The sequence below is a fragment of the Microbulbifer sp. GL-2 genome (genome assembly GCF_007183175.1).
Taxonomy (GTDB): domain Bacteria; phylum Pseudomonadota; class Gammaproteobacteria; order Pseudomonadales; family Cellvibrionaceae; genus Microbulbifer.
The window spans coordinates 3,543,356-3,601,026 of the sequence record NZ_AP019807.1 but is presented as its reverse complement, the minus strand read 5'-3'; the positions used below and the strand labels follow the sequence as shown (position 1 = coordinate 3,601,026).

Here is a 57,671-nt window from a genome sequence, read left to right as displayed (position 1 = left end):
CCAGGCCCAGGTGCCATTAGAACGCGCCTTCAGATAATTCAGGCTGCCAGCGTTACAGGCAGCAATTTCCGGCTTGCCGGCGCGCACGCACTCCAATGGGCCTCGCTGGTCCCTACCTATGGTGCCCGTGGAGAAATTTAAAATAACACCGGGACACTTTTCGCGAATCGCATCGGCGATTTCCAGCGCCACTTGCGGGTCCCAACTGGGCAGATGCCCCTTACCCGACTCCTGGGCACGAAAATGTACGTGCATAACCGAAGCACCGGCATCGTAGGCTTCCCGCGCTGAGTTTGCCATTTGCTCTGGAGTTACCGGAACCGGGTGCTGCTCGGGGTTGGTGAGCACCCCTGTCAGGGCGCAAGTAATTACAACTTCATCAGACATCGCAGGCTCTCCTGAATTATCTTTATTTGGGCCGCGGTCAACCTGGCAAGTCGAAGGATCTGTTCAAAATCCATTGATTGCCTTTCTCGAAGTATCTGTACCGTCACCAGGTACAAGATATTCAAGGCAGTATCCCTAATAATCAGTTGATCATTGTTATTGGTTGCACCAAGCGCTTGCTTGGTTGTTGCAGCCTATCACAGGCATCTGCCCTTAGAAAGGCACCTTGTGCCCTCTTTACAGGGCCGGCAGAATGCAAGAAACCAAATAAGGAAATAACTAACCAATGAGCGAGGTCCCCATGACAATTACCGCCCCCTATGGCAGCTGGAAATCTGCAATCAGCGCTGAACTTCTTGTAGAGGGCAGTGTGCGCCTAGGGGAAGCCACTCTGATAGACGGGCGCTATTACTGGCTGGAGTCGCGACCATTAGAGAAAGGCCGCAATGTTCTGGTGCAATACTGCCCAAAAGATGGCCGCAAAGACCTCACTCCCGCCCCTCTGAGCGTGCGCTCGAAAGCCCACGAATACGGTGGCGGTAGCTACCTGGTGAATAGGGATACACTCTACTTTGTGTTAGCGGAAGACCAGCGTATCTACCGCATGAAACTCGACAGCACCCTGCCCGAAGCCATCACTCCGGAAAATAGCTCCCGCTACGCAGACTTAATTCTGGATAAAAAAAGAAACCGCCTGATCTGTATCGAGGAAGACGACAGCGGCCATGAGCAAGGCGCTGAAGCGCGTGCTCGTATCATTGCGATCAACCTGCAAAAACCACTGGATACAACTCCCGAAGTATTACAGGAAGGTGCTGATTTTTATTCAAACCCGGCCCTGAATGCCGATGGTAGCAAGCTGAGCTTCCTGCGCTGGCATCACCCCAACCTCCCCTGGGATGCCACAGAACTGTGCCTTGCCGACTTGAATACACAAGGGGAAGTTACTGGAGTCACGCAAGTGGCCGGCGGGCAGAACGAATCCATATTTCAACCGCAATGGTCCCCAAAGGGGGAGTTGGTTTATGTTTCTGACCGCAACAATTGGTGGAACCTGTACCAGCTCGGGCAAGAGACTCCCCTGTGGGAAAAAAATGCAGAATTCGCCACACCCCAGTGGGTATTCGGCATGTCTACCTACGGCTTTATCGGCGAAGAAGAAGTCCTCTGCACTTTCACTGAGAGCGGCCGCTGGTACCTGGCCACCCTGAATACCCGCACCGGTGAGCACCACACTATCGAGCAGCCCTATTGCGATATTGAAAGCCTGCATTGTGAAGATGGCAAAGCCATTATGATAGCCGCTGGCACCGACAGTTTCCCAGCCGTTGTCACTTTTGACTCGGCTACGCACACTTTGGAACCTATAGCCAGCAGTAACAGCCGTACTTTACCAACCAATCTCTTCTCCAACGCCCAGGCAATTACCTTTACGGTAAACGACCGCGACGTCCATGGTTTTTACTATCCTCCACACAGCCCCAGCTACTCAGCCCCCGAAGGCCATAAGCCCCCACTGATTGTATTTAGCCATGGCGGCCCCACAGGTGCCACTTCAGCAGGCCTCAACTTGAAAGTGCAATATTGGACCAGCCGCGGCTTTGCCATTCTGGATGTAAATTATTCCGGCAGCACAGGGTATGGGCGTGAATATCGAGATCGCCTCACCGATAAATGGGGAATTTATGATGTCGAGGACGTCTGTGCAGGTGCCGAGTACCTGGTTGAGCGAGGCCTGGCAGATCCTGAACGGCTGTTAATTAAAGGCGGCAGTGCTGGCGGTTATACGGTACTCGCCGCGCTCACCTATCACGATACCTTTAAGGCCGGCGCCAGCCATTATGGCATCGGTGAATTGAGCAGCCTTGCCAAAGACACGCACAAATTTGAATCCCGCTACCTGGATAAACTGGTGGGCCCCTGGCCATCTGCCGAGCAAATTTATTTTGAGCGCTCTCCCATCAATCATGTGGAGCAACTGAGCTGCCCGGTAATCTTCTTCCAGGGCATGGAAGATAAGGTAGTACCACCCAACCAGGCAGAAACCATGGTGAAAGCCCTCAAGGAGCGCGGTATTCCTGTTGCCTATATCACCTTCGCAAATGAAGGTCACGGATTCAGGAGTGGCGACAGCATCAAGATGGCACTTGAAGGCGAACTCGAGTTCTATAGTCGTATATTCAAGTTCCCGCTGGCAGAAGCCGGCCCAGGAATCACCATTGAAAACCTTTAACAGCGCATCCCTACAGCTAAGAGGCATTTAGTAAACCTATGGGAAGATGGAGACCGCCGCGTCCGCGCGGCTCCCGCTATATCACCGCAGAGGGCGCGCAGCGAATGCGCGCCGAAGTAAAACACCTCTGGGAGGAAGAACGGCCCAGGGTCACCCAAGCTGTCAGTGACGCAGCCAAATTAGGGGACCGCTCCGAGAACGCAGACTATATCTATGGCAAGAAACGACTGCGTGAAATCGACAGCCGCGTGCGCTTTCTCACTAAACGCCTGGAGGAAATCACCGTAGTAGACCGGGTACCAGAAGATAAAGAAAAAGTATTTTTTGGGGCCTGGGTGACGCTGGAGGATGAGGACGGCGAAGCTGTTAGCTATCGAATCGTCGGCCCAGATGAGTTTGATGTGAAAGCTGGCCTGATCTCAATGGACTCCCCCGTTGCACGCAGCCTACTGGGACGAAAGCTCGACGATGAGATCGAAATTCGTCAAGGAGAAGAATGGCAGACTTACTATATCACTGAAATCCGTTACGAAGAGTAACGCTTCTACATATTTGTTAAGGGGGGAAAGTAAGTGCCACTGGCAACCTATCCCTTCCCTTTTATTCCTATTCACACCCTGAATATAAGAACATTCAATCAAGCCCTGCTTCGGTCCAAGTTAAAAAATAAACTATCCCATTCCTGAATTTATAAACGGCCTTTTCCTCCTCATACGTCACTCTACGCCGGGACATCCCCAAAAAAGCTAATCCCACCAGAAACAATAAACCCATAAAGTAAACCTGGAATAAGCTTACAAAGAGCAGTTATCGGCCTGCCCTGAAGGCTCCACCTACTTCTCCATAACTTCTCCGAACACTTTTCCCTGAATTTCATCTCACCAATCAGTGAGGACCCAGAAAAGCGAAGGGGATTATTCAATTTATAAGATGAGAACCGGTACGGAAAGCCACCTAAATCAATCAACAATAAAGATTGTTCCAAGTGTGAACGTGCAAAATATAGGCACGAAAATAATCTTATTGGATTTTATTAAGTTTGTTTTAGTGTCAAAGCTGCGTAGAATTGGTAGATATTTATCGGCATTTAGGTGCTTACTAAGCAACCCTCTACGGGCCACTAACCCAAAAAGCCCAAGAGTGACAAGAGTGACAAGAGTGAAAGGTGCCTCAAGATTCCCCTAGAAAGCCCGCCCATCAAAGGAGAACGCTAGCGTGAAGTAAGAGTAAGTAAAAGGCGCTGACCCAAGGTGCTGTAACACCAGGGGCCAGCTGACCAAATTGATAACGCAACTATCAAAATGGCTGAATGGATAATACGCTAGAAACCCACTCGTCTTCAATAAAGTGGAGAACATTCAGTAGCTTGGAGCGATTCCCCAGGCTCTGGGAGCGTTGCGCCCGCCTTTTCTTCTTCTGCGCCTACCGTTCTCGTGCACCACCCCGCATTCCCTTCATACATTACTTTTTAAGCCTTCCCAACGAGGAAAGCCTACCCATCGTTTAAGTTCAGCAGGGAATGACCATGTTAATTTTAACCCGCCGAATTGGCGAAAACCTCAGAATTGGAACAAAAGTCTCGGTCACAGTATTGGAAGTAAAGGGTGATCTGGTAAAGGTAGGAGTGGATGCCCCAAAATCCATATCCGTTCACCGAGAAGAAGTTTATCTACGTATCCAAAAGGAACGGATAGTGACAAATAGAGATCGCTGAGAATCAGATGGTCTATATACAGTTTAAAAAAGTTTATCGCCCATTAGGGCGATACGGAGATCATATACGCCGGCTTTTCGGGACAGCATTGTAAATCTCTGCTTTTACTTTCCACCAAATACTGAGTGCCTAGAATTTTTCCGGGAAATTATTGCTTAAAATTTAGTATTTAGATCTTTCAGCGCTAATAATTGTCGCGACCAAACAAATTCATCAGAAATATTCATATTAGTAAAGTGCCGGTTTTTCTCAATAGATCATGCCTCCTCTGACCCGATGGCAAGATCTAATTAAACCCCAGCCAATTCCCGAAGAAAAAGAAATCCTTGTGACAACATGGTATCAGCTTAAGGGCCAAAATTATTAGCACCCATCATGCGGTGATTACCAACCGTGTAGAGTAAGGAATTCTCAAGATACACCACAACTTTAACAATGACCCCTTTGTTAGCTATTACAGAACCTGCCAGCACCATTAATAAAGAATATATTTTGGTCTGTAGAATTGCCAAAAAATATAATACAGCCCGTGCAAATCCCGCCAAAAAATTAAACAGTGTTAGTATAATTACACGATCTCATGGACTCACAGGTAACTCTATACCTACACAACAATAATAATCAGGCCGACCTAAGGGTTATTAAAAATTAAAAGAATAAACTACTTTTACTGGATGAAGGTTAACGGCAACCCCTTTAAATAGAAATTTCATTTAACCAGTTCACATTTGGGGCCAAATTATTGCTACATAGGCCTATAGTTGACCGGCAAGTCTCACCCTTAAATATGCTATGATTACGGCCAGGTGAACGATACCTCTATTGGCACCTCAATAAGCAACAATAAGACTATTTGCAATTCAAATTTGTTTGGTGAGGAACTTTCTTTTGAGTAACCAAATCTCCTTTGCTGGAAAACCCAGCCCAAACGGTAAGTTACCTCAATGGATTAGCTGTCAGGACTGTCTTCCTACTGTGGAAGACGCTACAGATCGTGGCTTTGTCAGGGTGATCTGGAAAATTGCCACTGAATCAGATGGCGCCACTCTCATTTGCTGGGAGGTAGGAATGGACCATTACGAAAATGCGCATCAATACTTAGGTTGGATGCCAGTTGAAACTATCGAAGAGAAGGTGCCTTTAGGTTCAAGCTAAAACAAGCTTGTTAAATTTTATACAAATAGTGCAATTACCAAACCAGCAAATATGATCATTTTTTAGGCTGCCTGAAAAAGTATCGGCCTACTTACTCTCAATTTACCCTTCGGGCGCCTGAGTTGTTGTTTTTTAATCTCTAACTGTTGCTTTACAGTTGTGATCAAACCAATTAAGCAGAGTACCAATACTCTGCTTATATCAACTGATGGTACAGAGGTCAGAACAGTCAAAGCGCTTTTAGATCGCAATAAATTACTTCTATATTCGGCATCTCTATTAACGCCCGCCCAATATAAATGGTTAATCAAAGCCCCCCTTAAAAATCTATAACGGCAATAGTTCATCAAAGGCGCAAAAACAGGTCTTTAGCAAGGCTAATTATCTATAGGTAATAGCTAAGCGGCTGTTCGCTTTGATTTAAAGATGCTCAAAAGAAAACCATTCAAGCGATGAACGCTTGAGGCAGAAACCCTACGATTAACTATCATTACTCCTCCTGACTGAGAAACTAACCCCGTTTGTGACGTAAGGAGACCTGGATGCCACAACCCAATGTGCACCCCAGCAAGACTTATTTATCCCTGCTAAGATCTCAGTTTAATTTACTGCCTGCTTACAAGGTTCAAAATCCCGCACTCAAGAGGTTGTTTCGGGAAGCAATAGCTATTCAAAAAACACTTCTTACCTTCTCTTGGAACCAGCTTGAGCAACAGGCTCGCCTATGCCTGGGGCTTGGATATGCAGAGTTTCGCAATTTACAAAGCCGCGCAGATAATGCTTCCGAACTAAATCAAATCGATCATCGAATGGGTTTGGAGTTCCTATACGTATTACGAGGTATTGCCATCAGTGAAAACAGGGACCAATTTGCGACCAACCTTGAAGATGGGCTTCAACAAATTGATATCGATAGCCGCCTGGATAGGCTCCTGGCAAAAGCCGAAGAGATGGTGGGCACGGAAGTCCCCAGCAGTATTGTCGAGCGATTGCGTACAAGGTTGGCCGACATAGGGGCAAGGGCCGATATTCAGGCATCAATGGAAGGCCTGGCGAGTGGCGACACGGAAAATATCAGCCTCCTTAACGCTTACCTGCCCAATACAGATAAACCCCTGAACCCAGGCCTGGAAAGTGGTGCCGATGCGGTAATGATGTGCCTGTGTCGCGGCCTGCTGGCTCTAGTGCATGCGCAATTTAATAACGCTGTGTCGGCGGGAGGGCATAAGTCTGGGTTCTCAACCGATGACATCGGCGAAGTGAAAGCTATCACCAGGGAATTTGCAGATTTTGTAGAGGGGTGGCAAAAGCAGATTTACAGTGCGGTATTGATAGGCAACCCGGAAAATATCACAAACACTTCCTTGTTATTCGCAGGGGAAATAGAACGGAACTTGCCCGCACTCATAGGAGCGCAGGCGGCTATGCATAACGTCATCCAAGAACTCTTGGGGAGAGGTAGCGGCGGCTTGGCTGAGCGGGTTGGGGATATCGCCGTAGATGCCCATTTTCTTACTCGCAAGGCCATTGCCAGCCATGTGGCCTGCTACAGACTTGCCGCGAGCACGAGCGGCATGGAAATACCAAAAGATATTAAGGAACTGCAGAAGGGTATTGCCTCGATGTCGTTTAGTACCGCGCTTCCCAATGGTAAGAATGTGGAGCTGGCTAAACTTAGTAACCACTTGGATGGAGAGTTTATTGAAGTTCGGGGTTTCGTAGAAAATGTCACCTCTCCTCCTCAGGAAGGCGGCATGCTATTAAGCCACATAAAGTTGCATGACCCCTCCAGCGATGCCGAGGCAAATGCCGTGGTGCGCTTCTCTCACTTACCGCATGCCGGCGTTACCAAAGGCGCCTTTTGTAGGCTCAGCGGCATATTCAGAAAAAGCTCAAGCCTGTTAAGCGGAAGACCTGGTATAGAGGTAGACGCTCTCGCACTTGCCGATATCGGCAAAAACAGCTTTGACATCGCATTTATGAAGCTGGCCAGCCGTTGGTTCCAGCCATGGCGGAGCAATGCAAATCTCTATTGGTCCCTTGGAGTTCAAAGCCCTGATAGTAGCGATGAATCTTCTCAGGGCGCTGCAGAGCTGCTCTTTACCCCTCTGATACGTTAACAGGAGAAGCACCATGCCACCGGATGACGGCTGCTTGTCGGAACAGGAAAGTGTTGAAATCAAATTGCTGGAATTAGAGGTACTACTGGCGATGGCGCAGTTGGCAAAGGCCGAGTGGCACGCCGCCAAAGAGTCTGTGCGCGCTGAATGTCTCGAGACGGCTATTCCCAGCCTTCCCAACCTGCATCAAAAAGATGAGATGGATATGCCCATCGAACCAATGGATCATGCTGTGGCCGAGTGTATCGAAACTCACCCCGATGTTTTTGCCGCGTGGGATATCTTTGAGCAGGTTGCGCTGGAACTCGAAGTGGAACTGGAAGACATGCACGGACTGCTTGATGAGTGGAAATCCTGTTCACATGCACTCCACGGGGGAGCGCCACTGAGGTAATTGCTTCAATGCGCTTTATTGCCAACTTACGCCGTCAAACTCTGGATGCCTTCGCCAGTCATCTCATCTCGGCCGATGGCTACCTACTATCAGCCCATCGTATTACAAACCCAAACCTGCGGTTGGCTGTTGAGGTGCGCAACAGGGGCCTGCCACTCTTTGCCGATAACGGCACAAAGCAGTTAATCGATTCTGTCATTGCGAAGTTCTCTGAAAAAGCCAGGGAAATTACCCGCGAAGTCAAAACACTACGCCGCCAGCTCGGTCATCTTCCCCGCGGTCGCGAGGTCCCGCCAAGCTTACGCAAAAAAGCCGATGCACTGGCAGAATCAGTACTTACCGATTGCACCGAGCGCTCAGAATCTATCGATACCATTGAGCTGATTCAGCGTCAGCTGTTGATGAACCCCACCGACCTTATTGCCCAGGAGGACTTCGCCAGCACCTGCCTGGTGGCCTTGGACCTGGAACGGGAGATCACAGGCTGGACAGTGGAGCGCATTGCCTCACGCAACCGTCGCAGCTTAAGGCTTTGGCAAAAGGTCGCTGAAAATCCTCTCTGCCAAGGCCTCGCAACCTATGCCGTACTGAGTGCAATGGACTACAACACGGCCCGCGATGCCGGACAGCTCGCTGCAGAGGCCGGTGTAACTTCGGCAGCCATGGGACTGGCTGGTGTTTGTGGAGACCTAAACGCAACCGACTTTTACGTTAGTGGTACAGCGTCTTTCAAATTGGCTCGCCCAGTCCCGCGCCGCTATGTTCGCCTGGCACAGGTGCTCAAAGGAATTACGGATGGTTATCGTGACCGCAACACAATCTTGCAAAAATTTCACTGCCTGGGCCTGGGCGCGCCATCACTATTACCAATCGCCGCAGCGGCCCTACCAGCAAAAACAATAGTCACTGCAGATGCTACCAGCCCTATTCATGCCGCGGCCAAAGACCGGGTACTTTACGACCCGGAGAACTTCGGCGACCGGGCAAGTACCAAAGAGATTGTTGAGCGTATTTTGAATGGCGGTAACTGGCCCTTTCTCAGCCCTTTCACCAAATCCTTTAAACAGAAGTTTGGTCACGACCCTGAAGGAGCCAGGCGCTGGTGGGATACCCTGGGGAATCCGAGCATCTCCAGAAAAACTTTGCACCAACCCAGCGAACTGACCTCTTCACTACCGCTATTTTGTGAAGCAGACCAACATGTTAAACCAATCGCCCGGGATACATGGATCGCTCATAATCACTGGGTCCTCGGTGAGCTGACTGAAGGCCGTAGCGGGCCAAAAAGACGTGAATTTGCCCAGCGGATTATCGATCACTGGCTGGATGGACCTTTAACCACTACCAGCCGGGGGCTTGGCGTCGTTAAAAGAATCCTTCTGAACTAAGGCCCAGAAATAAAAACAGCGAGAGAAGTTACTTTTGTTATCTAGCCGATTTTATGGCGAGTGCTACAACAACACCCCACACCCAGTTAAAGAACAATACAAAAATTGGAGTAAGCATTCCCAAACCAAATCCGGCTACCCCGTTGCCTGTCATCATTGGGAATACGACAAATAGCTGAAATGCAGAGGGAAGTAAACTCAGAATGGCGCCTTTTAACAGCAGCTTTGATGACAAAAAGGGAAGGAGGAAAAAAAGTCCCCAAATGCCACCCCAGACAATCCTTGGATAGAGCCATTCGGCAGATAAGGCGGGAGCAATAGAAACGCCAAGCGCAGAAGTAATACCAAGAGCCCCAAATAACCATACCATTAAGCTGTTAGCCAAAGCGCCTAAGCAACCTGCAGCAAAGAAAATCAGTATTTTTTTCATATTTAATCTCTGAATACCCAACAATCATTACTATCACTTTCATCTACAGCCACCAAAGTAGCAAACTTGAAGCCTGCCTGCGTAGAAACTGACTCAAGTTAAGGGTTCCTTCAGTCTGTCGTGCGAACCTCCTAAAAATATGTTTAAGACATAGAGCAACCCTATAAAGTAGAAACTGAAAACCTCTGCCTTTTTAACTTACTAACAAGGGAGAATGAAAGAGTAGCCTGCGCTCGGGACCGTATGAGGCATGGATGCCGATTACGAGCGTACAGGGATGTATTCACAGCGAGTTTTGAGCGCAGGGTATTCTTTCCTTCTGACCCGGTAGTAACTGACCTTCAACTTTAAGACTGGAACAAATAAACTCAATTTTTATAAAAAAATCCCCTAAAAATAAATTTATCTTGATTATCATCTTGTACCAATTAGCCCCTCAAAATCTTCATAAATAGGACATAAAAAATAAATATTTAAGGCAAGAAAAATCTTAACAAGAAAAATATTCCCAAAGTGAGAACCAAAGTACCTGACTGATCGAATTGGCAATCTTCAGCGACAGAAAATACCTATCTTTTAATCCAATAAATTCCTCTAATACACAAGTGGTACATTTATGGCGTTTAACGCCAGAAATCAAAAACCAAAATAGGAACAAGTACTGATGAAAGTACCAGTAGTAGGAATGCTGTACCCAATTTTTTTAGGATTGTCGATACATTCGGCCAGTGCTAATGCGCAGGCTTTTGATGAGAGCGCATATCAAGATAGGCAGCTGCAATATATTGAAGAGGGGGTTTCTTCCACCAATGATACCGCTGTAGTCCTACAGGCATACACTGGCGATGAGCTCAATTGGGAAGCTCTGAACAAGAACTTGGATGTCTTGCGCAATGGCGGCAAGAAGAATTCAGACTTCACCCTTACCAGGCTCATCCGTATCCTGTTTTTCCGTCCAGAAATCAAAGACGAACTCTTTGCTGCTTTGGACGGATACCATTTCTGGTTTAAGGAAGGCGGCACTGGGGATCATGTCTTCGCCTCTGAAAATCACATGATCATGTACACCTCTGCCCAGTATCTCCTACAAGAGAAGTACGGCGTTTTTGAGGATGATAGAACTTACAAGCGTTTGAAGCGCTACCTGGAAGTAAAAAACCAGTATGGTTTCTATGAGTTTTACTCCCCGGTTTATTACCCCTACACCCTATCTGCGCTACTTAACCTCGTCGATTTTTCTGAAGATGCAGAAATTCGCGAGCTGGCCACGGGCGCTGCGCAACGCTTGCTACAGGACATCTTGCTGGTCACCAACGACCAAGGCATCCTTTTTTCAGCCGCAGGTCGAAGTAATGACGGTTATCGCAGGAACGGTTCCGGCGGCAACATCAACCGCATCATCTACCTCTTAACGGGCCTGGGCAAAGAGTCAGTAAGAACACCAAGCCCCGCAGGTGTAATGCTGGCTACCTCCGGCCTGGAGATCACCGATCAGGTCTTTGAGTATTTCGGTAAAAACCTGAATATGAATTACTCGGTAGGCCACTCTCTCGGTGATGCCAGAAACAGTCTCTATGCCGACTTCCCCCGCGAAGAGCGTGTGCCCTTCTACTGGAGCCAGGGAGCCTACTTCCATCCCGATGTAGCCGCTGATACCGCCTGGTTCGCCAGTAGATATCAGCTCGAAGGGTATGAAGGGCTAAAGGCCTTTGACCAATTCCTGGGTCTTTCAGAAGCTGCTGCCCCCGCTGCCGCTAAGGCCGGAGCTGTATTCAGCCGCAGCTCGGTGCTCTCCGGCGCCAACTTCTCCATGTATAAGGATGGCGGTGTGATGATGCACTCCATTCAGAATTACTGGGGTGGTCGTCAGGGCTACCAGCAGACTCCCTGGATCGCCACCACCGGTACCCAATCAGTCTGGGCAAAGGTTGGCGATGGCAATAGCACCATGCAAAACGACCATCTGCCGAAGATCAAACAGGTGAACAATGTTGCCGTAATTCAATACAACCCCTACCCGGAAATCGAACTGTTCCATTCCGGTGGCTCCAACGTAGCCCTGCAGTGGCCGGAAGGGTTTGAAGAAGAGAAGCGCAGCGGTAACTGGAAGTTCGGCAAGGAAGACGACGGCTATATCGCCGTGCGTTATCCCTGTGGCAATGGTGACTCCAACACCGTCACCTGCGACTGGAACGAGCAAACCTGGGTAGTCATTATGGGTAGTGAAGAGCGCTACGGCAGCTTTGAGGCCTTTAGTCAAAAGGTACTCAATGAAGTCAGTTACGATGCCGACTGGGAGTGGCACGGCTCATTCTGGAAAGGCACGCTGAAGTATGTGTACGACTCAGATGTGAAGTTTGATGGAACTGATATCAGTTTAACCTGGTAAGCGCGATTCCTACCGCTATTGGGGAGGGGGTCCCCCTCCCCTTCAATCGGCTTTTTAGCTTTCAATACTCTGCGCCCAAAGGCGAAAACTCTCTGCAATGCTCCACGCCCTAATTTCTCCCCCGCCGAAAAGTTTCTTTCGATCTAATACAACACCCTTCGATTTAGTTGACACAATCAACCACTTAAAATAAAGTTGACAATATCAACCAAATTAATGCGGCAACCCTGTGAGCTACTCAGTCAACGAAACCCTGCACCAGCTGATCCACGCTTACAAAAAGCAGCTGCGGATCAGCATTCAGGAGCAAAAAATTGACCTCCCGGTAAATCATATTCGCGTGCTCAAGGGAATTTGCAAGTATCCGCAGGGTACCGCACGGTCAATTGCCCTGCGAATGAATCAAGATAAGGCCCAGATTACACGGGTACTTAATGAGTTGGTTCAATCCAAACTTATCAAAAAAACAGACAACCCTAATGACCGCCGCAGTCAGTTCCTTGCTCCCACAGCATCAGGAAAAAAGATTCTTGAAAAAGTGCATAACCTGGAAACAGAGGTTATCGCTGTAATGACTCTCAACCTGAGCGAAAAAGAACTCAAGGCGTTTGCCCATATCGCCAGCGTTATGATCGAGAACCTGACCGAACACTCTACTTCAGATTAAGGAGCCTCAATACTATGGCTGAAAAACGCACACGAGAGCTGGTCGTTTTGCGCTCCACCAAAGTCTCAGAACACATGTTACGTATCACTCTGGGTGGCGAAGGGTTTGAATCCTTTCCCTGCGACCAGGAAAGTGCCTATGTAAAACTGGTTTTCCCTAAGGGCGAAGGTACACGCCCGCTAATGAGAAGCTATACCATCAGGTACCAACGGCAGACAGAAATCGATATCGACTTCGCGTTGCATGAACATGAAGGGCCAGCCTCAAATTGGGCGGCCAATGCACAACCCGGAGACTCTATTTTGATAGGAGGGCCAGGCCCCAAGAAGCTGATTAACCCCCAGGCCGACTGGTTTTTGCTCGCCGGCGATATGACCGCCCTACCCGCCATTAGCGTTAACCTGGCCCAACTACCTGATGAGGCCAGCGGATATGCGGTGATAGAAGTTTCAAGCGAATCGGATATTCAGCCACTGAAACATCCAAAAAACCTGCAGCTGCACTGGGTGGTAAATTCTCTCCCCACCGGTGAACTTCTCCTCCCTAAAATTCAGGCACTGCCCTGGCTTCCAGGCCAAGCCGCCATCTGGGCCGCCTGCGAATTTAGTAGCATGCGGCAGTTACGGAAATTTTTTAAGCAGGATAAAGAAATCCCCAAAACCCATATTTACATTTCCAGTTATTGGAAACTTGGGATCTCTGATGAAGGGCACAAGCTCGCGAAAAAACTGGATAACGAGCAGACCTAAAGGGGAAAATTAGCAGTTTTTAGATGCCTCAAAAGCAGCGGGGAGTAACCCCCTCCCCTGGGGCCTTATCCGACACTAACACTAAGTACGCTAACCCCAAGTGCGCTAAACCCAAAATAGTTTGCCCGTATTTCACAGCGGCGTTATGTTTTCACACCTCAGTAGCAGAAGCCCTCCATTACCATAAGGCAAACCACTTTCGCGAAAATTACTCTTTATCCTGATCGATCCATCCGATACCAATAATTAGCAATATAACCCCGTTCATCTACCTGTAGCGCCTGGCGGGTAATTTCTGGAACGCCATTCTCACAGTGCCATGCATAGATAGTCACTCGCCCAGTCACTACCGCCGGTATAGATTCCGACGCAGGGTTGCTCTTACAGTAAGCGGTAATTGCCTCACTGGGCTCCTTCGAAGTGTCCGCCTTTTCTTCACAGGGAAGATTGGCGCCGACAAAGCACGCATAGACTCCGCCATCCATACAACGCCATAAAGTGCCCCCCGCAACCCAATCCCTCGGGGCACCGGCAGAAATTCCAGCTGCCTGGTAAATACCCGATAACACCACCTGCGGTTTTGCCGGGCCTATATAGGGTTCTTCCGGGTTATCTGCATTGACCACAACTCGGCAATAAGCCACGGGGTCATTAAAGGCCCCGAGATACCTTCCTTTATTTTGCTCCGTTTCTGCCAGGCTCAAACTCCCACAGAATCCCAGAACCAGGCTCGCCAAGATACATGCAATATGCCGAATCATATTTGACCTCCTCTCCCAGCAAACAAGCCCTGGCCACTGCTCTGGCGCCATTAGCGCCTCAGCAGTGCTTCCGTGAACAGGACTCTCTATAGATTAGCTAGCCCAGCCATACCGAAGGCACACCACAGCAGCATAAAAAACAATCAAGGAGAGTCTGTCGCCAACACGAGTTATCCGGTAGTGACTCCCACAACCTAAGCCGCTGCATCACGCTCAGGATAGAAGGGTATAAATGCCCTTGACGCCATCCGACAGCTGAATCACCATCCCCAACACTTAGCGCAATCCGGGTTTGGCCCGGCCTTGTTTGGGAAGCTCCCACACCATCGGGCAACCGTACCAGAGCAGACCCGGCCAGCGTGCCACCCAAACAGATAGCACCGTAAAACCGGGAAACAACACCTGCGACAACACCTGTAGCAATGCCAGCGCAAACCGAATTCGACTGGACCCCAGTGCCCCAGCAGTACACAAAGGACAAGAAACACCCCATGAGCAGCAATAGCGCCGCCGAACAAATCAGCCAGGACAGTATCAATAAAGCCCTGTGGAATGCCTGCGATACCTTTCGCGGCACCATCAGCGCCGATACCTACAAAGACTTTATCCTCACCATGCTGTTCCTCAAGTACATCTCCGATGTGTGGCAGGACCACTACGACTACTACGCGGAAGCCTACGGCGACGAGCCGGAGCTGATCGAAGAGATGATGAAGAGCGAGCGCTTTGTCCTGCCGCAGAGTGCCAGCTTCTACACCCTGTACGAACACCGCCACGAGCCCGGCAATGGCGAGCGTATCGATCAGGCCCTGCACGCCATCGAAGAGGCCAACGGCACCAAGCTCAAGGACGCCGGCAAGAGCGTGTTCCAGGATATCTCCTTCAATACCGATAAACTGGGCGAGGAAAAGCAGAAGAACACCATCCTCCGCCACCTGCTGGAAGACTTCGCCAAAACCGAACTAAACCTGCGCCCCAGCCGCGTGGGCAACCTGGATGTGATCGGCAACGGCTACGAATACCTGATCAAGAACTTCGCCGCCAGCGGCGGCCAGAAGGCCGGCGAGTTCTACACCCCACCGGAAGTGTCTGAGTTGATCGCCGAACTGCTCGACCCCCGCCCCGGCGATCGTATCTGCGATCCTACGTGCGGCTCCGCCTCCCTGCTGATGAAGTGTGGGCGCAAGGTGCGGGAACACCACGACAGCAAACAGTACGAACTCTACGGCCAGGAAGCTATCGGCTCCACCTGGTCTCTGGCCAAAATGAATATGTTCCTGCACGGCGAGGACAACCACAAAATCGAATGGGGCGATACCATTCGCAACCCCAAGCTACTGGACAAAAACGGCAACCTGGACCTGTTCGACATCGTCACCGCCAATCCGCCCTTCTCCCTGGACAAGTGGGGCCACGACGAAGCCGGCAACGACCCCTTCGGCCGCTTTCAGCGCGGCGTGCCGCCAAAAACCAAGGGGGACTACGCCTTTATCCTGCATATGATCGAAACCCTCAACCCCAAGAGCGGGCGTATGGGCGTGGTGGTGCCCCACGGCGTGCTGTTCCGGGGCTCTGCCGAGGGCAAGATCCGCAAGCAGCTGATTGAGGAAAACCTGCTGGACGCAGTGATCGGCCTGCCGGAAAAACTCTTCTACGGCACCGGCATCCCCGCCGCCATCCTGATCTTCGCCCGCGACAAGCAGGACGACAGCGTGATGTTTATCGATGCCTCGCGGGAATTTAAAGCGGGCAAAAACCAGAACCTGCTCACCCAGGACAATATCGACAAGGTGGTAGCCACCTACCGCCAGGGCGCCGACCTGGACAAATATGCCTATGTGGCCAGCCTCAAGGAAATTCAGAATAACGACTACAACCTGAATATCCCCCGCTATGTGGATACCTTCGAAGAGGAAGAGGAGATAGACCTGCTGGCCGTGCGCGCCGAGCGGCAGCAGCTGAAAGCCCAGTTAAGCGAGCTGGAGGGGGAAATGGAGCAGTATTTGCAGGAGTTGGGTTATGGTGCCTAAAGGGTGGAAAGAGTTAACCATTGAGCAGTGCTTAATTGATAAAACTTCTATGGCATATGGGATATTGCAACCTGGACAAGACGTTGAAAATGGTATCCCAATGATCAGAACTGTTGATATCGGTGCTGATGGTTTATGTGGAACAAAAATTCTGCGAGTTAGCGAGGAACTCCATCTTGAGTACAAGAGAACTGAGCTTGCCGGCAGCGAAGTTCTTTTATCGGTGATGGGGACTGTAGGCAGAACAATGGTTGTTCCAAGTGAATGCGCTGGATGGAATGTTAACAGGGCTTTAGCTGTAATGCGCCTTAACAGTGCGACCGATCCATTTTACTTTTGCGAATATCTGAAATCACCTTTTGTAAATGGTAGGTTAATCGAGCAAGCAATTGGGTCAGCTCAAAAACGAATTAACCTTGGAGACCTGAAAAAGTACAAAGTTCGTATCCCGCCTCTCTCCGAACAAAAAAAGATCGCCCAAATCCTATCCACCTGGGATAAGGCCATCGACACCAGCGAAAAACTGCTCGCCAACAGCCGTCAGCAGAAAAAGGCCCTGATGCAGCAACTGCTGACCGGCAAAAAGCGCCTGCGGGATAAGAGTGGGGTTCGGTTTAACGGGGAGTGGCGACCAACTACCATTGGAGAAATTTCTCACTGCTTTTCTGGTGGCACCCCATCTAGAAAAAAAGATGAATACTATGGTGGCTCAATCCCATGGATTACTTCAGGAAAATTAAACGATCGATTCGTAACTTCAACAAATGAGTTCATTACTGAAGCAGGCTTATTGAATTCTTCAGCAAAAACAATCACTAAAAATACAATTTTAGTAGCTATGTACGGAGCGACAGCTGGAAGAGTAGCAATCAATCTTCTAGAGAGTGCCACAATAAACCAAGCTATTCTGGCCATTAACCTAAAGGCAGGTATATCTAACTCATTTTTCTTTCATTTGCTTGAGAGAAAAATGGTTGAAGCCATAAATTTAGTTCAGGGTGGGCAACCGAATCTCAACGCCTCAATTATTAAGAACTTAAGAATCCGTATCCCAATCCTAGAAGAACAAGAAAAAATCGCCGCAACCCTATCCAGCGCCGATCAAGAAATCGAAACCCTGCAACAAAAACTCGACTGCCTAAAGCAGGAGAAAACAGCTCTGATGCAGCAGCTGCTCACCGGCAAGCGCCGGGTCCAGGTGGAGGAGGCCCAATGACATTTAGCGAAACCCTCGATCTCGACACGCCCATCAGTGAAGCCGATCTGGAATTTATTGAGGACGTGCTGCACAAATACGGCAACGACGATTCGGTGCTGGATATCTGCGAACTGGATGGCTTTCTCACCGCCCTGGTGTCGGGCCCGGAAATGATTCCCCCCAGCCGCTGGTTCTCCGCCCTCTGGGGCGGCTCCGGCAATGAGCCGGAGTGGCAGAGCGAGGAGGAGATGCAGCGCTTTACCGCACTGCTGTTCCAGCTAATGAACAGCAATGCCATGATGCTGGTAGAGACCCCAGCAGAGTTCAGCGCCCTATTTCGTATCACCGAGCGAGAGGGCGAAGCCCCCTTTCCCATCGTCGAGGAATGGTGCTTCGGCTATATGCGCGGCGTCGACCTGGGCCAATGGCCCAACCTGCCCACAGAACTGGGTACCCAACTGCAAGCCATCGCCCTGCACGGCCGCGAGGAACACTTCGATCACCTCGGCACCCTCACCGATACAGAGCACCAGCACAGCGTCACCCAAATAGAACCCGCCGCCCGCGCCCTGCACCGTCACTGGCTGCAACAACGGGCCCCGGAACTGTCACCAACCCCTCACCGAGCAGAGCCCAAAACCGGCCGCAATGACCCCTGCCCCTGTGGCAGCGGTAAAAAGTTTAAACGCTGCTGTTTGCATTGATAGCGGCCATACACGGCCCCGCATAAAATAGAGAACTCTATCCCGCTGAACAGAATACGCTGTACTTCAGATGTCCTGTGAACACATCTTAGAAGCGCCCAATCGATACCTATACCCCAGGCACTGCGTATTCTTTCCCTTCCTCTTTCCAGCAACTGCTCCTTTCCTAATCGGCGAAAACACATCGCCCAAATGCCAACTTTTAAAAACCCATCGCTGGGGCAAATCTATTGTTGACAATTCCGTGGCTGCCGCTCCAACCAAAAAATTCACGACACCCTCCCCGCAAGACCAAATTAATTGATACACGCGCCACGGCGACAACCTATTAATGCCGACCCAACTGACTCGCAATTATTTAATTCCTCTAAATTACTTTGAGTTGGCAGACCACTTCCAAAATGGCGCCAACCACCGGTAGGAATCCCCGCCCTTTTAACGAAGGAGGATATTAAATAACAGACCTTTGCTTTAAGATCGCTTGCAACAACTGATTAGGAGGTTTTTATCAAGCCGAGAGGCTAGCTCTATTTTAAACCCAGCTCTTTCGTGGGCAGAAATATAGCCTGCAAAAAAGCCTCTATCTCACTTTTTGCAGCAATAGCCGCCACTGGATAGATAGCACCCAGCGAATGGAAAATAAATAAGCCAGCACAGTATCAGTCTTTGCTGGAAAGTGCTATGCGCATATAAAACACTTTCCCTTTAAAAAGGCTGCGCATACTTTTTGTCTGGAATTTTTAACGAAAATGAAGCCAAGAGTCCAGCTGGCTTATTGATTAATTATCCAGTGCATTCATTTTAAGCCTTCATATTTTGGTACCCCGAAGCATCAGAAAACCCTGATCCCAAAACCCAAAGGAGAATAACCATGGAAATGCAATTTAAAGACAGAGGATTCCTCTCAACGTGGCATTTAAATATGGTCACTTTTGATAGAGAAGATAACCTGTGGTGTGTGGGCACTTCGAATAATATCGGAAAGTGGAATTCAAGAACTTTTGGCCTCGTTGACAAAAAAGAGTACAACCAATCCTGGGATTCCAAGATGATTGCATTTGATAAGTCAAATGCCATGTGGAGCGTTGGGACTAAAGGTAATCTTGCCAAGTGGAATACCACCACTGGAGCCTGGGAGGAACCGGAGATTAAAAAGCCCTGGCCCCTAAAAATGATTGCCTTCGATAACTTTGGAGTAATGTGGTGTGTAGGCGCCGACGGTAATGTAGGTCAATGGAACCCCATTGACGGCAAGTGGGATGATCAGGGTGATCTCGGCGGCTGGAAACTGGATTGGATTGCCTTTAGGCCCGGTGACCCAAGAAATGATATCTACTGCGTGGGAACCGAGCACAACCTGGGACTTCACGACCCCAAATTCCCGAATGACACTTTCCATATCGCCTCCAATTTTGAATGTAAAAGCCTCTTTTTCCATGAAATATTTGGATATTGTATCGGTACTGAAGGCAATATGGGTGTCTCAATTTAATAGGCACTAGCTTTAGCGACTGGATAATATCCACACGCTAGTTACAGCCCCGCCCAAGGAGTGCCTTTCTCACTTCTTGGCGCGGTGCAATACTCACAAGGCCAATAATCCAGCAGTGAGATAAGCACTCCGCTACCCAGTGCAATACCCCTACCAGGGACTCCCCAACCCCAAAACCACCAGCCAGCAAAGCAACGGCTAGCCATCAGCTTCCAACCTCACAGTGCTCGAACCAACGCCGCTTGCGGCACAGCCTCGCAAGCAGCGAGCTGGGCAATAGCCCCTTTCCACTTGCTCCACAGCCCGGAAACAGAGACACTTTTATCCCAATAAAAACGGATTTCCCTTTGGAGATAGGCATTACCGTGGAAATGGATTACACAGCAGTACCAAAATTCCAAGAAGAATACGCCGCAAAGATCCCCGCCCTGGCCCTGTTATGCAATCTGGGCTGGTCGTTTTTACCTCCCGCCGAGGCCAACCAAGTCCGTAGTGGGCGCCAGGATCAGGTAGTGCTCACGGAGATACTGCGCCGGGAGCTGGGTAAACGGACCTTCCATTTCGCCGGTAAAGAGCAGCCGCTCTCACAAAAATCCATCGACCACCTGATCGGCATAGTGTGCAGCCCGGCGCTCAATAAAGGGCTGATTGCGGCCAACGAAGAGCTGTACAACCATCTGCTCTACGGCATTTCGGTGACCGAGTTTGTCGATGGCAAAAAAGCCACCCCCACCATTGCCCTGATCGACTGGCACACCATCGACAACAATCACTTTGCCTTTACCGAGGAATTCAGCGTAACCCGCGCCAGCGGCGTAGAGAGCCGCCGCCCGGATATGGTGTGTTTTGTCAACGGTATTCCTCTGGTAGTGATCGAGGCCAAGCGTCCGGATGGCAAGAAAGGACCCTCTATTGACGAGGGTATCTCCCAGAGCCTGCGCAACCAGCGCCCCGATGAAATCCCGCAACTGTTCGCCTACAGCCAACTGTTATTGTCGGTCAACGGCGCTGAGGGCCGCTACGGCACCTGTAACACGCCGGCAAAATTCTGGGCGGCCTGGCGCGAGGAGGATATCGCCGATGGGGAAATGCTGGCGATCAAAAACCGCCCCCTTTCCAGCGAACAAATCCAAACTCTGTTTAAACAGCGCTCCCCATCAGATCTGGACTGGTACCAGACCCTGATCGCCGGCGGCGAGCTGGCCCTGGGCGGCCAGGATCGGATGCTAATCAGCTTGCTATCGCCCCAGCGACTGCTGGAGATGGTCCGTTACTTCACCCTGTTCGATAAAAAGGCCGGCAAAATTGTCGCCCGCTACCAGCAGGTATTCGGCATCAAACGACTGTTGGAGCGCATTGCCCAACGCGGCAGTGACGGCGCGCGGGAGGGCGGTGTGATCTGGCATACCACCGGCTCCGGCAAATCCTTCACCATGGTGTTTTTAAGCAAGGCGCTGATCTTCCAGCCGAGTCTCAAACAAAGCCGCCTGGTTATTGTCACCGACCGGGTGGATCTGGAGCGCCAGCTCAGTAATACCTTTGCCAGCGGCGGCGAACTGGCGGGCAAGAAAGATAAGGAAGCGGCGATGGCTACTTCCGGCAAGCGTTTGGCCCAGCAGATTGGCAGCGGCAATGAGCGCATTATCTTCTCGCTGGTGCAAAAATTTACCGGCGCCACTGCCCTGCCGGAGTGTTGCAACGACAGTGCCGACTTGATTGTGCTGATCGACGAGGGCCACCGCAGCCAGGGCGGCGAAAACCATATCCGTATGCGCCAGGCCCTGCCCAATGCCGCCTTTGTGGCCTTTACCGGCACGCCCCTGCTGAAAGACGACAAAACCACCAATAAATTCGGCCCCATAGTCCATGCCTATACCATGCAGCGGGCGGTGGAGGATCGCACCGTAACCCCACTGCTGTACGAAGAGCGTATCCCGGACCTAAATGTTAACGAGCGCGCAATTGACCGCTGGTTTGAGCGCATTACAGTGGGGTTAAGCGAGGAGCAGCAGGCGGATTTAAAACGCAAGTTTGCCCGCAAGGGAGAGATTTACACTGCAGACGATCGCATTCGTCTGATTGCCACAGATATCGCCACCCATTTTGTTAAAAATATCGATGCGGGCTTAAAAGGTCAGCTGGCCTGCGATAGCAAAGCCACTGCCATCCAATATAAAAAGTACCTGGATGAAGCCCAGCAGCACTGGCCAGAGGGGCAGAAATTTGAATCGGCGGTAGTGATTAGTGCACCGGATACCCGCGAGGGCAACGAGGCGGTAGATGAGTCCTCGATGCCGGAGGTGGTGAAGTGGTGGAAAGACAATGTGGGCTCGCAAAATGAACAGCGCTACACCCAGGGAGTGATTGAGCGCTTCGATAAAGATGACTCCCTGAAACTGCTGATTGTGGTGGACAAGCTGCTGACTGGGTTCGATGAACCCAAGAATACGGTGCTGTATATCGATAAGCCGCTCAAGGAACACAACCTGATCCAGGCGATCGCGCGGGTCAACCGCCTGCACCCGGATAAAAAGTTCGGCCTGCTGATCGATTACCGGGGCATCCTGGCAGAGCTGGATACCACCATGCAGAAATACCAGGATCTGGCCGCACGCACCCAGGGCGGCTACGACATCGACGATATCACTGGGCTCTACAGCCCCATGAGCAGCGAGTACAAGCGCCTGCCCCTGCTGTATAAAAACCTTTGGGGCATTTTCGCCGGCGTAAAAAATAAGCAGGACACCGAGCAACTGCGTCAGGTGATAGTGCCCAAAATTGAACAGCGCAATGGTGAATTGGTCGATATAAACCTAAAAGTGCGCGAGGACTTCTACGAGGCACTCACCCACTTCACCACCTGCCTGAAAGTAGCCCTGCAATCCGCCACCTTTTTCGAAGACAAAACTTTTAGCGATAGTGATCGCCAGCACTATAAACAGACGGTTAAAGAGTTCGCCAAACTACGCCAGTGGGCGCTACAGCAAACCGGAATCTCTGTGGACTATGACCAATACGCGACCCAGGTAAAAAACCTGCTGGATAAGCATGTGGTGGGCGTGGAAATCTTACAGCCCGAGGGTAAATACGAAGTCAATAAAATGGGCAAAGCGGAGCGGCCTGAAGATTGGGGAGAGGACAAAACCCGCAACGAAACCGATATTATCAAAACCCGCGTCACCCGCATGATCGAACAGGAGTTGCGCGACGATCCCTACGCCCAGGAAGCCTTTTCCAAGTTACTGCTACAAGCGATTGAGGCGGCGGAAAAACTGTTCGATCACCCGCACAAGCAGTTCTTACTGTTCGAAGCGCTGGAAGCCCAGGTAAAAGCCCGCAACCTGGATGAAATCCCCAATGCCTTTGCCGATAACCGTCATGCCCAGGCCTATTTTGGTGTATTCAAGAAAAGCCTGCCGGAGGTTTTCGCAGTTGGCGATAGCCAGGTACAGGATAAGTGGATCAAACTGGCCTTCGAGATCGATACAATGGTTACCCAGTCCGTAATGGAACACTCCATCAGCCCGCAAAATATTGAGAAGGATATCCATAAAAAACTGATGCCCAAATTATTTATGGAGTGTAAATCCATCGGCAGTGGTATGGTGCAGGCCAAGAAAATGGTGGAGATGATCCTACAGATCACCCGCGTTGGTTTAAGCGGAGACTAATCCCGGCATGAATGTGCCTTTTACTTCCCCCCAAAATAACCCCAACTCCCGGCAACTGAGCTTTGCCTATGGGGATGAGCGCATCACTTTTGAATGCCAGCCTCGCTCCCAGGCCAATGGGCGAGTGCTGATCAAAGTGCACCCCGACTGCCGTGTAGTGGTCAGCGCACCCGAACCTATCGATAACGATGCGGTATTAAAAGCGGTAAAAAAACGCGGGCGCTGGATTTACCAGCAGCTGAGGGATTTCCGCAAAGCGCTGGAATATTTAACGCCACGGCAATATATCAGTGGCGAGAGCCACTTCTATCTGGGCAAGCAATATCTGCTGAAAGTCATTGAGTCTGAAGACACCCAACAGCAGGTGAAATTACTGCGCGGCAAGCTGGAAGTATCCGTGCGTAAAAAAGATCCCGAAAGAGTGCGCCTGCTTTTGGCCGAATGGTACAAGGCACGCGCCAATGAAATTTTTCACCGCCGCCTGGATGCGCTATTGGAGCAGACCCTATGGGTCTCCGGGCGTCCACCCCTGCGCACCCTCAGCATGAAAACCCAATGGGGCAGCTGCTCCCCCCAGGGGCGTATCACCCTCAACCCCCATCTGGTAAAAGCTCCGCGCCAGTGTATCGACTATGTGATTTTGCACGAGCTCTGCCATATCGCCGAACACAACCATGGCGAGCGATTTTACCGTTTAATGAATCAAGTGATGCCCAAGTGGGAAGGCACGAAAAACAAGCTGGATGCTATGGCGAATTTGATTCTGGGTGATACCCTGCCCCACTCTTTTAACCGATAATATTTTTAACTTTCGTATGGAATCGACCGCCACTTCAGGGAAAGATCAAATGAGTAAAACAGCGTGGGTGACCAGTGCTATCTCCCAAGCGGATACCCTTTGGCAAAATTCGCGGAAATCGATCGAAGGTAAATCCTTTAGCGATGTACAGGATGCCGATGGGCTCCAGTATGTGGATCTGGTAATGGAAGGCGGTGGCATGCTTGGCATTGCCCTGGTGGGCTACACCTATATCCTTGAGAAGGCTGGCATTCGCTTTCGCAAAGTTGCAGGCACCTCTGCAGGCGCCATCAATGCACTGTTTTTGGCCGCGGCCGGTACGCCGGGCTCACGTAAGAGCGAAAAGTTACTGGATATCATGGCCAAGGCAGACTTTGCCAGTTTTGAGGATGGTGAACGCTTCGCACGTAAAACCGTTCAGCGCCTGCTTAAAGGCAAAGGGCTTTTTAGTAGCCTGGCACTACATCCATTCGACTCCTTGCGTACCTGTAAGCAGCTGCTGAAGGAAAAAGGGCTCAACCCTGGCGATACCTTTACTCAGTGGTTAGAAAATGAACTGCGCCAGCTGGGTATCACCAATACCGCACAACTCAATCAGCGTATCAACCAGTTCCCCACACTTCACTATCAAGGAGAGCCGGATCATCAAGTGGGCTGTGCAGAAGTCGCTTTGGTCGCTGCGGATATCACCACGGAGACGCGAGCCATTTTCCCAGCCAAGGCACCACTCTATTTCAGCAACCCGGATGCCGTGAATCCCGCCGAGTTCGTTCGTGCTTCCATGTCTGTGCCGGGCTTTTTCAAGCCCTTTACAGTGAAAGATATTCCGCAGCTGGATGAATGCAGCTCAGTGGCCGAAAACTGGCGCAGTATTAAGGGAATCGGCAACCCCAGACTGTTCTTCAAGAATGGCTTCCCCAAAGAGATCCAGTTTGTGGATGGTGGCCTGGTATCCAATTTCCCCTTTGATATCTTCCACAAGCCAGTCGGCACACCGAAGCTGCCCACCTTTGGCATCAAACTGGAAGTGGACCACTACCAGCCCAAATCCGACAAGCTCGGGCGTTTTGCCATGGGGCTGATCAATACCTGCCGCAATATGCTCGACAACCACGTACGGGCAAGCCTGAATGCGGAATACCACACGCTGGTAAAAGAAATCGCCATAGGACCGATGGATAGTGGCCAGCACCCCCACTGGTTGGATTTCGCCATGCCGGGAGAGCACTGTGAACACTTATTCTTGTCTGGCGTGAGAGCTGCGATCGAGTTCTTGAGCAGCGGTTTCCTGTGGGAGGATTATCTGGTGCTGCGTCAGCCGGAAGTCTTCTTCTCCGGCGAGCAAATGGTTTAAGGAAAAAAGCCGGGTAGAACTACCCGGCTGCTTTCATGGATGACTAGAATGAACGGCGGCGGTAACTGCGATAATCAGCCTGCCAGACATTGCGCTCGAGGGATTTTTCCAACTGGTCCCGGCTCACTTTTGGCGCCACTCCGTCCAGTTGCGCTTGGGCCGCAACCGCGCGCGCGATATCGTGGCTTACCTCACGGATATCATTTAGGTGTGGCAACAACGCGCCCTCTCCCTTTTTTACGACCGGCGCCTGCTCAGCAAGGGCATTGGAAGCGGCCATCAACATACCGTCTGTTACCTGGGTCGCACCTGCGGCAAGAACACCGAGGCCAACTCCGGGGAAGATGTAGACATTGTTGCACTGGGCCACAGCATAGTGGCGCCCATTCATTTCCACCGCCGCAAAGGGGCTGCCAGTAGCTACCAGCGCTTCACCCTTGGTCCAGGTAAAGATCTCTGCAGGAGTCGCCTCGGCTCTGGAAGTGGGATTGGATAGAGGCATCACCAGCGGCCGTTCATGTCCTTTTTGTAACGCCTCGATCACGGGCTGAGTGAAGAGGCCGCCCTGCCCGGAAACCCCGATCAGAATACTGGGCTCAACTTCGCCAATCAGCTTTTCCAGATCCCATTCAGATACGCCTTCAAACACATCGGGTTTCTGCGCCAGGGCCTGCTGAAAATCATGCAGGCCTTTCATGTCCGAAGTTACCAGGCCGTAGCGGTCGTACAAAAAAATTCGCGCACGGGCATCCGCATCGCTGAGACCGGCCTGCACCATGGCGCTCACCACCTGCTCGGCAATTCCGCACCCGGCAGAACCAGCACCGACAATCACCACTTTCTGCGCTGTAATGGGCTCTTGCCAGGTTTTACAGGCTGCAAGAATAGTGCCCAAGGTTACGGAAGCAGTGCCCTGGATATCGTCGTTAAAGCAGCACAAGCGCTCTCGGTAACGGCGCAGCAGAGGCATAGCATTGGTCTGGGCAAAGTCCTCAAATTGAACCAGCACCTTGGGCCAGCGACGCTTTACAGCGCAAATAAACTGCTCCAAGAACTCGTCGTACTCCTCTTGAGAAATGCGCTCATGGCGCCAGCCCATATACATTGGGTCTCCAAGGAGGGTGCGGTTGTTAGTGCCCACATCCAGGGTTACCGGTAAGGTATAGGCCGGGCTGATACCGCCACAGGCGGTGTACAGGGACAGCTTTCCGATAGGGATACCCATTCCGCCAATACCCTGGTCACCAAGGCCGAGGATACGCTCACCATCGGTTACCACGATAACCTTGACGTTCTCCTTGGTAGCACTACGCAACATGTCATCCATGTACTCGCGATCCGGGTAAGGAATAAACAAACCGCGGTGATTGCGATAAATACTGGAAAACTCTTCACAAGCCGCACCTACTGTGGGCGTGTAGATAATCGGCAGCATCTCTTCTGTGTGGTGTTCAATCAGGTAAAAGAACAGGGTTTCATTGTCATCCTGAATCCCTCGCAGGTATATATGCTTATCCAGACCTGTCTTACATTGCTGGTACTGCAGATAAGCACGCCGGGCCTGCTCTTCGATCGTTTCGACATTGTTCGGTAGAAGACCGGCCAGGTTGAACTCAAGCCTCTCCTCCAGAGTAAATGCACTGCCTTTGTTCAACAGCGGCATCTCCAACAGGGAGGGGCCGGCATGGGGGATATAGAGTGGACGCTTTTCGTTGTTGCTCATAAACCTGCTTTTAGTCTGATACGGCAGACGGGGTAAATTGCGCTCAGCTTTTACAATCTGACTAAATAAACCAATGCGGGTCAGGATTGTGCGCAAACCTGCCAATCCAGTGGGGCCAGGAAGACTATCTATTGTTCCGCGATATAACAAGACCCGAACTGTCGCCTACCCGCCCCGGAAAAAACACCGCTCAACTATGCTAGCTGTATTTTCACTGGTAATGGCGGTCCCGAAACCCATATCGGCGCCGCTCGTTTTTTACCAAGGCAATGGAGCGCCCAGAATGCCAATAAAAAAACTGCAAACTACTTTAATTGCCCTGTTAGTCCTGCCAGGCCTGTATAGCTGCGGAAAAAATAATAGCGAGGTTGAAAAGCAATCCGCAAACAACAGCGAAACAACCTCACAACAAGGCAGCAAGCGTGAGGTACTTACCGCCATGGCACCGGAAATCAAAGCGGAGTTGGAAGCTCAGGAAAGTGCCGACAAACGTATCGCACGCAATGTCTATTTTGGCGATACACATGTCCATACTGGCTGGTCCGTGGATGCAGGGCTGGATGGCGCAATACTCACCCCGGACGATGCTTATCGGTTTGCACTTGGGGAAGAAGTCACTTCCAACAGCGGGCTCAAAGCAAAACTGAGCCGCCCCTACGACTGGTTTATGATCACCGATCACTCCGACGGCATGGGTGTTATCAGCGAGATAGTCGCTGGTAACCCGGAAATGATGTCCGACCCCACACTGAAGCGCTGGCACGATGCTCTGGCCTCCGGCAGTGAGGAAGCCACCAATGAAGCCAAGAGCGAAGTCATCGTTCTCCAATCAGAAGGCAAACTCCCTAAACAGGTCATGGACCCCAAGTGGATGCGTACCGCCTGGGAGAAAACGGTTGAAGCCGCAGAGCAGTATTACAAGCCCGGAGAGTTCACCACTTTTATTGCCTTCGAGTGGACCGTCAACGCTGATGGCGGCGATAACCTGCATCGCAATATCATATTTCGCGATGGTGCCGACCGCACCAGATCGTTGCTGCCATTGACTACTTTTGATACCCAAAACCCGGTGAAGCTTTGGGAGTGGATGAAAGCCTACGAGGATAAAACCGGCGGGCGAGTATTGGCTATTCCGCACAATGGCAATATGTCAAACGGGCGTATGTTTATTGAGAAGCAGTTTGATGGCTCCCCTCTCACACCAGAGTGGGCTCAGCTTCGCGCACGCTATGAGCCCCTTTATGAACTGGTGCAAATAAAGGGGCAGAGCGAGTCTCACCCTGCTCTTTCCCCGGAAGATGAATTCGCCAACTGGGACCTTTGGGACCGCGGTAACCTGATCCTAAAGCCCAAACCCCCTGGCGCCTTACAGTACGAGTATTGGCGCGAAGCCCTAAAATCTGGATTGCGCCTGGAGAAAGCCCTGGGCACCAACCCATTTCAATATGGCGCCAATGCGGGCACGGATGCCCATACCGGGCTCTCCACTCCAGACCAGGATAATTTCTATGGCAAGTTCAAAACCCTGGAGCCCAGTAACAAGCAGCGCTGGGCCTTTCCTCTACTGAAAGGGGTTGGCGGTGAATACTTTGGCTGGGAACAAGCCGCTTCTGGGATCACGGGTGTATGGGCCTCCGAAAATACTCGTGAGGCCATCTGGGACGCAATGAATCGCAAGGAGACATTCGCTACTACCGGCCCACGGATTTCCGTGCGCTTCTTTGGCGGTTATGACTATACAGATGCGGATATCAATGGAGATCTGGTAGCTAACGGATACAAAAAAGGGGTAACGATGGGGCAAAAGCTACCTCCCGCCAGCAAAGGACAAGAGGCTACTTTTCTTGTAGCTGCACTAAAAGACCCCCAGGGTGCTAACCTCGACCGAGTACAAGTCATTAAGGGTTGGCTGGATAACAACGGGCACACCAGGGAAAAGATCTTTAATGTGAAGTGGTCGGGGGACCGAAAAATAGACAGTGACGGCAAGATTCCGCCTGTAGGTAACACCGTCGATCTGGAAACCGCCAAATACACCAACAGCATTGGTGAGCCCCAATTGATCGGTGTCTTCAAAGACCCAGAGTTTAACCCCAAGCAAAGAGCCGTTTACTATCTACGTGCCCTTGAAATACCCACACCTCGCTGGACACTCTACGACAAGGTGCGCTTCGGCATTGATATGGATGAGAAAGTGCCCCTGATCCAGCAGGGGCGCGCCTTCAGTTCTCCGATCTGGTATTCGCCCCAGTAAGCACAGCAAAGAATGAATAGCTACTTGATGGAAATGGCAATCTGAACTTCATTAGCGCCAACATAGTGCTCAAAGTCGGTTGTATAAGCCCGCTGTTGAGGGCAATCTGGCGCTGAGAAATAACCCCAAACCTCACCCCAAAGATCGATCGCTACCTGCGGCATCTCCCCCTGAGCAGTAAATACAAGGTACTTGCCGGGCTCTATACGAACAGACTCAAAGTCTTCAGACATCTCCGTGGAAAGCACATCTGAGCATGCATAAACATCAAACAAGCCAGTGTGATCTGATTCATAGTTGGTATATACCCCATATACCTTGGGGGCTCCACGCAATTTTGGTGCAGCTTCAGCACCAAATTTATCCCATAGGGGAGCAATCTTTGCTGTACTCGAATCTGCCTCATTGGCGTTCTTGGTTCTTGTACTAAGCCCTACCAGATCAAAACCTTCTATCTGCTCAACAACCATAACCACTCCGTATTATCCTCTTTATTAGTATTCTCAGAATAACAGCCAACTGTAAACCTATGAAGATCACAATCTTACTGGCTTCGAACATCGATATGCCGAATAATTCCCCTATCGACAACGACAAATTCTACTCCAGACATTCTGACAGACTCTCCACCTTGAGTAGTACCTTCGAAGTCGAAATCAAACCGAATAATACCGGGCTTAACTTCCTCGACTTCATTTACAATCCATTTCAGAGTGCTATAAGAACCATGATGGAGCCTTTGCATCGCCATAATGTCTTGCACGCCCAGATAAATTACGCCATCCCGAGCACAGAATGTAGAAGATTGATCAAAAATCTTTTCTATCTCGGAAAAATCACTCTGATTTGAAAGGTCAAAGTAATATTTTGCTAGCTCTAATGCCTTTGACATAACTCACCGTCTATAAGAATGAAAACTAAACTATAAATCATTCATCAGTAGGTGCATACTGCATTAAAAAATGTACCGCATCTGTGTGCTGATTTGGAGAAAAGCACTTCATGTCAATACCTCGAAACAACTTATCCTCAATACCTACAACTTTCTTAAGCCACTCTTTATCAGTCAAAATCGCCACGGCGCATATATTTGAGATGCCAACCTCAAAGAGGTACTTGAATTTCTCTATAACTGCCGAAAACTCCAGACCATCGAATGACTCTATTTCCTCGTAAATTGTGATCTTTTCATATTTCTCCCCAAGGGCTTTCATCTGGTCAAAAGCCTCGGAAATATCAATTTCAGTAATATCTCCAGATATTTTAAATGCAAGAGCATTAGGCAAACCAATATCAATGGTTGTAATCATCTGATTATTCCTATTTTGGGGTGAGCACTTTCCAATATTTACACTGAAATAGATAACGGATGCCCTCTTCGAAGATCTGCCGTATATCTACCTACAACTTCAAAAAACGTTTAAATTAAACGAAAAATAAAAACACCTGAAAAAATTTGTTTTCGATAGCGCTCACCACCAGAGTTAGGCATATTTCCATTTCAGCATAAACTTATGAATATTTCATAGTCGAGAGATTTACATTATACCCTACAACCTATGTGACTGCAGGGTAGTTTTGAGGCCCAAAAGATTCTACTCATTTTCCTCTGATCTATGGAAAATATCCAAAGCTCTTAACGATAAAGCCGTTAGGTCTGCACTTGTCTCCAAATCTACATTCTTTATCGCTGCTATGGCACGCTGATGATCAGGACAAAGAATAAGCATACTAACACTCCCGATACTGAGACCACTATGAGATACGATATTAGGGTGCTCTTGAAGGATGCGCCTTAAGTCCTCATATTCATCTGAAGCATATTCAGCGACCAAATCCTCTGAACCTATGAACCAGCCAACTCCTATATTGATTTCGCTTCCATCAGAGAGGTGAGACTTAGTAAATAATTTAGAAAGTGAGTCCTCTCGTAAATAACCAGGCTCTAAATGAGCAAGTGCAAATTTAACCACATCTTTTGGAGTTGATAAGATCCCGCCGCCGGCATACTTATGACTACTATTAACCTCTGGTGAGTTTGTAAGCGTACCGCCGAAGTAAGAGTATGCTCTTTGTCTTTTCGGAATGATTGGGGCCGCATCATCAAAGGTTGTTTTCTTTAATTGCAAGGGGTCGAAGACTTCGCTATGAACAATTTCTTTGAAACCCTTTCCTTTGGCACCCTCCATAGCGGCACTAAGGAGAGTCCAGCCATAAGTGGAATAGCTTTTTTTCACACCCGGACTAAAAAGCAGAGGGTCACCCTTAAAAATATCCAACGCTTCAATAGTATTACTGTACTTAATATTAAGGAGAAATTCATCCGGTATCTTATAATGCCGAATTCCAGAAGTATGGTTTGTCAACTGCCTCAGGCTGATAGGCGAGTGGTTATCAGGCCATTCAGGTACCAACGTACGCACTTCAGTATCCAAGTCGATCACTCCCTGCTCAACTAAGCGCATTAATGCAGAGGCAGTCATCACTTTGGACACGCTACCAATACGGAGCTTTGTTTTCTTAGTCATTGGGACTTTAGATTCAAGATCCGAGTAGCCAAACCCCTGAGCCCACTGAACACCATCACTACTACCAACTGCCACACTTATACCGGGAACAGTTTCTGAAGATACAGCATCCTCAAACAGAGCTTCTGCTCGTTCAGAAGTAGTTTCCGCACTTACATATTGAAGCGGTAACAGTAGTACTGAAAAGCTCAATGACAAGAGAGATCTATACATGTGATAAAATTCCATTTTATAATTTTAAAATATGCCTTACAAATGGCCGAGCCACTATACAACTATATTTAGCATTTTATCCATTTATGATAAACTAGAAATGTACCCAAGTACCATAAAACTAACTTATGGGTGGCCCGACTATCCGTAAATCAACTAGCATACAGACTAATAAAATCTGGCGAAAAAGCTGTCAATACACAATGAATTGAACACAAATCACAATAAGTACATAAGCGCACCTATATATGATAAAGAAAATTTAAATTAGATCAAATAAAGAAATAGCTTTGAAGCTCGCATTCCTTCCCGGCCTGGATGACACTGGAATCTTATTTAATGGCCTGATAAAAGCATTCCCCAAGACGCTGAATTGCGACGAGTAAGTCATGCAGTTCAAGCGGGAACTATAGTCTTATTTTTTCCTCTCAATTCTATCCATAGAAATCACGATAATAATTTTTCGCATGCCCTATCCTAAAAATATTAACTGAAAGATCAGTTACTGCCCGTCGCTCCTGCTTCAAGCTGTTTTTGTACCTTTTCCAAGTTAAAAGAACCAGGCACTTGACTGGGAGGATACTCCTTCATGGTTTGCAGGAATTTGGCTGCAAGCTGCTGCATCGGCACCAGCACAAAAGCTCTGTCAATAAACCAGTCATTATAGGTATTGGAGTTATGCTGTGCTTTTTCGAAAGGGTCCTGACGTAGGTTAAATAGAAGAGGAACTCGCAATTCCGTAAAAGGTTCACGCCAGACTTCAAAGCCCTTGCCACGGTTTTCCAGGAAAATGGCTTTCCAGGGTTCGTAACGCATCGCCACTATTTGTCCATCATCATTCACATAGATAAATTCCTTGCGCGGTGATAGCTTGGCCTTGCCGGTAAAATAATCCATCATGTTGTAGCCATCGACATAATTTCGATATTGCCGACCTTCCAGTTCAACGCCCTCCTTTAGCTGCTCTTTAATATCGGGATTTCCACCAGCGGCAGCCAGCGTAGGCAACCAATCCTCGTGTGAAGCAATACCAGTTAACGTAGTGCCAGCCGGAAACTTCCCAGGCCACCGTACAAAGGCTGGGACCCGATAAGCCCCTCCCAATTTGAGTTCTTTTCACTACGAAACGGTGTGGTGGCAGCATCAGGCCATGTATTGAAATGGGGACCATTATCCGTTGAATAGAATACGATAGTGTTATCGGCGATCTGCAGGCGATCGAGGAGGTCCAGCAACTTTCCTACCAGAATATCGTGCTCTACCATGCCATCCATATACTCGTTACTGTTCGGGCCAGCCAGGTTAGTGTGCTCCTCCCGCACATGGGTACGAAAGTGCATCCGGGTGGCATTCCACCAGACGAAGAAGGGCTTACCTGCCTGATGCGCACGCTCAATAAAGTCGATGGCCGCTGCAAGAGTCTCATCATCAATAGTTTCCATACGCTTTTTTGTCAGAGGCCCAGTATCCTCAATAGTACCCCCAGCAAAGGATTTGATGACGCCGCGGGGACCGAATTTCTTACGAAATTCAGGATCTTTGGGGTAATCGCGATTCTCCGGCTCCTCTTCCGCATTGAGATGGTAGAGGTTGCCAAAAAATTCATCAAAACCGTGGTTGGTGGGCAAATGTTCATCCCGATCGCCCTGATGATTCTTGCCAAACTGGCCAGTTACATAACCAAGGCTTTTCATCACCGTGGCGATAGTCACATCACTCTTTTGCCACCCCTCTTTGGCTCCAGGTAAACCCACTTTGGTCATTCCTGTACGTACCGGGACATTGCCAGCCAAAAAAGCGGCACGACCGGCAGTACAGGATTGCTGGCCGTAGTAGTCGGTAAATGACAAGCCTTCAACTGCCAACCGATCAATATTCGGGGTGGTATACCCCATCATGCCGCGACTGTTAAAGCTGATATTCCAGATACCAATATCATCTCCCCAAATTACGAGGATATTGGGCTTCTCCGGCATTTGAGATTGGGCTTGGAGCGGAACCTGCGGTTGCTCCTGGAGTTGATCGGGAGGCTGCTGCGTTTGTGCATTGACTTGCCATTGAAGGCAGCACAATAAACCAATAGCCACAGCTATTCGACGAGACTGCAGGGGAAGTAAATACATCACGGGCCTCATGAACATTTTCCACTTTTTGACCTGCTGACATCAAGTCAAAGGTACTTTGCCTGACATCCTGGTTATTCCCCCTATTATTGGCGCCAGGGACCTAGCTTGGCCCTTTCCTTTGCGGGGCATTAAAGCAAGACTAGCCAAGTATGTACCTATTGGTGGCCGCCACATCAACGCAGTTGAATAAACCTACCTCGCAAAAAAACAAATCAACCTTGAACGTCCACATTCTCAGTAGTTTTGTGTTCTTTTTCGGCAGGTTGTTCCTTCGGAAAAACCACCTTCCAATCCTTTGCCATATCCACGACAGTCCACCCGTTGGGCTTAGCAGCTTTTAGGGCTTTATCCAGACGCCCCACCCTGGATCTACGATCATAAGCCCACTCCCTTTTTGCGTCGGTATGGTGAATCAACATTCCAAAACGCGACCCCTTGCCGGTAGTGGTCCACTCCAACATCTGCAGATCTCCGTCCGAGTTACCTACAGCAAAAATCGGACGGCGGCCAATCATCTGACTAATTCCAATAGGTTTACCTTCTTTATCATTCACAAACTCGACTTCATCGGTGTTGATAACCTGAGGCTTGCCGTTATCTTCCATATAGCGTGCTTTTAGGCGACTACCAATAACTTGCTCCGGTGGAATACCATAAAGGCGTTCAGAAAACACACGGATAAAATCAGCACCGCCGCCGGAAACAATATAAGTTTTAAAACCATTTGCCCGTAGGTAACCTAGTAACTCTCGCATCGGTTGGTAATACATGTCGCGATAATGTTTTCCCGTGAGCGGATTCCTGGCGGTTTCGAGCCATGAAGCAACAACCTTGTTAAACTCCTCTCCGGTCATATTGGCATGGGTGGCACCAATTATTTCCTCCAGCCCGCTTCTCCCCTGCGCCAACAAAGTAACCATATCGTCATTGAGGATTGCAGCAAAAGGCTGCTCCGTCTTCCACTCCGGATGTTCCGGTGCCAACCGTTTTACCTCATCCATGGCGAAAAGCAGTTGAAAGTAGGCTGGTTTCTCTGCCCATAAAGTTCCATCATTATCAAATACGGCGATTCTCTGCTCAGTGGTCACGAAACCGTCACCACCATTTTTGGTAACTTTTTCGACGAACGACACTATAGCCTGCTTTGCGACAGTATCATTCCAAGATGGGAGTGGTCCTCCGCTCTCCACTTCAGCAAAGCAAACATGTGCCAACAAGAGTAAACAATAAGTAAATAGATACCGTTGAATCTTGACGATATCTTTGCAGCTTTCTCGCAGTTTACGATCACTCTTTTGGCGGCACATGAACTAATCTTCCCTTAGCGAATCCGGACCAAATCCGGGTAATCCAGAACTGTAATAGAAATATGATAAATATAGACAGCAGCACTTACCGCTTTCATATTCTCCTAAGTGTGCTGGTTCTCACGGCTTGTGGAACAGATATAAGTAGCATCCGCAAAGTTGATACGTCTAGTAGTGAATTCAACGTCGAGACCAACCTGGCATATGAGACATCGAGTAAACCACCCACTTATGTCGGATCGAATTTATGTGCTAAATGTCATCAAAAAGAGAATACCGCTTGGCAGAGTTCTCATCATGCATTGGCTATGCTAGAAGCCAGCGACAGTAGTATCCTCGGCAATTTCAACGATTCAACTTTTACCTATGAGGGGGTAACTTCCACCTTTTTTAAGAAGGGAGAGATCTATTACGTCAAAACAGACGGAATAGATGGCAAGTTACAGGAGTTTCCCATCGCCTATACGTTTGGTGTAGAACCACTACAGCAATACTTGATTGAAATCCCCGGTGGACGCCTACAGGCTCTGAGTATTGTCTGGGACACCCGAGCTAAATCAAAGGGAGGACAGCGATGGTTTCACCTTTATCCCAATGAAAATATTATTCATACGGATTCCCTGCACTGGATGGGCATCAATCAAAACTGGAACTTTATGTGTGCTGATTGCCACTCCACCAATTTACAAAAAAATTATGATCTGAAAACAGACATCTTTAATACCACCTGGTCCGAAATTAATATCGGATGTGAATCCTGTCACGGTCCCGCCTCCAGGCATCTTGAGTGGGTACAGAATAAACAAAAGAAATATGGAGATTTTGGATTTTCTATTAAATTGAATCAAGTCAGGACAGCCAACTGGGATATGGACTTTGAAAAAGGTATTGCCAAAAATAGGGTAACAACCAAACACCAAGAGCTACAAACCTGTGCACAGTGCCACTCCAGGCGCACTACTTTTTTTCCGGGGGCGGAAGCAGGCAGCCAATTTCTGGACCACTATAATCCCGCACTGTTACAGCCCCCGCTCTACCATATAGACGGCCAGATTAATGAAGAAGTCTATGTTTATGGTTCATTCCTCCAGAGTAAGATGTATGCAGCAGGCGTTACCTGTAGTAATTGCCATGAACCGCACAGCTTACAGTTGCGTGGTAGTACAGATGGTGTCTGTGCCCAGTGTCACCTCCCAGAGAAGTTTGCCCAAACCGAGCACCATCTTCACCCTGTGAATAGCTCCGGTGCAAAATGTGTCAATTGTCACATGCCGGCCCAAAACTATATGCAGGTGGACAGCCGTCGAGATCATAGTTTCCGAGTTCCAAGGCCTGACCTCTCGGAAAAACTAAAGACTCCCAATGCCTGTATCAGTTGCCATAAAGACAAAACCAATCAATGGGCGACGGTGGCCCTCCGTAAATCGTTTAGTGCTCCAAGCAAAACCCATTATGGTGAGGCTCTATTTGCAGGGCTTCACAGAGAGATCAACGCCGAAAGCAAACTAAGCGAACTGATAACAGATCTCAACCAACCAGCAATCGTCAGGGCAACGGCAGTAACCCTACTCCCACAATATCTCTCTAGGGACTCTGTCCATCTACTTCAGTCAGTAGCCCAAAGCGACGAGCCACTACTCAGTCTTGCCCTGGCACAATCGCTCGATAGAGTACCTGAACAATTGCGTCCGGCTCTGGGTATTCCTCTACTCTTTGAAAAAGAACGCGTTACCCGCTCACTGGCAGCGAATGCATTGGCTTCATTACCTACAGATAGTTATCCATCTTCTATTCAGAATCAACATGTCCAGGCACTAAAAGAGTATGCCGCCTCGGAGTTGTTTAATAGTGATCGTCCGGAGTCTCTGGTCAACTTGGGGGAACTCCATCGACATAGAGGTAATATCCAGCAGGCTGAGGCTTTCTATCGGCGAGCCATAAATAAAGCACCCTACTATGCTCCGGCCTATATCAACCTTGCAGACCTCTACCGAGAGCAAGGGCGTGAAAAGGATGCCGAACAACTATTGAGAAGAGGCTTAATTTTTGTAGAAAGCAAGGCCTCGATCCAGCACTCATTGGGGCTTTCACTGGTGCGACAAAATCGTCACTCTGAGGCTATGTCCTACTTTAAAGAATCCGCCGAAGCCAGTGACACTCACAGCCGCTTTATCTATGTCTACGGAATAGCTCTTAACTCGACAGGAAAGAATGAGCGAGCCCTGGAGGTCTTAGAAAATGGATTGGACCTATATCCAGGCAGCCCTGAAATTTTACGGGCTTTAGTTTCTATTAACAAAGAATCAGGAAATTCTTCTATGGAAAAGAAATATCAATCAATTCTACTAGATAAGTAAGGGCAATAAATTTTCTAAGCCAGCCCCCTAAAAGAAAACCACTAGAAAAACTCTTGCTATCAAGGATTCAAAATAACTATCGCAAAGAAAAATACCTCAATAATGCAATTTACTCTAACGAGAAGCCAATTACTAGGGGTGATTGCATTATGCGCCGCTATATACTTTCTTACAAATGATCTAGCTATCATCTCAGTCGCGGCATCGGCCATCGAACTAGATTTCAATGGCGATATCACTACCACACAGTGGCTGATAAATAGTTATACACTGGTATTTGGTGTTTTAATTATTTCTGGTGGACGCCTAGCGGATATGTTTGGGAGAAGAAGAATATATTTTATAGGCAGCGTAATTTTTGTGTTGTTTTCAATCCTCTGTGGACTTGCAACTGATATACGGATGTTATTAATATTCAGAGCACTAATGGGAATAGGTGGCGCATTAATGTGGCCATCTATTCTAGGCATGATCTACAATCTCATCCCGAGGGATCAGTCTGGATTAGCTGGAGGTTTAATTATGGCAACCACCGGCATCAGCTTAACTTTAGGACCCTTGCTTGGAGGGGCGATCACTGACCTATTAAATTGGCGTTATACTTTTTTTCTAAACCTAATTGAAGGCACGATAGCATGCCTATTGATATGGAAGTTTGTTGCTGATGATAGATCTCCAATCAATAATGAGAAAATTGACTACGCTGGTGTGATCACATTGTCCATTTCCTTATTCAGCTTACTGTTAGCACTAGATATGAGTGTGGACATTGGATTCAAACACCCACTAATTGTCACCCTAACAACATCGTTCTTTATTTTTCTTGGGTTTTTTATCATTATCGAATACCGGGCCAATAAAAATGCACTAATCACCAGGGAAATTGCTAGCAACTACAAGCTATTCTCTGCAGGACTTTCTGCTCTCGTGATCTCTGTGGTATTTTTCTCCCCCCTACTATATATACCGCAAGTATTAAGCAAACTACATGGCTACCATGCAACATTGGCCGGCATTGGACTACTGCCCATGTTGATTTTATTTAGCATTACATCTTACATCTCAGGAAAATTATATGGAAAAATTAGACCAAAGTTAATTTTAGCAATTGGCTCAGTATTGATATGCGCTGGCATGTTTATGTTGACCAACTTTAATAGAGAAACAGCTATCTTAGCTATGGCTCCCGGATTAATACTCCTCGGAGTAGGTATCGGACTATTTTACCCAACGATCGCTACGGTATCAATAACACTAGTTCCACCCGCCCAAGCAAGCTTATCTGCCGGTATTCTACTGATGTTTCAAATTGTAGGAGGAGCCTTGGGTTTGGGCATTAACACCACTATTGTTGCAACTTCCCCTGACTTCCTAAGCGGCATTGCCAGAGCCTTTACTGTAAATGCTTACCTTTCAATATTAGCATGTGTCATTTGTATATTGTTTGTCAGTGGGCAAGATGTTAATCCTAATCAACAAAACAGATAATACGCCCAAAAAATCTTGTTAATTTTTGAATTATCCAGGGAAGCAGTGGGGAGAAGTTGCCAGTCAAAAACTTGTACAAGCTAACAGAGTTGGCGCCTCTCCAATTTCAATGAAGTACTTATTGATTTTTTGACTTTTTGACTTTTTGACTTTTTGACTGGAAAGTGACTTGTAATAGACCATTATCACGCGCTACCGGATAATATGTTAGCGGCAAATCCCATTGACAGAGAGTTTCCCATTGCTGAATTCGCCATGAAGGAAGATTTGGCATCCATGTTCCTAGGAGGCTAAATAGCAATACCTTTGGAGACACCCATTGAGCATGACCTCTGGTTTAGAGGTGTCCCAACACACAACAAATATAAAACTATGTAACCAAGCGAAAGAAAAGTAAATTTTGAAAATATCCTTCAGGTAGCTGCAACCAACAGGGAAAACTCAAGAAGAAAAAGGCCTAGGATTACCAAATTAATTGCATTTATTAGTTGACAGCAAACCCCGTGTAACCCTGCGACGAGACAAGCATCTAACTCTAACAACTGCAAGAGGATAAAATAATTATATTTTTCCTTTCCTTAGGGCCTTAGAAGATAAAATAAAGAGAGAGACTGATTTCTCCAAGCATACCCTTTCAGAATAATTTACTGGCATTTCTAAAAACTACATTTCCTTTAAATACTTTTAAAGCCTATAATTTGTTACTGTGGGGCACTAATAAAGCAACTTATTGAGGCGTGAAAATTAATAGGAACGGGAACATGAAAATAGCCAGAAACATTAAGTGATTAACCATTCAATATCACTAAAAATTATAATAGAAGCTCAATCGAATCAAATGTTCACTGGGAATAAGGCCAAATTCACAGCTATCACAGCCGGTAAATACCTGGGCCTGTAGCCTTGTACTGAAATGTTCGCTCCAGTTCTGGATAAATTCCAGGTTATGATATTGACTCTGGTCATCGATATTGTATTGAATACTTTGACGATATTGGAATTTACGCTCTACCCGCGTATTACCCCACATAAAAAACAGATATTCCCGTCGTAACTGTCCCACCGATAACAGGCCGAAAGAATCAATCAGAAAGTTGAACGCTGTATAAGCGTCTACGGACTGCAAGTCGCCTCCGCTAAAGCTTGAGTCTGCGAGCTTTAGTTTGGCGAAATCTACCTGTTCAATTACTTGGTCCCACTCCTCTGCTTTATAGCCATGTTCGTTATACAGGTATTCCGCCGTGATATCCCAACCATCATTGAGGCTTACTTGAGCGCCCAGAACCGCTTTCAGGTAACCACGATCCTGTAGATCGGCATATCGCATGTCAGTGGCCAATGACAATTCCCGCTGCTGCTCCCAGGCACCCTCAAATCGCAGGGTGATGTTATCCCGAGCTAATGCGCTCAACCCCAATGCAGCATTAATATCTCCACCTTCCAGCTGGTGTAGTACCAGCCGTGTATCCAGATTTCCCTCCCGATTTAAGACTAGCGCATATTGGTAGTCGCTACCTGCAAATGAGAAATCCAGATTTCGATCCAGAGTATCTTCCACCTCTGCTACATAGAAACCCGCATTCCAGTCCCCGTAGCGCAAATCCAGATGAGCCATATCCCACCCCTGTTGCTGGGTCAAGTCATCAGTATCCAGGTTTGGACGATCATAGACTGGCTTCAGTAAATTCGCTGGCGACCAGTTATAACCATTGCTCCACTGCGGCTTCATGCGGCCGATATTAAGCCCTAATCGCCGACTTGAGGTATATGAAGAAAAATAACCCTCTAATAAAAAATGGTTGAACTCTTCAGAAGCATCTCCTGCTTCATCTACTTGAGAGTCGGCTACGAGAGCTAGACGTGTATAAGCAGAAAAATAAGGACCAGCAGAAAACTGGCCACTTAAATCCAATGCCAGTTGAGATTCTCTTTCACGAAAAACCAACCCACCTGGATTAAAGTATTGGCCTTCCCTCACACTATTCTTCTGGTGATAGGCAATAGCTGAGGCAGTAAAATTCCAGGAGTTGGTATTTTCTGAATCACTACTGCCAGGCTCCGCCGAAAGGCTGGATTCTGAAGATCCATTTGAAAATGGATCTTCATACTCTTGAGTAATGGCTACGGGAACCATTGAAGCAAAACTTACTAAAACAGCCAACTTATACCAGCTCAAACCACGAGTCGCCATAATCTCTCTTTTTTTAATTTAGCCTACCCAGAGAGGCCTTTTGAAAAATAGCCGGGTTCAATTCTTCGAGACGGTAATTATCAAACTTCATCCAGGTATAGTTATCCTGCATCAATGCATCAACCAACAGAAGCTTATGTACCTTCATCTCACCAGAATAGCTTTTGTAATCTTTGTAAAATGCTGTTTTCAACAGACGGTCTGAGCGTGAATAGAACTCACTCTTTAAAGGCTGATGACCTTCCCCTTTCCCCATCCATACTTTTACTTTGGCATAGGCCACCCCGGGGGTGCTGGAGGTTAACTCCAATAACCAGAACTCTTTCCCTTCAACCGTTTCCTCTCCAACAATTTTTGCACTATAGTCCCTGGAGAAGTTAGTGCCCACTACATCTCCATTACTCGTTTCTCCAATTAAACGCTGCGATGGCGCTATTCGGATAACCCGGCGAGTCCCCGGAATATAGAGCCACATATTGGAGTCTTCTTTCAACATTGCCCGGCCCCTTTCTCGGGCGGGTGACTCAAAACGAATCAGCGATTTGTCATTGAAGACTTTGACGCTAAGCATATTGGTTCGGGGTTCTTTATCTTTTTTGTAACTTACATTCGTGATATCGAATGCGAATCCCTGGTCCCTGTATCCCCTCACTTCATCCAATCTATTTACCAGGGATTCGGCCGTCACTTCAGCCCATACAGGCTTAGCGAAAGCTAGCAATAACACAACAGAAATAATAAAGCGGCACTTTCTCATCACTATACTCTCTCTACACCCTATACCTTTTGATAGCTCACATTGCGATCAGGTAAACCTCAGCGCATTCACTACAGGTATTCTGGAAGCTTTTACTGCTGGATAAATACTGGAAATCAAGGAGATCAGAAAGCCCAGTGCAAAGGTTTTGAGCAAAATTTCAGAAACAACAAATACCCGAATGGGATAATCCTGGGTACTCCCAGGAGGACGCGGCATCATCCACTCAGCATAAGTAATCCCCTTAGCCGCCAGAACACCCGCTAATAGGCCTAGTAGACTACCTATAATGCCCAAAAAAACGGACTCAAGAAGTATCAATCCAACAACCTGGGTTGGAGTGCCTCCCATAGCGCGAATGGTCCCAATCTCACGGGTACGCTCCATTACTGCCATAAGCATGGTATTGGAGATGCTTAAAGCTACAATTACCAACACAATAACTGTAATAAAACCAAACACGCCATTAAACAAGCCAACAACCTGATGGTAATAACCTGCTAAGTCCCACCAGCTTTTTATTTCCAGATTAAGGCCCTGTTGACTAAATGCTGTTTGCAAATCACCAACAGCTTTATCAGTCATTTGAGTCTCTTCCAGCAGTACAACCAGCCGGGTTACATCTGAGGTATACAGCAATTCCTGGGCAAGAGGTAAATTGACACGAAGCAAGCGATCATCCAACGCTTTTACACCTGTGGTAATTACTCCGATTATCTGGATATCCACAGCATTGATCGCTCCATCCTGGGTGCTGGCCAACAGAGTCAGGTAATCTCCTACCTGTGCATCCAAGGAGTTAAATAGTCCCTCCCCAAGATGTGCAGCCGCTGCATCTTCTGGAAAAAGATCTTCTCCCTCAATAACGTGAATGGCGGAAGAAAGCAGGACTTCTTTTTCCGCATCTATACCAATTCCCGTTATCGCGATAGACTGTTTTCCATCACTGAGAAGGCCATTGAAATTTAACCGAGGCGCTACCACTAAAGCTTCAATCTGACCTTCGATCACTTCACTAATCTGGTCTAATTTAGAGGAAGCTATCTGGTATTTCTCAGGTTCAGCTTTGCCATACTGGTTATAACCCTCCGCGTAGATCTGGATATGGCCTAACTGCGAGCGGATCATGCTTTCGCGCATACCATCGTACATAGACTGCACAAAGCCACCGAACACTATCAGGCTTGTGCAGCCAAATATAACCGCTGCCAGAGTAATCAGGCTGCGCCTTCCATTCCTCAGGATATTTAACAGCGCTACTTTCCAACCCAGAGTCATAACTACAGTTTCTCCAGTGCCTGGCGAGATCTTTGTGCCCAATTCGTTTCAGAGCCTGTCAGCTTTGTCCATAGATTTCGTGCCTTCTCTTTCTGCTTGTTACGGCTGTAGGCCTGTGCCAGATAGAATTCGACAAATGCCTGAAACTCCTCACCATATTTTTTACCTATTTTTTGCTGGACCAGCTCCAAATCTTCAACTGCATAGCGGGCTCGACGGAGAAATGCCGGCATATTCGCGCAGCTAATACCGCGCTGCAACCTGGCACCTAAATTAAAAGGGGCTTGCTTTACCGCTCTATCCATAATGCGATTTCCCTTTCTTGAAAATAAGGAAAGCTTTGCCAGTTGGTCCGTATAGAAGCTGGACCTGAATGAGATCGTTGATCCCAGAGCAGCATTCAACTCAGGATCACTATCCAGCAACTCCTTTAATTCAGTGATTTTCACCTCCAACAATTCGATTTCTTCAACTTGGGTATCAGTGGAGGAGGTGAGCAACGCGAGTTCGGCTAAGTAGGCAACCTTTTGTTCCTCTGGTGTGGAGCCTTCATTTATCTCAGCTACCAGACGGGCCCGCTCGGTATTGCTTGAGGGAATCTCAGTGGGTGGGATATATTCTTCAGCCAATACCTTTGGTAAATAACTTACAAACATTGAAAAGACCGTGAAAAGTCCCAGGACATACTGTGATGCAAGAAACTTCATGCCCCTACTCCCGATTCAGCAATACCGGCTTTTGTACGCTTCTTGAATTGCATATCTGCTACAAGGCTGTCATTCACCAACTTTCCATCCAAAATAGTAATAACTCTGGTAGCCTGGCTAGTAACATAGTCGTCGTGTGTGGAGATAACGAAAGTAACATCCTGCTCTTTGTTCAGTTTCTGAATCAGCGCCATAATATTCTCAGAGGTTTTCGAATCCAGATTTGCCGTGGGTTCATCAGCCAGCACGATGTCGGGCCGTGTAACAATCGCCCGAGCTATAGCTACCCTTTGCATCTGTCCACCAGATAACTGTGTAGGCCTCTGGTTGATCTGTCTCTCGAGATCTACATCTTTTAACGCTTGTAGGGCCCTCGGTTTCGCTTCCTTCACACCTCTAAGTGTCAGCGGGTACATTACATTTTCCAAAGCAGTCAGTACCGGTATCAAGTTAAAGGACTGAAACACAATGCCGATATGCCGATTACGGAACTTCGAACGCTTGTGTTCACTCAACTCCCCAACGTTAACCCCCCCAACCTGAACAGTGCCGGAATCACATTGATCAAGTGCGGACAAAATATTCAGCAAGGTACTCTTACCACTACCACTCGGCCCCTTTACAGCTAAGAATTCGCCTTTCTCCAGGGAGAGGGTGACATCCTTGAGTGCATCCACCCAAATATCACCCATCGCGTAACGCTTTGATACACTATTCAGTTCAACCAACATCAGGCTTCGCCCAAAGTAACTACCAATTTGCTTAACTGCTCGCAGGCATCCTGCATAGTCGAGGGGCAGTCAGCCAGATTTTTCGCCTTCTGATAATAGTCGGAGGCTATATTAAGTTCTGTACTATCTTCACCCAGTCCCTTGATTCGATAGGCATTGGCAAGAGCAAGGTACACCAATTGCCGGATTTCAGCAGGTAAAGCCTTGGGATCTTCATCAATTAGCGTGTTAAACCATTCTTCATCTTCAAAAACCCGGTCAAAATGGCCACTAATTTCACCGACAAAGGAAAAAGTCAGTAGGCGAACCAGGCGTACATTGAAATCGGAACTGGCTTGTACTGCAGCTTCGTCCACTTGACTCATAGCGTGACGCAGACGGTAGAGTTTGTAGATCCCCATGGCAGGATCAAACATGGCTCCAGCCATTTTTCCCTCGTTGGAAAAGTAGGCTGCTTTAACCAGCATATTGTCAGGGTCTTCTTGAAAGGCGGTACCCAACAAGTCATCCGCTTGCTCTATCTCATTGTGATAACTGTACAATTGACCCAGTTGCAACATCAACTCAGTATCAGATTGATCCTGTTGAAGCTCAGCTTTCAGGAAATTCAACTGTTCAGTTTCCGATTGGCTATAGGCGACCTTTTTAAAATCAATGGGAGCTGCCCCTGAAAACCAGGCAACAATATTTCCGATAAAAAGGCTGCTTATTAGAATTGTTAGCGCTTTCTTAAACATGAGCGACTCCCTAAAAAGTGGTTTACATCTCGACCGTATTCTCAAGTAACTGGTTATCCATTTCTTTCAGTGTGGTGTGCTCATCAAACACCAGATTCTCAGGACTCATAACCCCTGGATATAGCTGCTCACAAATTAGTATCACTTCAACGATATTGAGTGAATCGACACCCAACTCAGCGATAGGAGTATCCGCATCGACGGAATCAACATTCAGCATAAGAGCTATCTGCTCACAGAGTTCCTGCACTTTGCTCTCTACGACTGCTGTAGACATACCTAATCTCCAGTAACATTACCAACTTTCAAAGGATAGAATCGCAACAAATAATCCAGGGTCAATGCATATATACATATATGCTGCTCACCCTCGGAATATTCCTGTTGCCGTTTAATAATCTTGGCACTAATCATGGGTGGAATAAAAAACCAGACACGTGAAAGCCACTGATTTCCATAAAAAAACACCCTCTGAAAAGACTCATAAACATTTACTATTGGTTCATCATCCATAGTAAAAGCTGGAGCTGAGTCGAATTCCAGATTCTCCGAATTAACAATCCTGATTTCCTTACCTGCCTCAGCAGCTAATATGCTTAGCTGAAACATAATAAAAGGATAATAAAAATTCTCTGCGAGATACGACCCCATGGTTTGAGTACCCCCTGAAACCTCCCAGCTGGATTTTAGAACTCCTGTTGTCTGGTTTGCGTATTCTTCCAGGTTAATTCCTTCAACCATTTTGGATTTATGGGCCCCATTAAAGATTCTTGCCCTATCCATATCAAACCCAAAATTCTTCGGCAAGCTGTCCTTACAGATTTCTAGTACAGGGCCTTCACAGGCATGTATCTTTCTGGATATTTCCACAAAGAACACGTGATCGAAGGGGGAAAACAAACTTGCGGCCATTTTAGGCAGGAGATTGTATATTTCTCCCCCTCTCTCCTGAGCTTTTACCAACGATGCCTGCAAGCCCGGTTGTTTTGGTAAGGTATCCTCCAGCCAAATCAGCTCTTCAGCGTTGAGCATCACCTCATCACCAGGATAAAGCATACTGACATCTTTCAGAAAGCTTTTTCTATTTGTGGGGAAGCCGAAGTATTCCAGCTCAATTAAATAGAGGGGATCAACTTGATCAGCACCAATCGCCAAAAAAGAAGACAGGTTCTTCCCTACAAAAAGCTGTCCATTTGCCAGATAGTAATACAGGGGCAAGCAGAATGATTTACCAAGCCGAATATGAAAGCTGGTGCGGTCACTTCGCTGGATGACCCCTTCATGGCCAAGAGCCGAATAAGGTTCTAAATTTTCGTTTTCAGCCGGGTAAACATCCATAATGGAGAACTCAGCACCCACTGCCAGTGTTACCGACTTTACACCGGGGATGTCGTAAACTATCTGTTTCACAGATTCGTCTCCAACTGACGTACTACCAGCTTATCCAGCCAGGCAGAAATTGGCTTAACCGAGGCCGAGATGGCCGACATATGCGTAGCTTTGGGAATCTCAGTCAGGTAAGACTCAACTTGGGGGGAGATATACCAATTCATCACCGTATATAGGATATGAGCATCGACCACTTCATCATTCTCACCCACAGTGATATGACATGGAATATCGAGGCTGGCAAACAGATCGGTATATCTCTTGATAGTGTAGGCGCTGAGTAAGTTAAAACTGCAGTCAAGCACCCTACCCTGATTTCCTGCAGCGGATCCAACCGGAGGAAAACTCAACACAGGCAGTTTCCTGAACACAGGAAAAATCATAGCCAGCCAGTATTTCCAAAGATTTATTCTTGGTAAGTTTTGCTGTTCAGGCCCAGCCATTGGCCGAGTGTGCCGTCTTTTGCGGAAATAACGAATAAAGTACTCTAGTCCCGATGTGGCGATATCATACTTCCTGGTCTCCTCGGCCTGGGTCAATGGCGGAGCAATTGCGAAAAAACCCATTATGCCGTCAGTACCATAAATTCCAAGATATCGCAAAGACGCGAGGGAGCCGGCGCTGTGACCACCGAGTATAAAACGTTTAACTCCCCTCTCCTTGAGATGGGTAATTAAATCGTGCAAATCATCTTGTAACTGATCTGGGTAATCCAGATCACCAGGACGACCTTCACTCTTGCCATGCCCACGCCAATCGGGCAGGCAGATGGTTATACCCTGCCTGTGCAACATGCGCCCAAACATCAGATACCATTGGCTACTAAAAGTACTGCCATGCATACAAATTAGTGCCGTCTCAATGTCATCTGAAGGTAACCAACGAAATGCCAGGCTCTTACCATCCCTGGCCTTTAAAAACTCCTGAATCACAAAGCCTCCACAATACGACTTTCAGAGGCTTGGTGATCCATGCCCTGCACTTTTCTCTGGTCTATAACAGATTCCATAATGCTATCGGGCTGGCTACGTGCAAACGCCAGAAATACCGGTACCATACCCGGCATGGCGATATACTCCTGGGTCTGCATCCAGAGTGACTTGGCTTTCTTAGCGAGTTTACCAAGCTCATCTTTAACAAGGTCACCTGATGGATCCATGACTTCCACAACATCAGTGTGAAAGGAATCCTCTGTCACCTTAGCCTGGACTGGAGATTCAGTTTCTTCAGAGAGCATTTCAGATAATTTTTCCGAGATCTTATCCAGAAGCCAGCTTTTGTCCCCTGCGTTCAGGTCGGGTTTTCCAAGAAGGTCTGGTAACAGAATGCTCTGCTGTACGACCATTCTGTTAGCGAGCATTGGCAAATCCAATCTGGCTTCAATAACTTTTAGGAACATTTCGACCCAAAGCTTTACCCTTAGATCAATACGCCACCCATCCCGGCCACTGCTGCCCATCAAGTAAACAAAGTATTTATAGTGATCTGCCCCGGACTCGAAAAAACCCTCATCATTTCTTCGATGATAGCGGCCTTCAGACTTAAGTACTTCCGCGGTATCGATCAGCTGTCTTTGCAGTATTATCTCCAATGCCATGTAGCCACGGCGCAGGTAACTCTTGCGTGACCAGTATTCCTGATTCAGGTAATTTCCGGACATATAATCCCAAGCAATTTCCAGGAAATAGGCTGCAGTATTATAAGCCAGTAGGGGCGAACACAGTTCTGCGGAATCAATAACGGGATACACATTAGCCACATGCGCATAGAGCCCCTGATAAAACTCCTTTACTGTCTGGTTCGCGATCGGTAATTGCTGATCCAGTACTTGCTGAGCTTTATCCCTATCAGATTCATCGAGATCCATAAGGATGTATTTAGCAATATGATCATTAAATAAAGCAATCATATCTCCACCACCACTAAATAGCGGATCCAGAAACATCGAAGCAAAACCTGAGGTTGCCCATCGATCAGGGAAAATAAATTCATCTGCACGATAGGCAAGCTGGCCCCAGGCCTCAAAATCAATAAGCTCAGAACCTTCCAGCAATTCCGAAATTGCCCGATACTCCATTAAAAACTTCAGGAAGCTGTCGCGCTTGGTGGGAGGCTTGTCGAACTTACTTTTTTCACCAACAATACCGACGCTGGTATAGCCACCACTCAGGGGGATAAACCACACCCAGTACCCATCTCCCGCAAAATGATTGGTGGAGAGGAAGCGGCCAAATGCCCGTTTTCTCCAGGCCTCATCCCCCATGGAATCAATATCCCGGATGTTCTTAAAACGCCCCCAAGCAGAGAAGTGTTCAGGCACATTTTCCTGACGGGTCAGTTTCTTGTGTTTCTTGGCAAAACGGCTACGGCCACTACAGTCCACCAACCAACGGGCAGTGATTTCTGATCTGTAATCCCCTGCGTGCAGCTGCACAGAATGCCGTTTGTCCACTGGTTCAATATTCAGAGACTTGGCCTTCACTCCCATGACGACTTCAATACCGTGTTCACGGTTCATATCAACGAGGTCCGCCTCCAGGCGGGCTCTGTCGAGCTGGAAGGCGGGGTGTGGCGGTATGCTGGTTGTCCCGTGCTCACTCATCTCCGTAAGTGACAAGCTATGATCAGGATTATCATAGAAAAAACGCAGGCCATTTTTAGGCAGGTGATTACGGTATAGGTAATTAACAAGGCCTAGTTGTTTCATAAAGTAGTGGCCTGTCATCTCGACAGTAGCTTCACCAACTTTCCCCCGGAAATCCTCACTGGCCTCGACAACTAGGATTGAGGTTTTCTGGTTACCTAACCTTATTTGCCTGGCCAGGGTCAAACCGGCCCAACCGCCACCGATAATGACAATATCGTATTCTTTTTCTAGTTGTTGAACTGGGCTCATAATGGTTACTCCACATCACTCAGCAGAGAGGCCCAAATCGGAGACTCGACCTCGCAGAAAGAGCCTGGATCCTGGATCACCTCGAGTACAAATTTGGTTCTAGGCAGCTCATTATGAATAAAGAATCTGGCACTGAGTATTTTAGATTCATAAAAGGCTTTATCCGTACAGACTTCACTCAATTTACTGGAGGCGGCGCAAGCAGCTTCAAGCAATAACCAGGCCAGGGTGATATCTCCCATCATGTGCAAAATACGAGTGCTGTATGCGGGAATTTTGAACATCTCTTTGGTCCGCACCCAGACATGCACAGCCTTAAGGGCTACCTCTAAATGCCCAAAGGATTCTTTGAGGCGATCAAATTCCTCTTTAAACTGCGGAAAGTCAGTTGCCTTTGCAATAAATTCATCAATTTCAGTTTTATACACCTGGAAGAGTTTGCTCGAATTCCCAAGTCCAAGCTTATCCCGTATAAGATCCTGACTCTGAATAAAATTGGTGCCTTCCCAGATAGCCAGCACTTTGATATCACGAGCATACTGCTCAATACCCAGTTTCTTAAGGTACCCCTGGCCACCGCAAGTTTGAATTGCCAGCTCACAAATTCTCCAGGCCTGATCACTGACATAGGCCTTAACTACAGGAGTCAGAAGATTCATCAGACCTTGGTGATGAGCAATTTCTGACTTTTTATCGACATTACCGGAAAAAGTTTTTACGAGACTTTCGGATAGGGTCAATTTGGCAATCAAAGCCCTGCAGCCCTCCACCTTGGATTTCATCTCAAGCAACATGCGCTGGACGTCAACATGCTCAACAATATTCACCCGGCTCGCGGTAGAACTGAAGCTTTCATGGAATCGTTTGCCCTGTAGGCGCTTACTGGCATAGGACAGCGCATTATAGTAAGCAGAGGAAGCCATACCCAATGCGTAAACACCTGTGCTTATCCTGGCCTGGTTCATCAAGGTAAGGAACTGCAAAAGGCCTACATTCTCTCTATCCCCTAACAAGTAGGCCCGACACTGACCATTTTTCCCAAAGGTCAGATGGGTATTGGCACAGCCTTTGAACCCCATCTTATCGGCGAGGGATACACACTCGACATGATTGAAATCACCTAGGCTACCATCCTTTTCGACCCAATATTTGGGCACTATGAAGCAAGATAAACCATAGGTACCAGATCCGCTTTTCTCACCCCTGCCCATCACAAAATAGATGGTGTTACCCGTGAGGTCGTGCATACCAGCACTGATAAGGTATTTCTCACCACTAAGCAGGTATGTTCCATCATCTTGGCGGGTAGCTTTGGTTTCCACCAGGGAAACATCGCTACCAGCCTGCGGTTCAGTCAAGCACAAGCATGAGGTCCACTCAGAAGTCGCCAGTTTGTCCTTGAACAGAGTTTTCTGAATATCACTTCCGTATTTTTCTACCAAAGTTGCGGATGGCAGGCAGAAACCTCCATAGGTCATGAAACTGGGGTTGGCCCCCATAAACATTTCCAGGAGCATCTGCATAACAAAAGGTGGTAGGCTGCTATTTTGCTCACCATTCACAGAAGCCATATCACCCCATTCTTCCTTGAAACGACTCCACATCTCAGGGAAAACATCGGGAAGTTGAACCTTGCCATCTACAAGTTGACAACTCTGTTCATCAGCTTCCTGGTAGCCTGGTCCTAAAACCTGATAAGCAAACTGCTTTGCGCGCAGCAAAATATCATCTAATAGCTCTGGTGAGCAGTTTTTATAGAGTGGATGATCAAACAAGGTTCGCGCTTGATGGAACTGGTCTTCAATCAGGAATTTGAATTCCCGTAAATCAGCCTTGTAGATATTTCTACCCATGTTTGGCTCCTTGATTCTCTAAGAGGGATCGCCAGCTGCCAGAATTTAGCACCCAGTGAAATATTTGATTATGCCTTCCCCTATATTTTCTTTTTGGGTACCTCAAGGCCTCGCGTACATGAGGGAGATAATCCTGCCCAAGTGTATCGCCGATATGCTGTGCTTCACTGAAATCAGAATAGGCATCTTCCAGAGACAACGTTTCAGTGTGAACCAGCCTGGAAAGTAACTTCCCTTGATCTGCTGTTGGGCTCACAACCTTTAAGCAACCAGCTCGCCCCCCTCCACCGAGGGTAATAAGCCAGAGGTTCTTAAAGTTCCGCCCGACAAAGTACTTTCTAATTTCAGCAAGCGGTTTGATACTGAGGTAATGTAAGCCATTCTCTTCAATACTTGGCAGCCAATCAGCTTTCTCTGTAACAGAAAATCCTTTTAGTAGCCCTTTAGCCCAGCGAGATTCAATATTGAAAGAAACAATCCTGCTCAACTCGCTGAAATCAGTCGACATGATTCTCTTTAAGCTTTTTACAAGATCGTGAGCACCACTCAAAGACGGTGCCTGGGACAAAATGTCACAACTGGAAATCTGGCAGATACTCTGATCATGATAATTTCTTGATATCCATGTGACCGCCACACCGGTAGTCACATTAAGACCGTCCTGCCCAGGCTTTATGCCTATACCGAGGGAATCCAGGCACTCTTGCTGACGCAGCTTGCCCACCTCCAAATTCACAATCAGTGCATCGCTTTCAGTACGTTTTGAATAACTGAGAATCGCCGCATGAAAGCTGGTACAGGCGCTACCTAAAAAGTGAATGGTGTGACCGGATTCCTCCAACTGTGCAACAAACTCCACTACGCGCTGCTCCAGCAGTACATTCACCTCCCCCGCAGAAACGATATAAATCAGTTCGGGAAGCTGAGTAAACCCAGACAGATATTTATCCAGAGAAGACAACAGCTGCTTGGTTTCCTGTTGATTGTCCAACCAGAGGCTTTTGATATACATTTCTACGCCGCCCTTTCCTTGATCGTCGTTTTTACTGCATCAAATCCAAGCTCTTTTAATTTTTCTGAAACACCATCCACCAAATTCCCATACAAATCTGGAGCGCTGTCTCCACAGAAAATTCGAATTCGGATTTTATTGTCCCCCACCTCAAGTGGATGTCGGGGTAGTGTGTCTTCAATAGCAATATATAATTTACCTTCGCTCTGAAGGATTGCTTCCTCACCACTGACATCCTGCAACATCAACACTCGCTCATCGAGAAATTCTTTAGGCATTCTGCCGCCTGCAGGCATTTGCATCCTGAGTAGAAGTGTGTCGGGATTAGTTTCAAAAGTGTCGATACAGGCTAGCAATTCGACAATCAGGCGGTAGTGCTCGGCATAGTTCAGCCGTATGGGATTGCTGTTCACCGGAAGAACAGAAATGGCCTCGAAGTCAATCTCTCCCTGCAATGGCAAGGTCCTGGCGGCGCAGAGTTTCGGCAGATCTGGGTAAGGATTGCGTACCAAGGCAGCGAAAATTTCGATCACCTTACTCATACTGCCTCCGACAAATAAAAGGCACTGTGTTGATCCACACACACTTCTGCGGTGCAATAATAACCATTTAAGGCAATAGAGCAGGCCAATATTTTTTTACGCTGTGAGAACCCACCAGTAACACCATGACTGATAATATTCAACCATGGATCACTGCCAAAACAATGTCCCCACCTTCCATGAAGATCGGGAAGCTTATCGAAACCGCTGAGTAGTTTGGTGAATATTTGGCGAATATTTTCCGGGAAAAAAGGCAACGATATGGTTAGCTCATCTCTACCAGTCGCCATTTTGCGAATAACCGTTGCAAACTCTGGTGTCGTGTTATAAGTGACTGTACAGCCAGCAGAAATATCGTCTTTATGGAATGACTCCACCTCCAGCAGAAAAGTACAAAGACCAAACCCACTTTTACCCCAGTTCTCATTACTCTGCCAAAAGCTTAAGTCCAGAACATTGACATCCAGGATACTGACTATTACATAACGGGTATCGGGTTTCTGCCGCAAATAATAGCGAAGACTGTACCCCCAGGAAGCACATTCGTAAGTATTAATAAAGCTGGCATCAGGAACCCCCTGATACTTTTCTATTGGATTCAATTCACATTCAGTGATTGCCCCTGTAGTGAAGGGCAACTCAATCATGGTCGAGCAAATAAAGTGACGGCGAATTTCCTTCCTCAACTCTGGCGAAATCGATTCAAGCACACGACAGCTTTGCTCTAAAATAAGCTTGCCAATTTCACCGAAAGCTCCTTGCAAATTTCCACTTGATAAATGCGTAATATTTTCAATAGGAGTAAAGGCCGCAGACTTCAAGTACAAGCTCATACCCGGTGCCCTTTCGCCTTACTGTAAATCTCGAAAAAGCAGCGGTAGGAACTTCCTTCCATCTTGGTAAACGCAAGTAAATCACGCTGACGGGATATATTTTTGACTTTACCCGTGGCAACCAAATCCAAAAGGAGTTCATTACTGGCAAACTTTGTTGCCAGCACCCTATTGACACTGTGCATGGAGAAGATGGTGGCTGAAGTCTGCTCATTACACAGGTAAATCAAGTATTCGATATGCTCCTGATCTGCAACTGAGAGTTCCACCTCGCCCTGGTCTTTCAACCAGAGCACAAAGTGCATTAAAGACTTCACAAAACGAGGACGTACCAGTGTTAGGAAACGATTGACACTCCCCAGGCCGCCTTTGCTAAGCAGCATCTCATTGGAAATTGGAACACTGCCGCGACAGTTGCCAAGTTGCAACTTACCATCCAGAAAAGATTCTCCAACAGGAAGCTGGTTCAACTCGGTGCAAAGCTCTGGCGGTAACATCACCGTAATTGGGAATGGACGTGCAGCCTGTTTGGCAACGACCATCGCAAAGCCGAGTTTTTGTGCTTCGATGCCATGAATTTTGTTGACATTGAGCAACATACCTTCATCTGAGCTCTGCAGTTCGGTCTTCCAACTCTGCAGGCTGGGACCACCAGGATCGGTCATCAGGAAATGACCAAAAATCCCTTGCTCAACCCAGCTGTTAACCTGTGCTAATTGCTCTTCGGTAGCAGTCAGGCTCATCATGACAGATCCAAAAAGGCCAATCATTTCATGGAAGTGTTCGGAGAGCCCCTCATCCCGCACCCTATCAATTATCTGATCGATTACGTAGGTCTGCTCAAACTGTTCCAAGGGCTGTTTTACCGATGGTTCCCGCAACGGCGCCAGCTCGGTAAGCGGGTCTTCAATAATCATTGAAGCATCGAACAGGCGAATGCTGGCCCGCTCCAGAAGGCGTTGAAAAGTCGAAGGAACAGGCGAAATCGATGCGAGCTGGTGAGCGACGAAGCCGCCAGCAATGGATTGCAATTCCATGAACTACTCCATCAGGTAGGATTTAGCAGGGGGCAGAGTTAAGAAAGGCGCTACGGTATAACTCGCGTTATAGGCACCACAATGACTAAAAACAGCCAGGTCTCCAGGCCTTACCTCAAGTCCTTTTACCTCACCAATTACATCCTCTTTATTGCAAGATGTACCAACCAGGTAGCTGCTGTCGACCTTATCTTCGGGTTCCACTATCCTACCCTCGCGCAAGATCAGTGGTTGCGAGAATCGCTTAAAAGCGCTTTCTGTTTTGGCCAACAAAAAATTCTGGGCCATACCGCCGTTACAAACACCGTAGCGACGACTTTCTATCGATTTCGCGTAACGCACTTCAGTGACAAAGTATCCGGCGGTTCCCATGATTGCCCGGCCGCTTTCATGGACAAGATTGATATGGGCTGGAAATTCAGAAAGCAGGTTTCGGTATTGAACAAAGTCAAAATTTTCACTTTCCCAATTTAAATCGAATCCCCCTCCCAAATTAACCAGAGAGATTTTGTAACCTAGAGTCTCCTCAAACGCCTCAACGATCTTGAGCGCCGCTTGTGCTGTGGAGCTTGCAAGCTTGGCAAAACTATACGATCCACGAAAAACGTGAAAGCCGGCAACTTCCAGGCCTTGTTCTTTACAGGTTTCGAGCGCTTTTAAAGTGTCTTCCCAAGCTAAGCCAAAGTGGTCTTTTCTGGTTCCACGAGGAGCCTCAACAAACTGGTCGAGGGTACTTGGATTCAGGCGTAGGACCAGTGGGTTAATCGGTCTCTTGCCCTGGAACTCCTTGATGATTTCCAGCTGGGAAAGATTATCCACCACTAAAGTACATTTACTGGCGATGGCCGCACGGATAAAAGCCTTATCTGCTGAAGGGTTATTGGTATATCGGGGGCTCTCGCCCCTCGGAAGGAGGTTCAACTCCCCTACCGAAGCGATCTCAATACCGTCCTCAAATATATGCCCACATCGCACAATAAGGTCGAGGCAGCTATTAGCCTTCAAAGAATAAATCAGGGATGTACCCAGGCTCTCCTTGAGCTTTCTATAATTATTAGCAACATCTTCAATCGAATAAACGTAACAAGGAGTTGAGAAGTGTTGTCTTTTTTGGCCAAGCTGGGAAACAAGCTTTTCCAAGGAAGCGTTCATGATGTCCCCTAAAGCAAATTCAATGTTATTTTTATAGTGCGCCAATATTTCAATCGTATTTATGACTGATTAGTCTCAACGCTATTTTATTTTTATATCCTGCAGTGGACCTGACAAAAAATTGCCAGACTCAGGCTTGCAACTCTTTTTGTAATATTTTTCTATCTATTTTGCTATTCGCAGTCAGCTGAATGGTTTCGGCGAATTTAATCTCTCGCGGCGTGTAATCGGCATCCAGATTTTCCTTTAACCATTCCTTGAATTGCTGCTGGTTCTCTTGAGTGTTGTCATGAAGCTCCACAACACAAACTGCAATTTCACTTTGAAATCTGTCTTTGGAGCCCATCACTACACTGAGATGAACCAACGAACAGGCATCAATGAGGTTTTCCAGATCCTTGGGAAAAAGACAAAAACCAGCCTGTTTGATCAGGTCCTTTGAGCGGCCCTTAAAATAATAAAATCCCTCTTCATCCCGGCTGAATAAATCACCAGTGGCCAGCCAGTTATCATCCCGGTACAGCCCATGTACAATAGTCGCGCCACCTTGGGCATTAGGATCGTAGTAGGCTTGCATGACAGCTGAACCACGTACATAAAGCTCACCGATCTCATTCGGTACCGCTTCACGGTAACTATCTGCATCACTGTTGTACTGGAAAATTCTTGCATCCAGGCCAGGAATTGGTTTACCGACAGACCCCATTTTCTGCTCCCAAAGCTCGGGCTCCAGATAAATTGCCCTTTTACACTCGGTAAGACCATACATTGAGAAAACATTCAGTTCCGGGCAGTACTCTTTCCAGGCACGAATGACAAACTCAGATAAATGCCCCCCAGTATTGGTGATACTCCCTAACATTGAGAGATCAGGCTTAACCAGAGGTAGCAGTTTCGCCAAGGCGGCGCCCATCGCGGGAACGAT

The 57,671-nt window shown here is 47.9% G+C and carries 48 protein-coding genes (2 of these 48 running past the window's edge); 20 read left to right on the top strand and 28 right to left on the bottom strand.

Features of this window, described 5'->3' with window-relative positions; all coding sequences use genetic code 11:
• Window positions 1–387, bottom strand: partial view of a 3-keto-5-aminohexanoate cleavage protein gene (locus GL2_RS15750; RefSeq protein WP_143731543.1) — the 5' portion only. It extends 468 nt beyond the left edge of the window; 387 of the gene's 855 nt are visible here — the first part of the coding sequence; the start codon lies at window positions 385–387; its stop codon lies beyond the left edge, outside the window.
• Between the two features lie 286 nt (window positions 388–673).
• On the opposite strand from GL2_RS15750, the gene GL2_RS15745 reads away from it, so the two are divergent.
• From GL2_RS15745 to GL2_RS15715, 7 genes are all read left to right on the top strand, one after another.
• Window positions 674–2,620 carry a S9 family peptidase gene (locus GL2_RS15745; protein WP_143731542.1) on the top strand — a complete coding sequence of 649 codons (1,947 nt, stop codon included), beginning with the start codon at window positions 674–676 and terminating at the stop codon, window positions 2,618–2,620.
• Between the two features lie 38 nt (window positions 2,621–2,658).
• The gene (gene greB / locus GL2_RS15740; protein WP_020415058.1) at window positions 2,659–3,159 is read left to right on the top strand and encodes a transcription elongation factor GreB; all 501 of its coding nucleotides are present in this window, start codon (window positions 2,659–2,661) and stop codon (window positions 3,157–3,159) included.
• Window positions 3,160–4,145: 986 nt separating this feature from the next.
• A complete protein-coding gene (gene csrA / locus GL2_RS15735; RefSeq protein WP_143731541.1) occupies window positions 4,146–4,334 on the top strand; it encodes a carbon storage regulator CsrA in 189 nt (62 codons plus the stop codon).
• 888 nt (window positions 4,335–5,222) lie between these two features.
• Window positions 5,223–5,489, top strand: a complete 267-nt coding sequence (locus tag GL2_RS15730; protein ID WP_143731540.1) for a hypothetical protein — start codon at window positions 5,223–5,225, stop codon at window positions 5,487–5,489.
• 542 nt (window positions 5,490–6,031) lie between these two features.
• A complete protein-coding gene (locus GL2_RS15725; RefSeq protein WP_143731539.1) occupies window positions 6,032–7,609 on the top strand; it encodes a hypothetical protein in 1,578 nt (525 codons plus the stop codon).
• 13 nt (window positions 7,610–7,622) lie between these two features.
• Window positions 7,623–8,003: a hypothetical protein gene (locus GL2_RS15720; RefSeq protein ID WP_020415053.1), complete on the top strand. Its 381-nt coding sequence runs from the start codon at window positions 7,623–7,625 to the stop codon at window positions 8,001–8,003.
• An 8-nt stretch (window positions 8,004–8,011) separates the two neighbouring features.
• Complete coding sequence (locus GL2_RS15715; RefSeq protein WP_143731538.1) at window positions 8,012–9,391, top strand: hypothetical protein; 1,380 nt, start codon at window positions 8,012–8,014, stop codon at window positions 9,389–9,391.
• Between the two features lie 37 nt (window positions 9,392–9,428).
• On the opposite strand, the gene GL2_RS15710 is transcribed toward GL2_RS15715, so the two are convergent.
• On the bottom strand, window positions 9,429–9,821 hold the full coding sequence (locus GL2_RS15710) for a hypothetical protein (RefSeq protein ID WP_143731537.1): 393 nt from the start codon (window positions 9,819–9,821) through the stop codon (window positions 9,429–9,431).
• Window positions 9,822–10,485: 664 nt separating this feature from the next.
• On the opposite strand from GL2_RS15710, the gene GL2_RS15705 reads away from it, so the two are divergent.
• The 3 genes from GL2_RS15705 (at window position 10,486) to GL2_RS15695 (ending at window position 13,626) form a co-directional block, all read left to right on the top strand.
• Entirely contained in the window at window positions 10,486–12,210 is a 1,725-nt protein-coding gene (locus GL2_RS15705; protein ID WP_143731536.1) for a hypothetical protein, read from the top strand.
• Window positions 12,211–12,439: 229 nt separating this feature from the next.
• Window positions 12,440–12,877: a MarR family winged helix-turn-helix transcriptional regulator gene (locus GL2_RS15700; RefSeq protein ID WP_143731535.1), complete on the top strand. Its 438-nt coding sequence runs from the start codon at window positions 12,440–12,442 to the stop codon at window positions 12,875–12,877.
• A 14-nt stretch (window positions 12,878–12,891) separates the two neighbouring features.
• On the top strand, window positions 12,892–13,626 hold the full coding sequence (locus GL2_RS15695; RefSeq protein WP_143731534.1) for a siderophore-interacting protein: 735 nt from the start codon (window positions 12,892–12,894) through the stop codon (window positions 13,624–13,626).
• Window positions 13,627–13,841: 215 nt separating this feature from the next.
• Here GL2_RS15695 and GL2_RS15690 read toward each other — a convergent pair whose 3' ends face one another.
• Window positions 13,842–14,387, bottom strand: a complete 546-nt coding sequence (locus GL2_RS15690; protein WP_143731533.1) for a hypothetical protein — start codon at window positions 14,385–14,387, stop codon at window positions 13,842–13,844.
• 491 nt (window positions 14,388–14,878) lie between these two features.
• Between GL2_RS15690 and GL2_RS15685 the strand changes: the two genes are divergently transcribed.
• From GL2_RS15685 to GL2_RS15655, 7 genes are all read left to right on the top strand, one after another.
• Window positions 14,879–16,417, top strand: a complete 1,539-nt coding sequence (locus GL2_RS15685) for a type I restriction-modification system subunit M (protein ID WP_143731532.1) — start codon at window positions 14,879–14,881, stop codon at window positions 16,415–16,417.
• A complete protein-coding gene (locus tag GL2_RS15680) occupies window positions 16,407–17,633 on the top strand; it encodes a restriction endonuclease subunit S (protein WP_143731531.1) in 1,227 nt (408 codons plus the stop codon). The genes GL2_RS15685 and GL2_RS15680 overlap by 11 nt, the downstream gene beginning before the upstream one ends.
• On the top strand, window positions 17,630–18,319 hold the full coding sequence (locus GL2_RS15675; RefSeq protein ID WP_143731530.1) for a YecA family protein: 690 nt from the start codon (window positions 17,630–17,632) through the stop codon (window positions 18,317–18,319). Before GL2_RS15680 ends, GL2_RS15675 begins: the two co-directional genes overlap by 4 nt.
• Before the next feature lie 871 nt (window positions 18,320–19,190).
• Window positions 19,191–19,811: a hypothetical protein gene (locus GL2_RS15670; RefSeq protein WP_143731529.1), complete on the top strand. Its 621-nt coding sequence runs from the start codon at window positions 19,191–19,193 to the stop codon at window positions 19,809–19,811.
• 347 nt (window positions 19,812–20,158) lie between these two features.
• Window positions 20,159–23,482, top strand: coding sequence for a type I restriction endonuclease subunit R (locus GL2_RS15665; protein ID WP_232053646.1), 3,324 nt, complete (start codon window positions 20,159–20,161; stop codon window positions 23,480–23,482).
• 7 nt (window positions 23,483–23,489) lie between these two features.
• Window positions 23,490–24,281 carry a M48 family metallopeptidase gene (locus GL2_RS15660; protein WP_143731528.1) on the top strand — a complete coding sequence of 264 codons (792 nt, stop codon included), beginning with the start codon at window positions 23,490–23,492 and terminating at the stop codon, window positions 24,279–24,281.
• A 49-nt stretch (window positions 24,282–24,330) separates the two neighbouring features.
• A complete protein-coding gene (locus tag GL2_RS15655; RefSeq protein ID WP_172621174.1) occupies window positions 24,331–25,635 on the top strand; it encodes a patatin-like phospholipase family protein in 1,305 nt (434 codons plus the stop codon).
• 43 nt (window positions 25,636–25,678) lie between these two features.
• Here GL2_RS15655 and GL2_RS15650 read toward each other — a convergent pair whose 3' ends face one another.
• Window positions 25,679–27,358, bottom strand: a complete 1,680-nt coding sequence (locus GL2_RS15650; protein ID WP_143731526.1) for an NAD-dependent malic enzyme — start codon at window positions 27,356–27,358, stop codon at window positions 25,679–25,681.
• Window positions 27,359–27,641: 283 nt separating this feature from the next.
• Here GL2_RS15650 and GL2_RS15645 point away from each other — a divergent pair, with 283 nt between their 5' ends.
• Window positions 27,642–29,612, top strand: a complete 1,971-nt coding sequence (locus tag GL2_RS15645; RefSeq protein WP_143731525.1) for a DUF3604 domain-containing protein — start codon at window positions 27,642–27,644, stop codon at window positions 29,610–29,612.
• Window positions 29,613–29,632: 20 nt separating this feature from the next.
• Here GL2_RS15645 and GL2_RS15640 read toward each other — a convergent pair whose 3' ends face one another.
• The 7 genes from GL2_RS15640 to GL2_RS15615 all read right to left on the bottom strand — a co-directional run bounded on the left by GL2_RS15640 (window position 29,633) and on the right by GL2_RS15615 (window position 35,786).
• Window positions 29,633–30,082, bottom strand: a complete 450-nt coding sequence (locus GL2_RS15640) for a GyrI-like domain-containing protein (RefSeq protein ID WP_143731524.1) — start codon at window positions 30,080–30,082, stop codon at window positions 29,633–29,635.
• 74 nt (window positions 30,083–30,156) lie between these two features.
• Complete coding sequence (locus GL2_RS15635) at window positions 30,157–30,504, bottom strand: hypothetical protein (protein WP_143731523.1); 348 nt, start codon at window positions 30,502–30,504, stop codon at window positions 30,157–30,159.
• 37 nt (window positions 30,505–30,541) lie between these two features.
• A complete protein-coding gene (locus GL2_RS15630; RefSeq protein ID WP_143731522.1) occupies window positions 30,542–30,922 on the bottom strand; it encodes an STAS/SEC14 domain-containing protein in 381 nt (126 codons plus the stop codon).
• A gap of 285 nt (window positions 30,923–31,207) precedes the next feature.
• Complete coding sequence (locus GL2_RS15625; RefSeq protein ID WP_172621173.1) at window positions 31,208–32,353, bottom strand: serine hydrolase; 1,146 nt, start codon at window positions 32,351–32,353, stop codon at window positions 31,208–31,210.
• Between the two features lie 498 nt (window positions 32,354–32,851).
• The gene (locus tag GL2_RS22415) at window positions 32,852–33,361 is read right to left on the bottom strand and encodes a hypothetical protein (RefSeq protein ID WP_370452062.1); all 510 of its coding nucleotides are present in this window, start codon (window positions 33,359–33,361) and stop codon (window positions 32,852–32,854) included.
• A 26-nt stretch (window positions 33,362–33,387) separates the two neighbouring features.
• Window positions 33,388–34,476 (bottom strand): sulfatase-like hydrolase/transferase, encoded by a 1,089-nt coding sequence (locus GL2_RS22410; RefSeq protein WP_370452061.1) that lies wholly within the window; start codon window positions 34,474–34,476, stop codon window positions 33,388–33,390.
• Window positions 34,477–34,691: 215 nt separating this feature from the next.
• A complete protein-coding gene (locus GL2_RS15615; protein ID WP_172621172.1) occupies window positions 34,692–35,786 on the bottom strand; it encodes an HAD family phosphatase in 1,095 nt (364 codons plus the stop codon).
• Window positions 35,787–35,848: 62 nt separating this feature from the next.
• Between GL2_RS15615 and GL2_RS15610 the strand changes: the two genes are divergently transcribed.
• Both GL2_RS15610 and GL2_RS15605 read left to right on the top strand, forming a co-directional pair.
• Window positions 35,849–38,143 (top strand): tetratricopeptide repeat protein, encoded by a 2,295-nt coding sequence (locus GL2_RS15610; RefSeq protein WP_143731520.1) that lies wholly within the window; start codon window positions 35,849–35,851, stop codon window positions 38,141–38,143.
• Between the two features lie 102 nt (window positions 38,144–38,245).
• Window positions 38,246–39,631, top strand: coding sequence for an MFS transporter (locus tag GL2_RS15605; protein ID WP_143731519.1), 1,386 nt, complete (start codon window positions 38,246–38,248; stop codon window positions 39,629–39,631).
• Between the two features lie 805 nt (window positions 39,632–40,436).
• Here GL2_RS15605 and GL2_RS15600 read toward each other — a convergent pair.
• The 17 genes from GL2_RS15600 to GL2_RS15520 all read right to left on the bottom strand — a co-directional run.
• Window positions 40,437–41,822: a hypothetical protein gene (locus GL2_RS15600; protein WP_143731518.1), complete on the bottom strand. Its 1,386-nt coding sequence runs from the start codon at window positions 41,820–41,822 to the stop codon at window positions 40,437–40,439.
• 13 nt (window positions 41,823–41,835) lie between these two features.
• Window positions 41,836–42,318 (bottom strand): outer membrane lipoprotein-sorting protein, encoded by a 483-nt coding sequence (locus GL2_RS21985; protein ID WP_232053645.1) that lies wholly within the window; start codon window positions 42,316–42,318, stop codon window positions 41,836–41,838.
• Between the two features lie 309 nt (window positions 42,319–42,627).
• A complete protein-coding gene (locus GL2_RS15590) occupies window positions 42,628–43,857 on the bottom strand; it encodes an FtsX-like permease family protein (protein WP_143731517.1) in 1,230 nt (409 codons plus the stop codon).
• A 2-nt stretch (window positions 43,858–43,859) separates the two neighbouring features.
• Window positions 43,860–44,564, bottom strand: a complete 705-nt coding sequence (locus GL2_RS15585) for a hypothetical protein (RefSeq protein WP_143731516.1) — start codon at window positions 44,562–44,564, stop codon at window positions 43,860–43,862.
• Window positions 44,561–45,295: an ABC transporter ATP-binding protein gene (locus tag GL2_RS15580; protein ID WP_143731515.1), complete on the bottom strand. Its 735-nt coding sequence runs from the start codon at window positions 45,293–45,295 to the stop codon at window positions 44,561–44,563. Before GL2_RS15580 ends, GL2_RS15585 begins: the two co-directional genes overlap by 4 nt.
• Window positions 45,295–46,032 (bottom strand): hypothetical protein, encoded by a 738-nt coding sequence (locus tag GL2_RS15575; RefSeq protein WP_143731514.1) that lies wholly within the window; start codon window positions 46,030–46,032, stop codon window positions 45,295–45,297. The genes GL2_RS15580 and GL2_RS15575 overlap by 1 nt, the downstream gene beginning before the upstream one ends.
• Before the next feature lie 22 nt (window positions 46,033–46,054).
• On the bottom strand, window positions 46,055–46,309 hold the full coding sequence (locus tag GL2_RS15570; protein ID WP_143731513.1) for an acyl carrier protein: 255 nt from the start codon (window positions 46,307–46,309) through the stop codon (window positions 46,055–46,057).
• A 2-nt stretch (window positions 46,310–46,311) separates the two neighbouring features.
• Window positions 46,312–47,442 carry a hypothetical protein gene (locus tag GL2_RS15565; RefSeq protein WP_143731512.1) on the bottom strand — a complete coding sequence of 377 codons (1,131 nt, stop codon included), beginning with the start codon at window positions 47,440–47,442 and terminating at the stop codon, window positions 46,312–46,314.
• A complete protein-coding gene (locus GL2_RS15560) occupies window positions 47,439–48,353 on the bottom strand; it encodes an alpha/beta hydrolase (RefSeq protein ID WP_143731511.1) in 915 nt (304 codons plus the stop codon). The genes GL2_RS15565 and GL2_RS15560 overlap by 4 nt, the downstream gene beginning before the upstream one ends.
• Window positions 48,350–50,317: an NAD(P)/FAD-dependent oxidoreductase gene (locus GL2_RS15555; RefSeq protein WP_143731510.1), complete on the bottom strand. Its 1,968-nt coding sequence runs from the start codon at window positions 50,315–50,317 to the stop codon at window positions 48,350–48,352. The genes GL2_RS15560 and GL2_RS15555 overlap by 4 nt, the downstream gene beginning before the upstream one ends.
• Window positions 50,318–50,322: 5 nt before the next feature.
• On the bottom strand, window positions 50,323–52,170 hold the full coding sequence (locus tag GL2_RS15550; protein ID WP_143731509.1) for an acyl-CoA dehydrogenase: 1,848 nt from the start codon (window positions 52,168–52,170) through the stop codon (window positions 50,323–50,325).
• On the bottom strand, window positions 52,163–53,182 hold the full coding sequence (locus tag GL2_RS15545) for a hypothetical protein (RefSeq protein WP_143731508.1): 1,020 nt from the start codon (window positions 53,180–53,182) through the stop codon (window positions 52,163–52,165). The genes GL2_RS15550 and GL2_RS15545 overlap by 8 nt, the downstream gene beginning before the upstream one ends.
• A 2-nt stretch (window positions 53,183–53,184) precedes the next feature.
• The gene (locus GL2_RS15540) at window positions 53,185–53,724 is read right to left on the bottom strand and encodes a hypothetical protein (RefSeq protein WP_143731507.1); all 540 of its coding nucleotides are present in this window, start codon (window positions 53,722–53,724) and stop codon (window positions 53,185–53,187) included.
• Window positions 53,721–54,545 (bottom strand): hypothetical protein, encoded by an 825-nt coding sequence (locus tag GL2_RS15535; protein ID WP_143731506.1) that lies wholly within the window; start codon window positions 54,543–54,545, stop codon window positions 53,721–53,723. Before GL2_RS15535 ends, GL2_RS15540 begins: the two co-directional genes overlap by 4 nt.
• An 8-nt stretch (window positions 54,546–54,553) precedes the next feature.
• Complete coding sequence (locus GL2_RS15530) at window positions 54,554–55,594, bottom strand: hypothetical protein (RefSeq protein ID WP_143731505.1); 1,041 nt, start codon at window positions 55,592–55,594, stop codon at window positions 54,554–54,556.
• A 3-nt stretch (window positions 55,595–55,597) separates the two neighbouring features.
• Window positions 55,598–56,746 carry a PLP-dependent decarboxylase gene (locus tag GL2_RS15525; RefSeq protein ID WP_143731504.1) on the bottom strand — a complete coding sequence of 383 codons (1,149 nt, stop codon included), beginning with the start codon at window positions 56,744–56,746 and terminating at the stop codon, window positions 55,598–55,600.
• 130 nt (window positions 56,747–56,876) lie between these two features.
• Window positions 56,877–57,671 carry the 3' portion of a class I adenylate-forming enzyme family protein gene (locus tag GL2_RS15520; RefSeq protein WP_143731503.1) on the bottom strand. Its footprint extends 675 nt past the window's final position, so only the last 795 of its 1,470 coding nucleotides appear in the window; its start codon lies beyond the right edge, outside the window — the gene reads right to left on this strand; the stop codon is at window positions 56,877–56,879.

Bases quoted from the DNA above. Each gene is read 5' to 3' on its own strand.
- GL2_RS15745 (WP_143731542.1), top strand. From the start codon at position 674: ATGAGCGAGGTCCCCATGACAATTACCGCCCCCTATGGCAGCTGGAAA.
- greB (WP_020415058.1), top strand. From the start codon at position 2,659: ATGGGAAGATGGAGACCGCCGCGTCCGCGCGGCTCCCGCTATATCACC.
- csrA (WP_143731541.1), top strand. From the start codon at position 4,146: ATGTTAATTTTAACCCGCCGAATTGGCGAAAACCTCAGAATTGGAACA.
- GL2_RS15725 (WP_143731539.1), top strand. From the start codon at position 6,032: ATGCCACAACCCAATGTGCACCCCAGCAAGACTTATTTATCCCTGCTA.
- GL2_RS15720 (WP_020415053.1), top strand. From the start codon at position 7,623: ATGCCACCGGATGACGGCTGCTTGTCGGAACAGGAAAGTGTTGAAATC.
- GL2_RS15715 (WP_143731538.1), top strand. From the start codon at position 8,012: ATGCGCTTTATTGCCAACTTACGCCGTCAAACTCTGGATGCCTTCGCC.
- GL2_RS15710 (WP_143731537.1), bottom strand. From the start codon at position 9,821: ATGAAAAAAATACTGATTTTCTTTGCTGCAGGTTGCTTAGGCGCTTTG.
- GL2_RS15705 (WP_143731536.1), top strand. From the start codon at position 10,486: ATGAAAGTACCAGTAGTAGGAATGCTGTACCCAATTTTTTTAGGATTG.
- GL2_RS15695 (WP_143731534.1), top strand. From the start codon at position 12,892: ATGGCTGAAAAACGCACACGAGAGCTGGTCGTTTTGCGCTCCACCAAA.
- GL2_RS15690 (WP_143731533.1), bottom strand. From the start codon at position 14,387: ATGATTCGGCATATTGCATGTATCTTGGCGAGCCTGGTTCTGGGATTC.
- GL2_RS15685 (WP_143731532.1), top strand. From the start codon at position 14,879: ATGAGCAGCAATAGCGCCGCCGAACAAATCAGCCAGGACAGTATCAAT.
- GL2_RS15680 (WP_143731531.1), top strand. From the start codon at position 16,407: ATGGTGCCTAAAGGGTGGAAAGAGTTAACCATTGAGCAGTGCTTAATT.
- GL2_RS15675 (WP_143731530.1), top strand. From the start codon at position 17,630: ATGACATTTAGCGAAACCCTCGATCTCGACACGCCCATCAGTGAAGCC.
- GL2_RS15670 (WP_143731529.1), top strand. From the start codon at position 19,191: ATGGAAATGCAATTTAAAGACAGAGGATTCCTCTCAACGTGGCATTTA.
- GL2_RS15660 (WP_143731528.1), top strand. From the start codon at position 23,490: ATGAATGTGCCTTTTACTTCCCCCCAAAATAACCCCAACTCCCGGCAA.
- GL2_RS15655 (WP_172621174.1), top strand. From the start codon at position 24,331: ATGAGTAAAACAGCGTGGGTGACCAGTGCTATCTCCCAAGCGGATACC.
- GL2_RS15650 (WP_143731526.1), bottom strand. From the start codon at position 27,358: ATGAGCAACAACGAAAAGCGTCCACTCTATATCCCCCATGCCGGCCCC.
- GL2_RS15645 (WP_143731525.1), top strand. From the start codon at position 27,642: ATGCCAATAAAAAAACTGCAAACTACTTTAATTGCCCTGTTAGTCCTG.
- GL2_RS15640 (WP_143731524.1), bottom strand. From the start codon at position 30,082: ATGGTTGTTGAGCAGATAGAAGGTTTTGATCTGGTAGGGCTTAGTACA.
- GL2_RS15635 (WP_143731523.1), bottom strand. From the start codon at position 30,504: ATGTCAAAGGCATTAGAGCTAGCAAAATATTACTTTGACCTTTCAAAT.
- GL2_RS15630 (WP_143731522.1), bottom strand. From the start codon at position 30,922: ATGATTACAACCATTGATATTGGTTTGCCTAATGCTCTTGCATTTAAA.
- GL2_RS15625 (WP_172621173.1), bottom strand. From the start codon at position 32,353: ATGTATAGATCTCTCTTGTCATTGAGCTTTTCAGTACTACTGTTACCG.
- GL2_RS22410 (WP_370452061.1), bottom strand. From the start codon at position 34,476: ATGTATTTACTTCCCCTGCAGTCTCGTCGAATAGCTGTGGCTATTGGT.
- GL2_RS15615 (WP_172621172.1), bottom strand. From the start codon at position 35,786: ATGTGCCGCCAAAAGAGTGATCGTAAACTGCGAGAAAGCTGCAAAGAT.
- GL2_RS15610 (WP_143731520.1), top strand. From the start codon at position 35,849: ATGATAAATATAGACAGCAGCACTTACCGCTTTCATATTCTCCTAAGT.
- GL2_RS15605 (WP_143731519.1), top strand. From the start codon at position 38,246: ATGCAATTTACTCTAACGAGAAGCCAATTACTAGGGGTGATTGCATTA.
- GL2_RS15600 (WP_143731518.1), bottom strand. From the start codon at position 41,822: ATGGCGACTCGTGGTTTGAGCTGGTATAAGTTGGCTGTTTTAGTAAGT.
- GL2_RS21985 (WP_232053645.1), bottom strand. From the start codon at position 42,318: ATGTTGAAAGAAGACTCCAATATGTGGCTCTATATTCCGGGGACTCGC.
- GL2_RS15590 (WP_143731517.1), bottom strand. From the start codon at position 43,857: ATGACTCTGGGTTGGAAAGTAGCGCTGTTAAATATCCTGAGGAATGGA.
- GL2_RS15585 (WP_143731516.1), bottom strand. From the start codon at position 44,564: ATGAAGTTTCTTGCATCACAGTATGTCCTGGGACTTTTCACGGTCTTT.
- GL2_RS15580 (WP_143731515.1), bottom strand. From the start codon at position 45,295: ATGTTGGTTGAACTGAATAGTGTATCAAAGCGTTACGCGATGGGTGAT.
- GL2_RS15575 (WP_143731514.1), bottom strand. From the start codon at position 46,032: ATGTTTAAGAAAGCGCTAACAATTCTAATAAGCAGCCTTTTTATCGGA.
- GL2_RS15570 (WP_143731513.1), bottom strand. From the start codon at position 46,309: ATGTCTACAGCAGTCGTAGAGAGCAAAGTGCAGGAACTCTGTGAGCAG.
- GL2_RS15555 (WP_143731510.1), bottom strand. From the start codon at position 50,317: ATGAGCCCAGTTCAACAACTAGAAAAAGAATACGATATTGTCATTATC.
- GL2_RS15550 (WP_143731509.1), bottom strand. From the start codon at position 52,170: ATGGGTAGAAATATCTACAAGGCTGATTTACGGGAATTCAAATTCCTG.
- GL2_RS15545 (WP_143731508.1), bottom strand. From the start codon at position 53,182: ATGTATATCAAAAGCCTCTGGTTGGACAATCAACAGGAAACCAAGCAG.
- GL2_RS15540 (WP_143731507.1), bottom strand. From the start codon at position 53,724: ATGAGTAAGGTGATCGAAATTTTCGCTGCCTTGGTACGCAATCCTTAC.
- GL2_RS15530 (WP_143731505.1), bottom strand. From the start codon at position 55,594: ATGGAATTGCAATCCATTGCTGGCGGCTTCGTCGCTCACCAGCTCGCA.
- GL2_RS15525 (WP_143731504.1), bottom strand. From the start codon at position 56,746: ATGAACGCTTCCTTGGAAAAGCTTGTTTCCCAGCTTGGCCAAAAAAGA.